This window comes from Flagellimonas halotolerans, from assembly GCF_035818535.1.
GTDB classification, from domain to species: domain Bacteria; phylum Bacteroidota; class Bacteroidia; order Flavobacteriales; family Flavobacteriaceae; genus Flagellimonas; species Flagellimonas halotolerans.
Genome location: NZ_JAYKYV010000002.1, coordinates 230,687 through 288,357, shown reverse-complemented (window position 1 = coordinate 288,357; position 57,671 = coordinate 230,687). Strand labels below are relative to the sequence as shown.

At 40.6% G+C, this 57,671-nt stretch carries 51 protein-coding genes (2 of these 51 running past the window's edge); 24 read left to right on the top strand and 27 right to left on the bottom strand.

What is annotated here, in order from left to right; translation table 11 throughout:
- Both VM932_RS04485 and VM932_RS04480 read left to right on the top strand, forming a co-directional pair.
- Positions 1-1,131 carry the 3' portion of a DUF2135 domain-containing protein gene (locus tag VM932_RS04485; protein WP_326277357.1) on the top strand. 606 nt of this gene lie to the left of the window's left edge, so only the last 1,131 of its 1,737 coding nucleotides appear in the window; its start codon lies beyond the left edge, outside the window; it ends in the stop codon at positions 1,129-1,131.
- Positions 1,128-2,858 (top strand): DUF2135 domain-containing protein, encoded by a 1,731-nt coding sequence (locus tag VM932_RS04480; RefSeq protein WP_326277356.1) that lies wholly within the window; start codon positions 1,128-1,130, stop codon positions 2,856-2,858. Before VM932_RS04485 ends, VM932_RS04480 begins: the two co-directional genes overlap by 4 nt.
- Position 2,859: 1 nt before the next feature.
- On the opposite strand, the gene VM932_RS04475 is transcribed toward VM932_RS04480, so the two are convergent.
- On the bottom strand, positions 2,860-4,488 hold the full coding sequence (locus VM932_RS04475) for an acyl-CoA carboxylase subunit beta (RefSeq protein ID WP_326277355.1): 1,629 nt from the start codon (positions 4,486-4,488) through the stop codon (positions 2,860-2,862).
- A gap of 63 nt (positions 4,489-4,551) precedes the next feature.
- Here VM932_RS04475 and VM932_RS04470 point away from each other — a divergent pair, with 63 nt between their 5' ends.
- From VM932_RS04470 to ettA, 3 genes are all read left to right on the top strand, one after another.
- Entirely contained in the window at positions 4,552-5,535 is a 984-nt protein-coding gene (locus VM932_RS04470) for a Gfo/Idh/MocA family protein (protein ID WP_326277354.1), read from the top strand.
- A 66-nt stretch (positions 5,536-5,601) separates the two neighbouring features.
- Positions 5,602-5,784, top strand: a complete 183-nt coding sequence (locus tag VM932_RS04465; RefSeq protein ID WP_326277353.1) for a CAL67264 family membrane protein — start codon at positions 5,602-5,604, stop codon at positions 5,782-5,784.
- A 33-nt stretch (positions 5,785-5,817) separates the two neighbouring features.
- Positions 5,818-7,509 (top strand): energy-dependent translational throttle protein EttA, encoded by a 1,692-nt coding sequence (ettA, locus tag VM932_RS04460; RefSeq protein WP_326277352.1) that lies wholly within the window; start codon positions 5,818-5,820, stop codon positions 7,507-7,509.
- 12 nt (positions 7,510-7,521) lie between these two features.
- Here ettA and VM932_RS04455 read toward each other — a convergent pair whose 3' ends face one another.
- Positions 7,522-8,211 (bottom strand): hypothetical protein, encoded by a 690-nt coding sequence (locus VM932_RS04455; protein WP_326277351.1) that lies wholly within the window; start codon positions 8,209-8,211, stop codon positions 7,522-7,524.
- Between the two features lie 65 nt (positions 8,212-8,276).
- Complete coding sequence (locus VM932_RS04450; RefSeq protein ID WP_326277350.1) at positions 8,277-9,074, bottom strand: MBL fold metallo-hydrolase; 798 nt, start codon at positions 9,072-9,074, stop codon at positions 8,277-8,279.
- A gap of 167 nt (positions 9,075-9,241) precedes the next feature.
- Between VM932_RS04450 and VM932_RS04445 the strand changes: the two genes are divergently transcribed.
- On the top strand, positions 9,242-10,132 hold the full coding sequence (locus VM932_RS04445) for a hypothetical protein (RefSeq protein ID WP_293162847.1): 891 nt from the start codon (positions 9,242-9,244) through the stop codon (positions 10,130-10,132).
- Between the two features lie 74 nt (positions 10,133-10,206).
- Here the strand turns inward: VM932_RS04445 and fumC are convergent, their stop codons facing one another.
- Complete coding sequence (gene fumC / locus VM932_RS04440; RefSeq protein ID WP_326277349.1) at positions 10,207-11,604, bottom strand: class II fumarate hydratase; 1,398 nt, start codon at positions 11,602-11,604, stop codon at positions 10,207-10,209.
- Between the two features lie 138 nt (positions 11,605-11,742).
- Between fumC and VM932_RS04435 the strand changes: the two genes are divergently transcribed.
- Entirely contained in the window at positions 11,743-11,916 is a 174-nt protein-coding gene (locus VM932_RS04435) for a hypothetical protein (protein ID WP_014034293.1), read from the top strand.
- 173 nt (positions 11,917-12,089) lie between these two features.
- Here VM932_RS04435 and VM932_RS04430 read toward each other — a convergent pair whose 3' ends face one another.
- From VM932_RS04430 to prfB, 4 genes are all read right to left on the bottom strand, one after another.
- A complete protein-coding gene (locus VM932_RS04430; RefSeq protein WP_326277348.1) occupies positions 12,090-14,573 on the bottom strand; it encodes a TonB-dependent receptor in 2,484 nt (827 codons plus the stop codon).
- A gap of 101 nt (positions 14,574-14,674) precedes the next feature.
- Complete coding sequence (locus tag VM932_RS04425; protein WP_326277347.1) at positions 14,675-15,163, bottom strand: hypothetical protein; 489 nt, start codon at positions 15,161-15,163, stop codon at positions 14,675-14,677.
- Between the two features lie 68 nt (positions 15,164-15,231).
- Entirely contained in the window at positions 15,232-15,573 is a 342-nt protein-coding gene (arsC, locus tag VM932_RS04420; RefSeq protein WP_293162859.1) for an arsenate reductase (glutaredoxin), read from the bottom strand.
- A 10-nt stretch (positions 15,574-15,583) separates the two neighbouring features.
- A protein-coding gene (prfB, locus tag VM932_RS04415; RefSeq protein ID WP_326277346.1) for a peptide chain release factor 2 occupies positions 15,584-16,685 on the bottom strand; the annotation gives its coding sequence in 2 pieces (ribosomal slippage) (positions 15,584-16,621 and positions 16,623-16,685; 1,101 coding nt in all).
- A 326-nt stretch (positions 16,686-17,011) separates the two neighbouring features.
- Here prfB and VM932_RS04410 point away from each other — a divergent pair.
- The gene (locus VM932_RS04410; RefSeq protein WP_326277345.1) at positions 17,012-19,414 is read left to right on the top strand and encodes a zinc-dependent metalloprotease; all 2,403 of its coding nucleotides are present in this window, start codon (positions 17,012-17,014) and stop codon (positions 19,412-19,414) included.
- A gap of 8 nt (positions 19,415-19,422) precedes the next feature.
- A complete protein-coding gene (locus VM932_RS04405) occupies positions 19,423-20,448 on the top strand; it encodes a threonine aldolase family protein (RefSeq protein WP_326277344.1) in 1,026 nt (341 codons plus the stop codon).
- A 73-nt stretch (positions 20,449-20,521) separates the two neighbouring features.
- On the opposite strand, the gene VM932_RS04400 is transcribed toward VM932_RS04405, so the two are convergent.
- Positions 20,522-20,848, bottom strand: coding sequence for a YbaB/EbfC family nucleoid-associated protein (locus VM932_RS04400; RefSeq protein WP_326277343.1), 327 nt, complete (start codon positions 20,846-20,848; stop codon positions 20,522-20,524).
- A 175-nt stretch (positions 20,849-21,023) separates the two neighbouring features.
- Here VM932_RS04400 and VM932_RS04395 point away from each other — a divergent pair, with 175 nt between their 5' ends.
- The 3 genes from VM932_RS04395 (at position 21,024) to capB (ending at position 25,657) form a co-directional block, all read left to right on the top strand.
- Positions 21,024-23,162, top strand: coding sequence for a S9 family peptidase (locus VM932_RS04395; protein WP_326277342.1), 2,139 nt, complete (start codon positions 21,024-21,026; stop codon positions 23,160-23,162).
- Between the two features lie 70 nt (positions 23,163-23,232).
- Positions 23,233-24,273, top strand: a complete 1,041-nt coding sequence (gene capA / locus VM932_RS04390; protein ID WP_326277341.1) for a cysteate synthase — start codon at positions 23,233-23,235, stop codon at positions 24,271-24,273.
- A gap of 124 nt (positions 24,274-24,397) precedes the next feature.
- Positions 24,398-25,657, top strand: coding sequence for a cysteate-C-fatty acyltransferase (gene capB, locus VM932_RS04385; protein ID WP_293162878.1), 1,260 nt, complete (start codon positions 24,398-24,400; stop codon positions 25,655-25,657).
- 85 nt (positions 25,658-25,742) lie between these two features.
- Here capB and VM932_RS04380 read toward each other — a convergent pair whose 3' ends face one another.
- Entirely contained in the window at positions 25,743-26,693 is a 951-nt protein-coding gene (locus tag VM932_RS04380) for a nitrilase family protein (RefSeq protein WP_326277340.1), read from the bottom strand.
- 390 nt (positions 26,694-27,083) lie between these two features.
- Positions 27,084-27,575 (bottom strand): peptidase associated/transthyretin-like domain-containing protein, encoded by a 492-nt coding sequence (locus VM932_RS04375; protein WP_326277339.1) that lies wholly within the window; start codon positions 27,573-27,575, stop codon positions 27,084-27,086.
- Positions 27,576-27,702: 127 nt separating this feature from the next.
- Here VM932_RS04375 and VM932_RS04370 point away from each other — a divergent pair, with 127 nt between their 5' ends.
- Together VM932_RS04370 and VM932_RS04365 are read left to right on the top strand one after the other, a co-directional pair.
- Entirely contained in the window at positions 27,703-28,314 is a 612-nt protein-coding gene (locus tag VM932_RS04370; protein ID WP_326277338.1) for a tyrosine-type recombinase/integrase, read from the top strand.
- Positions 28,238-28,537, top strand: a complete 300-nt coding sequence (locus tag VM932_RS04365; protein ID WP_326277388.1) for a tyrosine-type recombinase/integrase — start codon at positions 28,238-28,240, stop codon at positions 28,535-28,537. The genes VM932_RS04370 and VM932_RS04365 overlap by 77 nt, the downstream gene beginning before the upstream one ends.
- A 103-nt stretch (positions 28,538-28,640) precedes the next feature.
- Here the strand turns inward: VM932_RS04365 and VM932_RS04360 are convergent, their stop codons facing one another.
- Positions 28,641-29,759: an N-acetyltransferase gene (locus tag VM932_RS04360; protein WP_326277337.1), complete on the bottom strand. Its 1,119-nt coding sequence runs from the start codon at positions 29,757-29,759 to the stop codon at positions 28,641-28,643.
- A 66-nt stretch (positions 29,760-29,825) separates the two neighbouring features.
- The gene (locus VM932_RS04355; RefSeq protein ID WP_326277336.1) at positions 29,826-30,809 is read right to left on the bottom strand and encodes a transporter; all 984 of its coding nucleotides are present in this window, start codon (positions 30,807-30,809) and stop codon (positions 29,826-29,828) included.
- A gap of 87 nt (positions 30,810-30,896) precedes the next feature.
- Between VM932_RS04355 and VM932_RS04350 the strand changes: the two genes are divergently transcribed.
- The 4 genes from VM932_RS04350 to VM932_RS04335 are packed head-to-tail and all read left to right on the top strand — an operon-like array spanning position 30,897 to position 36,345.
- Positions 30,897-31,163, top strand: a complete 267-nt coding sequence (locus tag VM932_RS04350; protein WP_326277335.1) for a DUF4834 family protein — start codon at positions 30,897-30,899, stop codon at positions 31,161-31,163.
- Positions 31,164-31,187: 24 nt separating this feature from the next.
- Positions 31,188-33,620 (top strand): YfhO family protein, encoded by a 2,433-nt coding sequence (locus VM932_RS04345; protein ID WP_326277334.1) that lies wholly within the window; start codon positions 31,188-31,190, stop codon positions 33,618-33,620.
- Positions 33,620-34,885: a glycosyltransferase gene (locus VM932_RS04340; RefSeq protein ID WP_326277333.1), complete on the top strand. Its 1,266-nt coding sequence runs from the start codon at positions 33,620-33,622 to the stop codon at positions 34,883-34,885. Before VM932_RS04345 ends, VM932_RS04340 begins: the two co-directional genes overlap by 1 nt.
- Positions 34,885-36,345 carry a lipopolysaccharide biosynthesis protein gene (locus tag VM932_RS04335; protein WP_326277332.1) on the top strand — a complete coding sequence of 487 codons (1,461 nt, stop codon included), beginning with the start codon at positions 34,885-34,887 and terminating at the stop codon, positions 36,343-36,345. The genes VM932_RS04340 and VM932_RS04335 overlap by 1 nt, the downstream gene beginning before the upstream one ends.
- A gap of 50 nt (positions 36,346-36,395) precedes the next feature.
- Here the strand turns inward: VM932_RS04335 and VM932_RS04330 are convergent, their stop codons facing one another.
- Together VM932_RS04330 and uvrA are read right to left on the bottom strand one after the other, a co-directional pair.
- Positions 36,396-37,610, bottom strand: coding sequence for a hypothetical protein (locus tag VM932_RS04330; RefSeq protein ID WP_326277331.1), 1,215 nt, complete (start codon positions 37,608-37,610; stop codon positions 36,396-36,398).
- 658 nt (positions 37,611-38,268) lie between these two features.
- A complete protein-coding gene (gene uvrA / locus VM932_RS04325; RefSeq protein WP_326277330.1) occupies positions 38,269-41,046 on the bottom strand; it encodes an excinuclease ABC subunit UvrA in 2,778 nt (925 codons plus the stop codon).
- A gap of 251 nt (positions 41,047-41,297) precedes the next feature.
- On the opposite strand from uvrA, the gene VM932_RS04320 reads away from it, so the two are divergent.
- Entirely contained in the window at positions 41,298-41,882 is a 585-nt protein-coding gene (locus VM932_RS04320) for an RNA polymerase sigma factor (protein WP_014034330.1), read from the top strand.
- Positions 41,883-42,135: 253 nt separating this feature from the next.
- Here the strand turns inward: VM932_RS04320 and VM932_RS04315 are convergent, their stop codons facing one another.
- Positions 42,136-42,798 (bottom strand): endonuclease III domain-containing protein, encoded by a 663-nt coding sequence (locus VM932_RS04315; RefSeq protein WP_326277329.1) that lies wholly within the window; start codon positions 42,796-42,798, stop codon positions 42,136-42,138.
- Between the two features lie 55 nt (positions 42,799-42,853).
- On the opposite strand from VM932_RS04315, the gene bcp reads away from it, so the two are divergent.
- The gene (gene bcp, locus VM932_RS04310) at positions 42,854-43,309 is read left to right on the top strand and encodes a thioredoxin-dependent thiol peroxidase (protein WP_326277328.1); all 456 of its coding nucleotides are present in this window, start codon (positions 42,854-42,856) and stop codon (positions 43,307-43,309) included.
- A 141-nt stretch (positions 43,310-43,450) separates the two neighbouring features.
- Here the strand turns inward: bcp and VM932_RS04305 are convergent, their stop codons facing one another.
- A complete protein-coding gene (locus VM932_RS04305; RefSeq protein WP_293162955.1) occupies positions 43,451-44,905 on the bottom strand; it encodes a TonB-dependent receptor in 1,455 nt (484 codons plus the stop codon).
- A gap of 89 nt (positions 44,906-44,994) precedes the next feature.
- Here VM932_RS04305 and VM932_RS04300 point away from each other — a divergent pair, with 89 nt between their 5' ends.
- Both VM932_RS04300 and VM932_RS04295 read left to right on the top strand, forming a co-directional pair.
- A complete protein-coding gene (locus VM932_RS04300; RefSeq protein WP_326277387.1) occupies positions 44,995-45,759 on the top strand; it encodes an MBL fold metallo-hydrolase in 765 nt (254 codons plus the stop codon).
- 141 nt (positions 45,760-45,900) lie between these two features.
- Positions 45,901-46,392 carry a hydrolase gene (locus tag VM932_RS04295; protein ID WP_326277327.1) on the top strand — a complete coding sequence of 164 codons (492 nt, stop codon included), beginning with the start codon at positions 45,901-45,903 and terminating at the stop codon, positions 46,390-46,392.
- Between the two features lie 215 nt (positions 46,393-46,607).
- Here VM932_RS04295 and VM932_RS04290 read toward each other — a convergent pair whose 3' ends face one another.
- The 8 genes from VM932_RS04290 to VM932_RS04255 form a co-directional block, all read right to left on the bottom strand.
- A complete protein-coding gene (locus tag VM932_RS04290; protein WP_326277326.1) occupies positions 46,608-47,267 on the bottom strand; it encodes an alpha/beta hydrolase in 660 nt (219 codons plus the stop codon).
- Between the two features lie 9 nt (positions 47,268-47,276).
- Positions 47,277-47,600 (bottom strand): hypothetical protein, encoded by a 324-nt coding sequence (locus VM932_RS04285; protein WP_326277325.1) that lies wholly within the window; start codon positions 47,598-47,600, stop codon positions 47,277-47,279.
- Complete coding sequence (locus tag VM932_RS04280; protein ID WP_326277324.1) at positions 47,600-48,853, bottom strand: dihydroorotase; 1,254 nt, start codon at positions 48,851-48,853, stop codon at positions 47,600-47,602. Before VM932_RS04280 ends, VM932_RS04285 begins: the two co-directional genes overlap by 1 nt.
- Positions 48,850-50,775 carry a BatA domain-containing protein gene (locus VM932_RS04275; protein ID WP_326277323.1) on the bottom strand — a complete coding sequence of 642 codons (1,926 nt, stop codon included), beginning with the start codon at positions 50,773-50,775 and terminating at the stop codon, positions 48,850-48,852. The genes VM932_RS04280 and VM932_RS04275 overlap by 4 nt, the downstream gene beginning before the upstream one ends.
- 348 nt (positions 50,776-51,123) lie before the next feature.
- The gene (locus VM932_RS04270) at positions 51,124-52,131 is read right to left on the bottom strand and encodes a glycosyltransferase (protein WP_326277322.1); all 1,008 of its coding nucleotides are present in this window, start codon (positions 52,129-52,131) and stop codon (positions 51,124-51,126) included.
- 32 nt (positions 52,132-52,163) lie between these two features.
- A complete protein-coding gene (locus VM932_RS04265; RefSeq protein WP_326277321.1) occupies positions 52,164-52,559 on the bottom strand; it encodes a hypothetical protein in 396 nt (131 codons plus the stop codon).
- A gap of 1 nt (position 52,560) precedes the next feature.
- Entirely contained in the window at positions 52,561-53,256 is a 696-nt protein-coding gene (locus VM932_RS04260; protein WP_326277320.1) for an SGNH/GDSL hydrolase family protein, read from the bottom strand.
- A 313-nt stretch (positions 53,257-53,569) separates the two neighbouring features.
- Positions 53,570-55,054: a S10 family peptidase gene (locus VM932_RS04255; protein ID WP_326277319.1), complete on the bottom strand. Its 1,485-nt coding sequence runs from the start codon at positions 55,052-55,054 to the stop codon at positions 53,570-53,572.
- Between the two features lie 142 nt (positions 55,055-55,196).
- Between VM932_RS04255 and VM932_RS04250 the strand changes: the two genes are divergently transcribed.
- Both VM932_RS04250 and VM932_RS04245 read left to right on the top strand, forming a co-directional pair.
- Positions 55,197-56,336 carry a Gfo/Idh/MocA family protein gene (locus VM932_RS04250; protein WP_326277318.1) on the top strand — a complete coding sequence of 380 codons (1,140 nt, stop codon included), beginning with the start codon at positions 55,197-55,199 and terminating at the stop codon, positions 56,334-56,336.
- Between the two features lie 204 nt (positions 56,337-56,540).
- Positions 56,541-57,086: a YfiT family bacillithiol transferase gene (locus tag VM932_RS04245; RefSeq protein WP_326277317.1), complete on the top strand. Its 546-nt coding sequence runs from the start codon at positions 56,541-56,543 to the stop codon at positions 57,084-57,086.
- Between the two features lies 1 nt (position 57,087).
- Here the strand turns inward: VM932_RS04245 and VM932_RS04240 are convergent, their stop codons facing one another.
- Positions 57,088-57,606: a GNAT family N-acetyltransferase gene (locus tag VM932_RS04240; protein ID WP_326277316.1), complete on the bottom strand. Its 519-nt coding sequence runs from the start codon at positions 57,604-57,606 to the stop codon at positions 57,088-57,090.
- Between the two features lie 38 nt (positions 57,607-57,644).
- Positions 57,645-57,671: the 3' end of a thioredoxin family protein gene (locus VM932_RS04235; protein WP_326277315.1), read on the bottom strand. The gene runs 534 nt beyond the window's last position; the window shows 27 of its 561 coding nt (coding positions 535-561); the start codon falls outside the window, past its right edge; it ends in the stop codon at positions 57,645-57,647.

Genomic DNA, 57,671 nt, shown 5'->3' with positions numbered 1-57,671 from the left:
TTGACTAAAGTTAATTGCAGCCAACTTCTGGGAAATGTGAAGAGAATAGCCTTTATATCTTCATTGACGGCAACATCCCTGTATGGTACACTTGGTGTGGGAGGTGTTGTTTTAATCAACACCAAAACCGGCACAGTTACTCCACGTGAAAACAATAAACCTTTCGATCAAGCTAGACTGAGAAACAATTTTGTAAAGGAAGGTCAGGTAAAAGAAAGAATAGATGCGCAAACATTGCCCGTTTATTTAGAACGACTTTACCAAAGTGAATCCGCAGCAACAGCCAAAAACATTTACAGTAAAATGAAGGGAACCTACGGTAATCACCCGTATTTTCTTTTGGATTCCTATACTTATTTTTATGAGGAACGCGGGGAGGAGGACTTTGCAGAGGAAATTTTGGAAAGATTTATAAATGTAACCGATAAAAACCCAGTGATGCTGAAAGCGCTCGCCTACACGTTGGAGAGCGAGGAGAGGTACGAAAAGGCGCATGAAATCTATAAAAAAGTTTATTCATTACGTCCTGATTATGCCCAAAGCTTTATAGATATGGCCAATAGCTATCGTAATTTGGATCAACCCAAGTCCGCAACCACTTTGTATGCAAGGCATGCATATCTTCAGGATGAGGGAATGTTGCCTGTGGATAGTATGGAACTGGGGATGATCATGAAGCGCGAAATCAAGAATTTGTTCACTCTGGAGAACAGCACCTTAAAAATCAAGGATAGAAAAAAGGATAAGGAAGCTAAATATGCTGCTAGACTTGTTTTTGAGTGGAACGATTCGGAAGCCGAGTTCGATTTGCAGTTTGTAAACCCAAGCAATCAATATTTCAACTGGAAACATACCTTGGCCGAAATGCCAGAGAGGATTCGTTCCGAAAAGAAATTGGGCTATTCCATGGCCGACTTTTTGCTTGATGATGAATTGCCGGGCATATGGAGGATAAATGCAACCTACCATGGCAACAAACAATTGACGCCCTCTTACCTAAAAGTTACCATTTACCGCAACTACGGCAGCAAATTGCAAAGCAAAGAGATTAAGGTTTATCGTTTGGGCACCAAAGGCGCCAATCAGCATTTGTTTGATTTTACTTTTCCCATCAACGTAGTCAACAATTGAAAACACTTTTCTCAATACTATTTTTGTTCGGAGTTGTGACCTTGAGCTTTGCACAAAAAAATATCGTAGGCCATGTAAACGATGGTAATAAACCCTTGTCCAATGTGAAAATCATTAATCTTTCGTCTGAAGAAAGTACAACATCAAATACAGAGGGAAGGTATGAGATTCTAGCTGCTCCGAGGGAAGAGCTTCAATATACGCACATGGGCATGGATACCATCACCATTATCGTTGAAGATGTTACCCGAATTTTGAACATTGCCATGCAACCTAGAGTAGAATTGTTGGATGAAGTGGTGGTAACCAAGAAAATTAGCAGGCAAAAGAACCTTGCAATGAATTATTTCATGGATTCAACCATAGTACATTCATCGTTCGGATATATCAGTCCTGCTACTGTAGCCTATCACTTAAAAGTGATTGACGGCTCAGAATTTACACAAGGTTCAGATGTATTGCGGGCGATTGCAAGTAGAAGGTCAGGGATTAGGATAGGCACAAATAGTAATCCTTCCACAGGACGTTCTGTTCGAACTTTGTTTTTAAGAGGGGGAGGCTCAATCAATAATCAAAAACCTGCACTGTTCGAGGTGGACGGAAGCATTTTTACAGACCCACCTATATGGCTCGACGTCTCCAACATACAGCGTGTAGGCATTATCCCAGGGATTCAGGCGGTATGGCGTTATGGACATATCGCTAGTGGTGGTGTAGTAATCATAAACACAAATAACGGTGTGCACGGACTGCGGGAAGAAAATAGCCTTAAAATTTATGATCAAGCTAGACTGCGAAACAATTTTGTTACTGGAAAAGTTGTATCAAGTTCTGAAGCTAAGGACGATTTGCCCCTGTACTTAAAGGAAATGGCAAATGCAGTAGGTTTAAATAAAATGATTCAAACCTACCATAACTATGAAAAGGATTTTTCCGGAGTCCCCTATTTCTACTTGGATGCCTACTCTTTGTTTTTTAAGAAACATGGAAAAGGAGAAGCGGATAAAATAATAGTCGAGAATTTTAACTTTTTTGAAGAAAACCCTGTTTGGTTAAAAGCATTGGCCTTTACGTATGAATCTCAATCCCGTTTTGATAAGGCTTATGAGGTTTACAAAAAGATTTACTTGTTGCGACCCGATTATACTCAAAGCTTTATAAATATGGCCAATAACTACCATAATCTAGGTAAAACGGAACAAGCAGCTTTACTTTATGCGCGGCACGCGTATTTGCAAGGTGAGGGTTTAATATCTTCAGGTGACAAAGAACTATCAGCTATAATTGCTCGGGAAATTGAAAATTTGTTTGGCGCTAAAATGAATAAAAATAATAGTCCGCTGGGTGATTATACCACCAGACTTGTTTTTGAGTGGAACGATTCGGAAGCCGAGTTCGATTTGCAGTTTGTAAACCCAAGCAATCAATATTTCAACTGGAAACATACCTTGGCCGAAATGCCAGAGAGGATTCGTTCCGAAAAGAAATTGGGCTATTCCATGGCCGACTTTTTGCTTGATGATGAATTGCCGGGCATCTGGAGGATAAATGCAACCTACCATGGCAACAAACAATTGACGCCCTCTTACCTAAAAGTTACCATTTACCGCAACTACGGCAGCAAATTGCAAAGCAAAGAGATTAAGGTTTATCGTTTGGGCACCAAAGGGGCCAATCGGCATTTGTTTGATTTTACTCTTCCCTCACCAATGGCCCAAAGCAAATAAATTATACTTGTAGCACTCCCATATTAAATTGCTTTATAATGGGAGCATGATTGGCGGCCTCAACCCCCATGGAAATCCATTTACGGGTATCCAACGGGTCGATTATGGCGTCCGTCCAAAGTCGGGCTGCAGCGTAATAGGGAGATATTTGGTCATCGTACCGTTGCTTTATGTTATCAAAAAGTTCTTTCTCTTTTTCGGCATCTACTGGTTTTCCACTTTTTTCTAAACTTGCCTTTTCAATCTGCAAAAGCACTTTTGCGGCAGAATTTCCGCTCATAACGGCAAGTTCGGCACTTGGCCAGGCTACAATCAATCTTGGGTCATAAGCTTTTCCGCACATGGCGTAATTTCCCGCTCCGTAGCTGTTGCCAATTACAATGGTAAATTTGGGCACTACCGAATTGCTAACGGCATTCACCATTTTGGCACCATCTTTTATAATACCGCCATGCTCACTTTTACTGCCCACCATAAATCCGGTAACGTCTTGTAAAAACACAAGTGGAATCTTCTTTTGATTGCAATTGGCAATAAATCGGGTTGCCTTGTCCGCGGAATCGGAATAGATGACACCGCCAAACTGCATCTCACCCTTTTTGGTTTTGACAACCTTTCTTTGATTGGCTACAATGCCTACGGCCCAACCATCTATGCGGGCATAGCCTGTTAGTATTGTTTTGCCGTAACCCTCTTTGTATTGCTCAAATTCGGAATCGTCCACCAAACGCTTTATAATTTCCAACATATCGTACTGGTCGCTTCGGGATGCGGGCAATATGCCAAAAATATCATCAGGATTCTCGACCGGTTTCTTGGCTTCAACCCGATTGAAGCCCGCCTTGTCAAAATCCCCGATTTTATCTACGATGTTCTTTATTTTGTCCAAAGCATCCTTGTCGTCCTTGGCTTTGTAATCTGTTACTCCACTAATTTCGGAATGCGTCGTAGCGCCGCCCAAGGTTTCGTTGTCAATACTCTCCCCGATGGCAGCCTTTACCAAGTAACTTCCTGCTAAAAATATGCTCCCAGTTTTGTCGACGATCAAAGCTTCGTCACTCATAATGGGCAGGTAGGCACCACCAGCTACGCAACTACCCATAACGGCTGCAATTTGGGTAATTCCCATACTGCTCATCACGGCATTGTTTCTAAAAATGCGTCCAAAATGTTCTTTGTCAGGGAAAATCTCGTCCTGCATGGGTAAATATACCCCTGCACTATCCACCAAATAAATAATGGGCAACTTATTTTCGATGGAAATTTCCTGTGCGCGTAGGTTTTTCTTTCCGGTAATGGGAAACCAGGCACCCGCTTTTACGGTAGCATCGTTCGCCACGACAACACATTGTTTGCCTTGCACATAACCCACTTTTACCACAACACCGCCCGAGGGACATCCACCGTGTTCCTCATACATGTTTTCCCCGGCAAAAGCACCTATTTCAATGGATTGTCCATCATCATCCAGTAAATAATCAATACGTTCCCTTGCAGTCATTTTGCCTTTGGCATGATGCTTTTCAATACGACTTTTACCACCGCCGAGTTTCACTTTGGCCAATCTACGGTTCAGGTCTGAAAGTTTTAATTTATTGTGGTCTTCGTTCTTATTGAAGTTTATATCCATTCTTTTTGAAAATTCATTTAGTTGGTTAAAGATAAGGAGTTATAATTATTACTTTTGAACTCTATGGAAACCAAAATAAGATGGGGCATTGTTGGCCCAGGAAAAATAGCTAGAAAATTTGTATCGGACCTTATGCTCGTTGATGATGCCGAGATTGCTGCGGTGGCATCAAGGTCATTGGAACGTGCCGAAGCTTTTGCAAATGACTATAATGTACAACACACTTTTGGAAGTTATGATGCATTGTTCCGGTCAGGAACAGTAGATGTGGTTTATATAGCCACACCGCATAATTTTCATAAGGAATTGTCCGTAAAAGCCCTTGAAAATGGTATTGGGGTACTTTGTGAAAAACCAATGGGCGTCAATAGGGCGGAAGTGGTGGAACAGGTAAATGCTTCCAAACAAAACAACGCATTTTTAATGGAGGCCATGTGGTCTAGGTTCAATCCATCCATCAAAAAAGTAAAGCAATTGGTTGATGAAGGGGTGGTGGGTGATTTGAAATACATCCATGCGGATTTTGCATTTTACGGTTTGGACAGAGATTTGGACTCTAGATTATTGAATCCCGATTTAGCTTCGGGCAGTATATTGGATATAGGTATTTACCCCATTTTTCTATCTTATTTGTTGTTGGGCATGCCAGATGATATTATGGCTACATCCAAGTTCCATGAAAATGGAACAGAACTCCAAACCAGTATGATTTTTGATTATAAAGAAGCCCAATCAATCCTCTATAGCGGACTTACAAGCGATTCTAAAATGGAGGCTGAAATATCAGGTAGCAAAGGACAGTTGTTTTTAAAACCTAGATGGCACGAAGCAGACGAGTATACCTTGGCAAAAGATGATAAAACCAATAAGTTCAGTTTGCCTTTAACCGGAATTGGCTACTACTACGAGATTTTGGAGGTGCACAAATGTTTGTGTGAAAACAAAATTGAAAGTGACCTATGGTCACATCAAAATAGCTTGGATTTATCAGAGTTGTTGGACAAGGTCAGGGAAAAAAGTGGTGTAAGCTTCCCTTTTGAAACATAATCCTTAATAATAACTTTACATTATATCTATTTTTACGATATTTGAAACCCTTCAGAAATTTAAACAATGATTATGAATAAGAACACAGTGCTGGCCTATGCCACATGGATTATGATTTTGGTAGGTTTGGGTATGATAGCACTTGGAGCTTTTAAATATGATGAAGTAGCAGGATGGGGCTTTGCTGCTGTTGGAATTGGATTTTTTGCCGTAGCTTGGGTGTTCAACGCCTTAAAAGGCAGAGTATAGCCTCTTTTTCTTAAACCATTTAATTTATAGTAGATGTCAGACGATAAAAAAGTCATTTTTTCAATGTCTGGGGTTACCAAGACCTTTAAAACGGCCAACACCCCTGTACTTAAAAACATATACCTAAGCTTTTTCTATGGCGCCAAAATTGGAATTTTGGGTCTAAACGGTTCGGGTAAATCCACCTTGTTGAAAATAATCGCAGGGGTCGATAAAAATTATCAGGGAGATGTGGTTTTCTCTCCAGGTTATTCTGTTGGTTATTTGGAGCAGGAGCCACAGTTGGATGAGGATAAAACCGTTCTTGAAGTGGTAAAGGAAGGTGTTGCCGAAACCGTCGCCATTTTGGATGAGTACAATAAAATCAACGATATGTTCGGTCTGCCCGAAGTATATGAGGATGCGGACAAAATGCAAAAGTTGATGGACAAGCAAGCTGCGCTTCAAGATCAGATAGATGCTTCCAATGCTTGGGAATTGGATACAAAACTGGAGATTGCGATGGATGCCCTTCGTACTCCAGAATCTGACAAGAAAATAAGCGTACTTTCCGGCGGTGAGCGTAGAAGAGTGGCATTGTGCCGTTTGTTGTTGAAAGAACCGGACGTGCTTTTGTTGGATGAGCCTACCAACCACTTGGATGCCGAGTCGGTACATTGGTTGGAGCACCATTTGGCACAATATAAAGGAACGGTTATCGCTGTAACACACGACCGTTATTTCTTGGACAATGTGGCTGGTTGGATTTTGGAACTGGACCGCGGAGAGGGTATTCCCTGGAAAGGAAACTACTCTAGCTGGTTGGATCAAAAAGCGAAACGATTGGAGCAGGAGAGCAAACAAGCTTCCAAACGCCAAAAAACATTGGAACGAGAGTTGGATTGGGTTCGCCAAGGCGCCAAAGGAAGACAGGCAAAGCAAAAAGCCCGTTTAAAGAATTATGACAAACTCCTGAGCCAAGATCAAAAACAGATGGAGGAGAAGTTGGAAATTTATATTCCCAATGGACCACGTTTGGGAACCAATGTGATCGAGGCCAAGGATGTAAGCAAAGCTTTCGGTGACAAATTGTTATACGAAAACTTGAACTTTAACCTACCACAGGCAGGGATTGTTGGTATTATTGGCCCGAACGGTGCCGGTAAGACCACTATTTTTAAAATGATCATGGGCGAGGAGACTCCCGATAAAGGGGAGTTTATCGTTGGTGAAACTGCAAAATTGGCCTATGTGGACCAATCGCATTCCAATATTGATCCCGAAAAAACCATTTGGGAGAATTTTAGCGACGGCCAAGAATTGATTATGATGGGAGGAAGGCAAGTAAATTCACGCGCCTATTTGAGCCGATTCAATTTTTCAGGAAGTGAGCAGAACAAAAAGGTGAACATGCTTTCCGGAGGGGAACGTAACCGCCTCCATTTGGCGATGACATTAAAAGAAGAAGGCAATGTGTTGCTTTTGGATGAGCCTACCAACGACTTGGATGTAAATACGCTTCGTGCTTTGGAAGAAGGTCTGGAAAACTTTGCAGGCTGTGCGGTGATCATTTCGCATGACAGGTGGTTCTTGGATAGGATTTGTACCCACATCCTTGCTTTTGAAGGCGATTCGCAAGTATATTTCTTTGAAGGCTCTTTCTCTGATTACGAGGAGAACAAAAAGAAACGCTTGGGAACGGATATTATGCCCAAGCGTATCAAGTACAAAAAATTGATTCGTTAAAAAAGGAGAAAATTATTCTTCTCCGCCGAGATTTTTGATGCCTTCCTCCAATAACTTTTTTGCTTTTTCCAAATAGGCTTTTTGGTGGGCTGCTAAGCTGTTAGGGTCTTGATTGTTACCCGCAGAGGCTGGACCAATGGAACTGGATAGTTCCACCAATTGCTCAATGGCTTGCTCCGCTGATTGGAGTTTGTCATTGGCATGTTTTTCAAAAACCTTGATCATTTCCAGTTCCATAGAGTTAACGGAAGCAGTTTTGGTTTTTTCTTCAACAGCATTTTCTTCGTAGTAACTAGAAGAATCTACGGTCGCAGTTGTAGTTGTTGAATTACCAAGGGTACATTGGTCAATAATTGTAATCAATTCGTTGATTTCCCCAAGAGCCTTTTTTGTGAAAAACCTACCAGTTTCCCAGTCAACCGGTTCTATGGCCTTGTCCAAGGTTTCCATGGCGTCCAAGGTTTTGTTTTTGGCTTTGTCGCAACTACATTCGGCCATAAACGCTTCAGATTTTTCCAAAGCGGTACGTGCCCTTTCGGCATAATACATTTGATGCTCAAAATTCGTAGCGTTCATGGCTTTTTTGCCATGGCTGAGCGCATAGGTTACTTTAGCGTAAAAATTGTCACATTGATTAGAGTAGGTAGCTTGTACGGCAAAAAAGATTGCCAAAACTACTAAAACATGGGATTTGGGAGCCATATTCAAGTTTTTTGGTTATTAAGTTTGTTGTTCTAACGATAAAATTAGGTAATTATTTCACATACCTAAAAATCATCGTTGGGATACCAGTCCAATTGTACCACTTCAATATCGGAATCTCCTTCGTTCACAATCGTTTTGAATTTTTTAACATCACTTACCTCGGGTCTTCCTCTAAAGTGATATGGGTAAACTTGTTTGGGTTTGAATTCCAACACTGCATCGGCAGCGCTTTCCACGGTCATGGTGTAGGGTAGGTTCATACAAATGAATGCTTTGTCAATATTTTCCAAGGAACGCATTTCTGGAATATCTTCGGTATCGCCTGAAAAATAAATACGTTCATCACCAAAGGTGAAAACATAACCATTTCCTCTGCCTTTTACATGGAAGTCTTTGGCCTCTTCACGCAAATTGTACATAGGAATGGCTTTTACGGAGAAACCAGCGATTTCTTTGGTCTCTTCATTCTCCATAGTAATTGTTTTGGAAGATAAGTTTTCCTCCATTTGTAGTTTTACGGCATCGGGTGCAATAATCTGTACACCTTCAAGATTTAATTCATTTAAGGTTTCTGGATTAAAGTGATCGCCATGTATATCGGTAATAAAAATTATGTCTGGCGATTTTTGCCCCTCAAAAGCTGCTTTGCCGCCAACGGGATCTATATAAATGGTATTTCCGTTCCACTCAATTACGGCTGTAGCATGTTCAATAGGTATTATTTCCGCGGCTACTGGAGCTTCAACTTCCATTGTGGTTTCTTCTACTTCGGCAGTTTTTTCATTCTTTTCTTCCTTCTGTTTACAGGAAATCAGGAATATCAGCAAAGCACTTGCAGTTAAAAGTATATTTTTTATCATGGTCAATCATTTTTAAATCCTCCTAAAAATAAGGGATAAAGGGCAGAATAGTAATTTTTTGTGAACATTATTTTAAATCAAATAATCCAAATACAAATCTGATGCGTATATAAACCAAATGCGATTGATTAATAACCTTAAACGAGAATCAATTAAAACAAAAAGTTATGACTGAAACAAAAAATAACAATAACGGATTGAAGGTAGTTGCTGGTCTGTTAGGTGTAGTTCTTTTGGGAACCATTATTTACACTGTTAGTCTTTATCAAGATAAAAAAGCAACCACAGAAGCCCTTACTCAAGAGAAGGAATTGGTTGTAGAGGATTTGAACAACTTAAAATCTGAATACGACAAGGCTATTTTGGAAAGCAACGCTACCAACGAAGAATTGGTTGCTGCTAGAGATAACATCGCAAAGTATATCGATTCTGTAAGCAGTATGAAAGCTGACATTGCTACACTTTCCCGTTACAGAAGACAAGTAAGTGTTCTTAAAGCTGAAAGAGAAGAACTATTGAAACAAGTTGATTCCTTGACGCAATCCAACAGCTTGTTGGCCATGCAAAGAGACAGCACTTTTGCCGAATTGGAACAACAAACAGTTTTCAACGATTCTTTGATCATCCAGAACACTCAATTGGCCGATGCTGTTGAAAAAGGTTCTGCACTTAATCTAAGCACTATTAGTGTTGACGCCATTAAAGAAAGAAACAGTGGTAAATTGGTTTCTACAAGAAGAGCTAGAGCCACTGATAAATTTAAAGTTTGTTTTACGATTGCCGATAACTTAATCGCCGAAGCTGGAGACAGAGAATTCTATATCGAAGTTCTTGGACCACAAGGTAACGTTCTAGGTGAAGGTCTTACAAAAACTACAGAAGAAGGTAGCTCCCTTACGTACAGTAAAGGAACAAACTTTTACTACGAAAACGATGCTTTGGACGTATGTGACTATATAAACAAGCCTAGTGGAGATTTCCAAGATGGAAATTACATGGTAAATGTTTATGACAACAAGTTGAAATTGTTGGGCACTTCCAGCTTCGAATTGAAATAGTAAACACACACTATCACCATAATAAAAATGCCCGTCCAATTTTGGACGGGCATTTTTTATGTCTTTAAAATAAACTATTTAAGGCTACCTACCATATCTTCTGGTTTAACCCACTCATCATATTCTTCGGGGGTTACATAACCAAGGTTAATGGCTTCCTCTCTGAGGGTTGTTCCATTTTTGTGTGCTGTATTGGCAATCTCGGCAGCTTTATAATAACCGATTTTCGTATTCAACGCAGTAACCAGCATCAGCGAATTGTTCAACAAGGTTTTAATGGTCTCGTGGTTTGGCTCAATGCCGGCAGCACAGTTTACATCAAAACTTACACAGGCATCGCCTATCAATTGGGCAGATTGTAAGATGTTGGCTGCCATAACGGGCTTGAAAACGTTGAGCTCGTAATGTCCCTGTGTGCCACCAACACTAATGGCAACATCATTACCCATAACCTGTGCGCAGACCATGGTCAAGGCTTCACATTGGGTTGGATTCACTTTACCGGGCATAATGGAACTGCCTGGTTCGTTGGCCGGAATTATAATTTCCCCGATACCGGAACGTGGACCAGATGCCATCATGCGGATATCGTTGGCGATTTTGTTTAAAGAAACGGCCAATTGTTTCAATGCACCATGACTTTCCACAATAGCGTCGTGTGCGGCCAATGCTTCAAACTTGTTTTCAGCGGTTACAAAAGGTTTTCCGGTAAACTCGGCAATATATTTTGCAACAAGAACATCATATCCTTTTGGAGTGTTCAAACCAGTACCTACAGCGGTTCCACCAAGGGCAAGTTCGCTCAAGTGGGGCAAGGTGTTCTTCAAGGCCTTTAATCCATGGTTCAATTGGGAAACATAGCCAGAAAATTCTTGACCCAGGGTTAGGGGAGTGGCATCCATCAGGTGGGTTCTACCAATCTTCACCACATCCTTAAACCCTTCGGATTTTTTCTGTAAGGTGTTACGTAGTTGTTCTACACCGGGAATGGTTACTTCTACTATTTTTTTGTAGGCGGCAATGTGCATTCCCGTAGGGAAAGTGTCGTTGGAAGATTGACTCTTGTTTACATCATCGTTGGGTTGAATGGTTTTTTCGCCCTCACCAATTTTTTTACCGGCAATTTCGTGCGCACGGTTGGCAATTACCTCGTTCACGTTCATATTGCTCTGTGTGCCCGAGCCTGTTTGCCAAATCACTAAAGGAAACTGGTCGTCATGTTTCCCTTCAAGTATTTCGTCACAGACTTGGGCAATAAGGTCTCTTTTTTCTTGGCTTAGTACGCCAAGCTCGTGATTGGAATAGGCAGCTGCCTTTTTTAAATACGCAAATCCGTACACTACATCCAAGGGCATGGATGCGGGAGCACCAATTTTAAAGTTGTTTCGGGAACGTTCAGTTTGGGCGCCCCAATATTTATCGGCGGGTACTTTTACCTCGCCCATGGTATCTTTTTCAATCCTAAAGCTCATAGTTTAAAATTTTGTTGTACAAAGGTAGGATATAGGGCATTTATATGGTAGTTAAGCAGGATAAATACATTTTTTTGACCTTGTATTTGTTTTTTTTGACAAGAAGAAAGTATCTTTGTTAAAACAAAAGGAGTAAAGATGTTCGAATTTGACCAATATTTAGGTTTTTTAGCTTTTCTAACAATTTTGACAATCGGTTTTTGGTTGATGATATTCTTGTTGACCTTTGTAGTTCCTTATTGGTTGATCGGTAACCTAAGGGAAATGTTTAAAGAAAGAAAAGAGGCCAAACGCGCCCAACTAGAAGAATAAAAAGAAAAACAAAAAGAAGCCAATTGGCTTCTTTTTGTTTTTAAGATTAGTTTTCATTTGGTTTGAGAACTAATTTTTTGTCTTGTTTAAAATCAAATTACGTAAAGCAAAAAAAGCAGTCGTTCGGCTGCTTTTTTATTTAAGTTTCGGGGAAACTCGCTTTTTTGTTAATCTTAGTATTGTCCTTCGCCATCATCGTCACCAGGACCTTGTTGTCCGCCCCTTTGGCGTTGCTCCTTAGGTTGGTTAAACCTATAAATAAAGGATAAGTTTACCTGTCTTTGTCTCCACTGGAACTCACTGTCCGATGTAAATGTAGGTGTTTGTGTAAAAGACCGTCGCTTTCTGGAGTTGAACAAGTCACTGGCATTTAAGGATAATGTAGCCTTATCATCGAAAAGATCTTTGCTTATCGCTAAGTTTAGCGAGAACATTGGATCGGATTCTGTTTGGGCATTTTGCCTTGGGCCCATATAAAAGGAGTTGGCCTGAAGCTCTAATTTTCCAGGCAATGTAAACTTGGAGCTCAAACGGGCAAAATAGCTGGAATTGGTTGTTCCATAATCGACCCCGTTAAATGTTCCATCTGAAGAAAAAGTGAAAAAGTTGAAACTACCGTTCATTCTCCACCATTTAGTAGGGTTGTACATTACACCTGCTTCGGCACCGATACGCTCGTTGGTGGATAGGTTTATGGGAACCCTTCTAATGATCTGGATACCATCCGAAGTAAATTGACCCGTATTTTCGGTAATAAACTCAAAAGATTGTGTTTCCCGTTGATAATATACAGAAGAGGTAAAGGTTATCTTTTTCCACCTCTTCATATAACCCAAATCAAAAGCATTGGCAAAGGCCGGATCTAAGTCTGGATTTCCTTGAAAAACGTTTGTCCTACTAGATCTGGATGGAAATGGGTTTATAAACCAGCCCCTTGGCCTGTTTATCCTCCTGTTGTATCCAAGCGAAATGTTTTGGGTTTCCGAAATTTCGTATACAAAGTTGACCGTAGGGAAAAGTCCTAAGTAGTTCTTATCAAAATTAAGGTCAACATCTTCCCCCACAAGTTCTTCCAAAGCCTGGCTATCTATACTGGCATCTACCTCACCCCTCAATTCCGTATTTTCCAAACGTAAACCAAGTAACACAGAAAATTCACCGTACTTGTTCCCATATTGGGTGTAAAGTGCATTCACATTTTCGTGATAGGTAAATAAGTTGGTAAGGTCTTGATTGGTAATGAAATTGCCTGTTCCTTGATCTAGGGTATCCAACTGGTAATCGTTTACCTCTTTTTCAAAAGTACCTCGGTAACCCGCCTCAAACTGAGCATCTCCCATGGGCAAAACGTAATCAATCTGAGCCAGAATATCGTCCTGTTTTTGTTTTTCGTAAATGTTTTCGAGTGCTATCAAACTATCACTTGGCACCGTACGATCTTCACGAATACCGGTCAAAACATCCTCATTATCATAAGAATACTGAAAATCAGCAGTCAACTTCTGTCCATCATCATCAATATTGTTGGTGTAATTAAAAGAGAACTGTCGGCTGTTGTCCTTCTCTGCTTGATCTTCCGTTCTAAAGGTTCTACTGTTGATGCTTCCATCAGAAAACCGTTGATTGTCATTTTCAGTCAGATTATTTTCATCTGACCATCTGTAGAAAAAGCTACCGGTAATCGAGGATTTTTCGGTTATAAAATACTCCATACCAATATTTACATTGAAGCCATCATCATTTCTACTGATATCTCTGTCTTCGTAAATTCTATCAAATTCACTTTGTTCGGATAGATAGGTATTATCATTGTAACCGCCTCCTGGAGATTCTCGGTGAAAATACCCCAAGGTGTTAAAAATATTGAACTTTTCAGTTCGGATATTAAAGTTGGTAGTGGCTCTGGCATTAAAGGGGATTCCTCCTGTTAGGTTAATAGAACCATTGATGCCCAAGGTCTTCTCCTTTTTAAGCACAATGTTCAAAATACCTGCGGTACCTTCGGCATCATAACGGGCAGAAGGACTGGTAATTACCTCCACCTTTTCTATGGCATCGGCAGGTAGTTGCTGCAGTACATCGGTAGAGCCAAAACCGGCCAATGCGGATGGTTTCCCGTTGATTAGGATACGAACATTATCGTTCCCCCTTAAGCTAATGCCTCCCTCTACATCTACGGAAACAGAAGGGATATTGCCCAAAGCATCACTAACGTTGCCACCACTTGTAGTGATGTCCTTTCCAATGTTATACACTTTTTTGTCCAAACGTACCTCAACAGTGGTTTTTTCACCTACCACCTCAACTTCTGCAAGTTGGGCAACATCTGGGGACAAAGTAATTGAACCTAAATTGGTATCCGAATTGTACGTTTGTCCTTTTTGGGAGTATGTTTTATATGAAATAAATTCTACTCTAATATTATAAGTTCCAGGTGTGGTTTCAACTTCAAAATTACCAGAGAGGTCAGTGATTCCGCCAGTAACTTTGTCCGGGTTATCCGTATTTTGCAACACAAATGTCGCATATTCCAATGGTTGTCCAGATTCCGAATCAACCACTTTACCTGTAATAGTTATGTTTTTTTGGTCTTGTTGCGCCTTCCCTTTAAAAATAGCCAGGGTCAATAGCAGCAACGGGATAATAATCCTTTGCATAGTTTGATTTTTACGCTGCAAAAATTGAAGGAAAAAAGGAGGCTACGAAATATAAATCCCCCAACAACGCAATTGAACCTGCGAATGACCTTAAAGAATTGTTAATCCCTGTTTTTCTTCTTTTTCTTCTTCTTTTTTTTCTTTTTGGCTTTGAAGTGGTTCTCTTGCAGTTCCATAAAGGCTTCGTATTTGTCTTCAGGCAGACCTGCCTTTAATTCGGCGTCTTGGCGTCTCTTTATTTTCTCGATTTCCTCTTTCATTTTAAGAGGTTCCAGTTCCAAGATTTGAAGCTCTATACGTTGTTGCACAGATTGCACCAATGAAGTGCGTACTACAGCTTGCTCAAAAGGGTCCAAGCCTATTGCCTCGGTGATGGAGGGCATTTGTTCGTCCACTAATTCCTCTGCAGTTGGAGGGGTTTCTTCTTTTTGGTTGTCCACAGGACCCGCTTGTGGCACATAACTACGTCCTCTGCCATACATGCCGCGAGAACCGTATGGGGAACCATAACCATATTGTGCATACATATCGTTAATGGCCAACATACCTATGAATAGGGTAATCAAGAAGAGGGTTTGTGTACTTTTCATGGGCTAAATATAATATTTAGGATTCATTTATATGCGTATTCGTTGTTAAATGTAGCTGTATATCAGAGTTATAGCAACTTGGCAATATTCTCTGGAGGTCTGCCCACAACTGCTTTTTTTCCATTCACAACAATGGGTCGCTCTATCAATTTTGGGTTTTCGGCCATCGCGGTGATCACCTCATCATCGGTCAGGGTTTTGCCTTTGAATTTTTCTTTCCAAATGGCTTCGGTTTTACGTACCAAATCTATTGGGGAAATTCCTAAATAATCAACTAAGGTTTTAAGCTCTTCTTTACTGGGAACATCGTCCAAATATTTTACAACTTCAAAATCTTTTCCAGATTTTTCCAATATGGCCAATCCTTCTCTGGATTTTCGGCATCGTGGGTTATGGTATATTTTAATCATGATTATTGTGTTATTCCTGTTCTTCTTTTTGTCCCATCATCATCAAATAGGCCTTTAAAAATGCGTCCAAATCACCGTCCATAACAGCATCCACATTTCCGGTTTCCTGTCCAGTACGTACATCTTTTACCAGTTTATAGGGGTGCATCACGTAGTTTCTGATTTGTGAACCCCACTCAATCTTCATTTTGGAGGATTCTATTTCGGCACGTGCCTCTTGTTTTTTCCGAAGCTCGATTTCGTACAGCTGTGATTTCAACATTTTCATGGCTGTGGCCCTGTTGTCGTGCTGAGAGCGTGAATCGGAACAGGATATTTGGATTCCAGTTGGCTTGTGCACCAATTGGACCTTGGTCTCCACTTTGTTTACATTCTGACCGCCAGCACCACTGGAACGTGCTGTGGTAATCTCAATGTCGGACGGATTCACTTCAATCTCGATACTGTCATCCACCAACGGATACACATATACGGAAGCAAAGGAAGTGTGCCGCTTGGCATTACTATCAAAAGGGGAGATGCGCACCAAACGATGGACTCCATTTTCTCCTTTGAGCCAACCAAAGGCATACTCCCCTTCAATTTCCAAGGTAACGGTTTTAATTCCAGCTACATCGCCCGCTTGGTAATTGAGTTCCTTTATTTTGTAGCCATTTTTTTCGCCCCACATCATATACATTCGCATTAGCATGGAGGCCCAGTCGCAACTTTCGGTGCCACCGGCACCTGCGGTTATTTGAAGTACTGCCGTGAGCTCATCACCTTCGTCCGATAGCATATTGCGGAACTCCAGTTTTTCAATGGCCAATTGGGCTTTTTCAAACTGTTTGCTCACTTCCTCTTCAGAAACTTCACCCGCTTGTTGAAATTCCATAAGCACCTCAAGGTCGCCGATCAAGGTTTTGGCTTCCTCAAAATCTGCTACCCAATTTTTTTTGGATTTAATGGACTGCATTTGTTTTTGGGCTTCTTGTGGATTGTCCCAAAAACCAGGAGCAAGAGTTTTTTCTTCCTCGTTCTCTATTTCAATAAGTTTGGCATCAATGTCAAAGATACCTCCTTAACGCACCAAGGCGCTCAATAAGATCTTTCTGCTGATCTGTGGTTATCATGTATCGTATTTTGGGGTAAAAATAAGTTTCTTTCTGCACATGACCTTGGAAAAAGATAAGTTCAAGCACCCAAGTTCAAGTTCAAATATCAAAGACGGGAGTTACTGCTGACTGTATAATGACCTCCGACTTCGGGCTTCGGACATCAAACTCAAGCTCAAGCATCAAGTTCTAGTTCAATCTCCAACTTTCAAGTACAAGTTTCCGATTGTATGTTTTAAATTCAAATAACCGAACCCAGAGAATCTATAATGTATAAGTCTATCATCTTATATCGAAATGTAAAATGAATTCCATATTTTTAGGAACAATATATCAACCAGATTATGAAGAACACAACTACGCTCATCACCTTATTTTATTTTGTTTGTGCCTCATTGGCAGCACAAACCTTTGAAAAAGCTAAAGACTTCCAGAAATTCAATGGCTACTTCAATTTTTTCTACGACGATTCAACTGACAAAATCTATCTTCAGGTAGATGAGCTCGAAAAAGAATTTCTATATGTTTATGCACTGAGCAGTGGCATCGGTAGCAACGATATTGGACTTGATCGTGGCCAGTTAGGCAACGAACAGGTAGTATTCTTTCGCAAAGCGGGAAAAAAACTGCTTCTGGTTCAGCCTAATCTGGAGTTTAGGGCCATCACCGACAACGAGTTGGAAAGAAAATCCGTGGAGCAGGCCTTTGCAAAATCAATCTTGGAAGGATTTGAAATTGTTGAGGAGTCCAAAGGGAGCTACCTTATAGATTTCACCGACTTTTTAATGCGAGACGCCCATGGAGTTTCCAACCGATTAAAGAGAGCTAAGCAAGGTTCGTACAGTTTGGACAAGTCCAAAAGTGCTTTGGCCTTTGATCGCACAAAAGCATTCCCTAAAAATGTGGAGTTTGATGTAACCTTAACCTTTAAAGGAGACCCACAGGGAGATTGGATTCGTTCGGTAACGCCTACAGCCAGTTTGGTAACCGTGGCACAACACCATTCATTGATTGAATTGCCCGATGATGATTTTGAGAAAAGGCTTTTTGATCCCCGAAGCGGGGGATACCCATTCTCTTATTACGATTATGCCACACCGGTAGAAGAATCTTTGGTAAAAAGATTTATAAGAAGACACCGTTTAAAAAAGAAGGACCCCAACGCCGAAGTGAGCGAAGCTGTTGAGCCGATAATATATTATTTGGATAACGGAACCCCGGAACCTATCCGTTCAGCCCTATTGGATGGTGGAAAATGGTGGAACCAAGCGTTCGAGGCAGCAGGGTACAAAAATGCCTTTCAAATGAAAATGCTACCGGATGATGCAGACCCTTTGGACTTGCGTTACAATGTGGTACAATGGGTGCACCGTTCCACACGAGGGTGGAGCTATGGGGCCAGTGTTGTAGATCCACGAACCGGAGAAATCTTAAAAGGGCACGTTAGTTTGGGGAGTTTGCGCATTCGTCAAGATTTTATGATAGCCCAGGCCTTGATGAACCAACCATTTGAAGAAAGAGACGACAACTATCAACCTATGTTGGAGTTGGCCTTGGCAAGAATCCGTCAGCTTTCCGCACACGAAATAGGACATACGCTCGGTTTTGCCCATAATTTTGCAGCAAGCACCAACAATAAAGCATCTGTAATGGATTATCCGCACCCACAATTTGAGTTGGATGGAGGTGAAATCAGTTTTAAAAATGCCTACGATACTGGTATAGGTGAATGGGACAAAGTAACCGTAGCCTATGCCTACTCCGATTTTCCAAGCGAAACCAACGAGCAAGAAGCGTTGAATGCTATTTTGAAGAAAGCCCAGGACGATGGATTGCGCTATATTTCCGATCAAGATGCCCGCCCTAAAGGCGGTGCACATGTGTTGGCCCATTTGTGGGACAATGGAAAAAGTGCCAGCCAGGAATTGGAGAGCATGTTGGAGATACGGAAAAAAGCGATAGAAAACTTTTCAATAGACAATATTAAAACAGGCGAAGCCTATTCTGTTTTGGAAGATGCGTTTGTTCCTCTGTATTTCTTCCACAGATACCAGACCGAGGCCGTTTCCAAGGTTATTGGTGGTTTGGATTATAATTATGCAGTTAAAAATGGTGGTCAAACGCCTGTAAAACAGGTCAATCAAGATGTTCAAAAAGCAGCAATGGAATCCATTCTAAAAACATTGGACGCCGAGGTGATTGCGGTTCCTAAGAACAAATTAGACCTTTTTCCGCCAAGAGCCATCGGTTTTAGCCGCTCCAGAGAATCCTTTAAAGGCAGGACAGGCGTAAGTTTTGATGCCCTTTCCGTTGCGGAAACTGCTGCAGATATGACTTTGGAACTATTGCTTCACCCTGAGCGAGCTTCCCGTTTGATTCAGCAAAAAAGCTTGGATAAAGGTCAAATGGGTTTAAAAGAAGTTTTGGATGAAACCATTAAAGGTACATTCGACCTTTCTCATCGCGATGATTACGAAGCAGAAGTACAAAACACCATCAATTTTAGAGTACTTTACCACATTATGAATTTAGCTGCTCACAATGAAGTGCATCCACAAGTAAACGCCATTGCCAACGAAGCATTGAATGATTTAAAAACACAATTATTGGGCAATGGCAAAAATGCCATATCGGCAGAAATGGTCAAGAGAATTGATGCATTCATGAAAAAGCCATCAGAATTCAAACTTATTCCAGTTGAAAAAATTCCAGATGGGTCGCCCATTGGTATGGACTGCATGGACTAAATTATTTTATGGAGATAAATTTAATAAGTGACACCGTCACAAGGCCTTCATCCGGAATGTTGGAGGCAATGATGAATGCGAAAGTAGGGGACGATGTATTCAAAAATGACCCTACGGTAAATGAATTAGAAGCTAAAGTTGCCGAGTACTTTGGTATGGAAGCCGCACTATTTTTCCCAAGCGGCACTATGACCAATCAAACGGCGATAAAAATTCACACCAATCCCGGTGATCAGTTAATTTGTGATAAATATGCGCACGTCTACAATTACGAAGGGGGAGGCGTCAGCTTCAACAGTGGTGTTTCCTGTAAACTGGTGGATGGCAACAGGGGGATGATGACCGCAGAACAAGTGGAGGCCTCCATAAACCCGCCCGATTTTTACCACAGTCCATTAACCGCTTTGGTCTGCATAGAAAATACCACGAACAAAGGGGGTGGAGCCTGTTGGGGTTTTGAGGAGTTGAAAAAAATCCGAAAAGTTTGTGATGAGCACAATCTAAAATATCATTTGGATGGTGCCCGACTTTGGAATGCCTTGGTTAAAAAGGGTGAAGACCCTAAAGCCTACGGGAAATTGTTCGACACCATCAGTGTATGTTTGAGCAAAGGCATGGGATGTCCCGTAGGTTCCGTTTTGGTAGGAAGCAAAGGTGAAATAGGCAAAGCCTTGCGCATCCGTAAAATTTTTGGTGGCGGCATGCGTCAATCCGGGTATTTGGCTGCCGCAGGGATTTATGCTTTGGATAATAATGTAGAACGATTGGCAGAGGACCACAAGAAAGCTCAGGAAATAGGGGAGGTGCTTCAATCGTTGGATTTCATTAAAAAAGTGGAACCTATCGAGACCAACATCATTATTTTTGAAATAAATGAGAATAAAATGTCATCCGAAGCTTTTTTGGAACAATTGACCAAAAATCAGGTATCCATCATAGGGATGGGGCAGGGAAAATTACGCATTGTTACCCATTTGGACTATACCGATGCTATGCACGAGCACTTTTTAAAGGTTTTGAAAAGCATTGGATAGCGCAGTCGAGAAGTCCAAAAAGGTCTCGACTTAAGTTTGTTTTGAGCGAAGCCGAAAGGCTCGACCTGACATATTACTTAATAAAAGCATCCATCCCGGGAATATTCGGCATACCTTCTTTGGCCACAGCGGCCAATTCAGCTTCATTTACCTTGGTGGCTTTTTCAATGGCTTTGTTCAAGGTAAGTACCAAATAGTCTTCCAATTGCTCCTTGTCTTCCAAAAGCGAATCATCAACAGCAATGGATTTTATTTCTCTATTGGCCGTAAGAGTAACTTTTAGGAGTCCATCGGAGGACTCTTCATCAATCATAACGGTGTTCAAACGCTCCTTCGTCGCTTCTACCTTCTTTTGGGTTTCTTTGATTTTACCCATCATTCCCATTAAATCTCCGAACATAACTTTAAATTTTAAATGTATTTACTAACATCTTTACGGTTATCTGTCATGTCGAGCGCAGTCGAAACACTTTAACTCACCCTTCGACTCCGCTCAGGGTGACAAAACTAGGACAAACAAGTGATAATTATCAAACGTAAGTTCAAAAATAGTAAATTGGCTAAAACACTATCTCATGAAACTAATCAATTCAAGAATTTCTATTCTGGTTTTATGCCTTATTTTTGCGACCGCTTGCAAAAACAACAAAGACGAATCCATGAGTATAACTCCCCCTGTAGCACCAAAACATCCAACAAAACTTGAGAAGCACGGTGATGTAAGAATCGATGATTACTATTGGATGAACAATAGGGAGGATCAACAGGTTCTCGATTATTTGAACGCCGAGAACGAATACTATCAAAAAATGACCGCCCACACCAAGGAGTTTCAAGAGAAACTTTTTAAAGAGATGAAGGGTAGGATCAGGGAAGATGATTCGTCTGTTCCCTACAAATTGGACGGATATTGGTACATTACTAGGTACGAAGAGGGCAAGGAATACCCTATTTATTCCAGAAAAAAGGAAAGTTTGGATGCCGAAGAAGAATTGTTGTTCGATTGCAACGAAATGGCACAAGGCCACGATTTCTTTAACATGAGGGGTGTTTCCATCAGTCCAGACAATACCATGGCCTCCTTTGGAACGGATACCATTTCCAGAAGGCAGTACAATATACAGGTGAAAAACTTACAATCGGGTGAAATTTATCCCGATATCATTGAAAATACGACGGGAAGCTCTGTTTGGGCCAACGATAACAAAACGCTGTTCTATACCAAAAAAGACCCTGTCACCTTACGTTCCGATAAAATTTTTAAGCATGTGCTGGGTACTTCCAGCGAAGCGGATGAATTGGTTTTTCACGAAAAGGATCCCACGTACAATACCTTTGTGTACAAGACCAAATCCAGAAAATATATCGTGATTGGCTCTAGCAGCACGTTGACATCAGAATATAGAATTTTGAATGCGGATGATGCTGAGGGCGAATTCAAGGTGTTTTCCCCACGAAAAAAAGGGGTCGAGTATGGCATATCACATTTTGAGGATGAATTTTATGTGTTGACCAACAAGGACAAGGCCACCAACTTTAAGTTGATGAAAACAGATGAGAAACATACATCATCGGAACATTGGGAGGAATTTATCCCGCATCGGGAAGATGTTTTGTTGGAAGATGTCGAAATTTTTAGGGATTATTATGTGCTTACAGAGCGTAACAATGGCCTCAATCAAATGAAGATAGCCAAATGGGACGGTTCTGACAGTTATTATTTGCCTTTTGATAGTGAAACCTATGTGGCAGGACCTTCTGTCAATTTAGATTTTGACACCAAAATACTTCGTTACTATTACAACGAAATGGGAGAACCTTATGCCATAATTGATTTTGATATGGAAACCAAAACCAAAACCATTATGAAGCAACAAGAGGTTTTGGGAGGTAAATTTAATAAAGATAACTACAAAACAGAGCGCTTGTGGGCCACGGCCAGGGATGGTAAAAAAGTACCAATTTCCTTAATTTACCGTAAAAACACCTCTTTGGATGGCACAAGTCCGTTACTGCAATACGGTTACGGCTCTTACGGTGCCACCATAGACCCCTATTTTTCATCCATACGGTTGAGTTTATTGGACCGTGGGTTTATCTACGCCATTGCCCACGTTAGAGGAGGAGAGTATTTGGGCAGGCCTTGGTACGAGGACGGAAAATTATTTAACAAGAAAAATACATTTACTGATTTTGTCGATGTTTCTCAATATTTGATTGACCAAAAATATACGACCCCGGAACATTTATATGCCATGGGCGGCTCTGCCGGTGGGCTTTTGATGGGAGCCGTAATCAATATGGCACCAGAACTATATAATGGAGTAATCGCGGGAGTTCCTTTTGTGGATGTGGTCTCTACCATGTTGGACGATACCATTCCGTTGACCACGGGAGAGTATGACGAATGGGGAAATCCAAACGAAAAGGAATATTACGATTACATTAAATCTTATTCCCCTTATGACAATGTAGAGGCCAAGGCATACCCAAATATGTACGTATCCACTGGATTGCACGATTCCCAAGTGCAGTATTGGGAACCGGCCAAGTGGGTGGCCAAATTGAGAGAATATAAAACCGACGACAACCTGTTGTTTTTGGATACAAATATGGATGCTGGTCACGGTGGAGCCTCGGGCCGATTTGAGGCTTTAAAGGAAACGGCGAAGGAATATGCCTTTATTTTAGACCTTGAGGGAAAAGCCCTTTAAAAAAAAATGTTACATTTGCATGGAATAATTTTATTTTTAAGGTAAGATTGTTCCCTACCTAATACCAGTTATGAAGAAACAGATAAATGCGCACAGCAATATCCTAGACCTAATTGGAAGTACCCCCTTAGTTAAGCTAAACAGAATTACTGCCCCACTTACCGGAAATTTTTATGCTAAGCTGGAATGCTTTAACCCCGGACATTCTTCAAAAGATAGAATTGCGATTCATATTATTGAAGAAGCCGAGCGAAAAGGGCTTCTTAAACCGGGTAGCACCATTATCGAGACTACATCTGGCAATACAGGCTTTAGCTTGGCCATGGTGAGCATAGTCAAAGGCTATAAGTGCATATTGGCCGTAAGTTCAAAATCATCGCCGGACAAGATCGATATGTTGCGTTCCATGGGAGCCAACGTATATGTTTGCCCAGCCCATGTTAGCGCGGATGACCCACGTTCCTATTACGAAGTAGCCAAACGTTTGCACAGCGAAACTGAGAATTCAATTTACATCAACCAATATTTTAACGAGTTAAATATAGATGCCCACTATTCCAGTACAGGGCCCGAGATTTGGGAGCAGACCAATGGTCAAATTACCCATTTGGTGGCTTGTAGCGGGACAGGGGGGACTATATCCGGAATTGCCCGTTATTTAAAGGAACAGAACCCAAATATTAAAATATTGGGGGTAGATGCTTATGGGTCTATTTTGAAAAAATATCACGAAACCGGAGAGTTTGATCACAATGAGGTGTATCCATACCGAATTGAAGGATTGGGCAAAAACTTGATTCCGGCAGCTACGGACTTTAATAGCATTGACAGGTATATTAAGGTGACTGATGGTGAAAGTGCCCACATGGCCCGTAAATTGGCCCATACCGAAGGTATTTTTGCAGGTTACACAAGTGGTGCCGCAACTCAGGCATTATACCAATTGAACACCGAAGGGGAGTTCACCGAGGACAACAATGTTGTTGTGGTGTTCCCGGACCATGGTTCTAGGTATATGAGCAAGGTGTACAGTAACGAATGGATGGAAAACCAAGGTTTTTTCGACATCCAAAATGCCGAAATACCAGAAGAAATAAAGTATATTAAATAAACCAATACCCAATAATACTTATAGAACGGCAATGAAAAACATTGCCGTTTTTTATATCTGAACATTTCGTTATGCGAGGTTCATAAAAATATATACTTTTGCATTTGAATTAAATTTAAGGTAGATGAGAGATTTATTCGATAGAATCATTGAGAACAAAGGACCTTTAGGAAAATGGGCCTCACAGGCTGAGGGCTATTTTGTTTTTCCAAAATTGGAAGGACCTATTTCCAACAGAATGAAATTCCAAGGGAAAGATGTGATAACGTGGAGCATCAATGACTATCTGGGTCTCGCAAACCTACCTGAAATAAAGAAAGTGGACGGAGAGGCAGCACTGGAACACGGAGCTGCTTACCCAATGGGAGCCCGAATGATGAGCGGCCACACCGATTATCATGAACAGTTGCAAAACGAACTGGCAGAATTTGTACATAAAGAAGCTTCTTATTTATTGAATTTTGGATACCAAGGCTTTATGTCTGTAATCGACGCTTTGGTGTCTAAGGATGATATTATTGTATACGATGTGGATTGCCACGCTTGTATTATAGATGGTGTTCGCTTGCATATGGGCAAGCGTTTTACCTTTAAGCACAACGATCCTGAAAGCTTGGAAAAAAACTTGGAGCGTGCCACCAAATTGGCCAATGAAACCGGTGGAGGAATCTTGGTGATTTCTGAAGGAGTTTTTGGTATGCGAGGAGAACAAGGGATACTAAAAGAAATTGTAGATCTAAAGAAAAAGTTTCAATTCAGGCTTTTGGTAGATGATGCCCACGGTTTTGGAACATTGGGAAAAACAGGTGCCGGAGCAGGAGAGGAGCAAGGCGTACAAGATGAAATTGACGTGTATTTAGCCACTTTTGCCAAGTCTATGGCAGGTATTGGTGCATTTGTAGCAGCAGATAAGGAAATCATCGAATACCTAAAATACAATCTTCGTTCCCAAATGTTCGCTAAATCATTGCCCATGGTTTATGTTAAAGGAGCGCTTAAGCGACTTGACATGCTACGTACCATGCCCGAACTTAAAGCAAAGCTTTGGGAGAACGTAAACGCACTCCAAAATGGACTAAAGGAAAGAGGGTTCGACATTGGGACCACCACTAGCTGTGTAACCCCCGTTTATTTGAACGGAAGTATTCCAGAAGCAATGGCCTTGGTGAAAGATTTACGCGAAAACCATGGAATTTTCTGCTCTATTGTGGTATATCCCGTAATTCCAAAAGGACTGATTTTATTGCGTTTGATTCCTACGGCGACACACACCATGAAAGATATCGAAGAGACACTTGATGCTTTTTCCGCTATTAGGGAGCGTTTGGAAAATGGCACTTACAAAAGACTTTCGGCGGCCGTAGCTGCGGCTATGGGCGAATAAATTTTATGATGGGCTTGCCTTGCGAGGGGATATTTGGCTATGGTTAAACTCAAGTCGTTCTACTTGGGTTAATATAGATATTATTTCAATCGCTATTACTTTTTTCTTTCATCCATACCGGGGTTGTTTCCGATTTATGGTCTTTGCCAATTATATCTTTGTACAATTCTGGTTTTCTGGCATTCTTGTACCTCCAACCTCCCGAGAGTTGAATTTTATCTTTTGTTATTTTTGAAATTGTAATATCATTTTCAAAGGATTTTATTTCGGACAAAATTTCACCATAAGGGTCAATTATCATCGAATTGCCATTTTTTAAGTGCTCACCATCGTAACCGATCGGGTTTGTAAATGCATAATAGACCCCATTGTCATAAGCTCTTGCAGGCAACCAACGCATTAACCAACGTCTGCCTTTTGGGCCATCGAATTCCATTCGTAACGAAACTGGGTCATCTTCGCGGTTTTGCCAATATTTATCGGCTACATAACCTCGATGTGGCATTGCAGATGGGGTACAGCCCGTAACATGTGGGGCAAAAATCAATTCTGCTCCCAAAAGGCTCGTTGCCCTAACATTTTCAATCACGTTATTGTCATAGCAGATTAAAATTCCACATTTCCAACCAAGTATGTCGAATACGCAATATTCATCGCCAGCAGACATATACTTGCTAATAAAAGGATGTATTTTTCGATATTTTGCAATTAGTCCTTCTCCAGTAACACAGATAAATGTATTGTATATTTTTCCATCAGATATTTCTACGAGACCAGCCAAAATAGGAATGTCCAATTCTTTGGATATGGCAATCAATTCTTGTGTGCTTTTTCCGTTAGGTACCTCTTCGGCCAAGTTCGTTATTTGTTCAAGACTTAAGTCTTTGGTAAAAGTATAGGCCGTAATCGACATTTCATGAAAACTGATTAAGTCGGCTCCTTTGGATTTTGCTTTTTTTGCAAGTTTTTTGATTACCGATAGATTATAGGCTTTATCACCGTCTTTTGGTTCAAATTGGGCTACTGATATGTTCATTTTTTATGGGGGTTGATTTTTTATGGGGGTTGATTTTTTTGATTTTTGGTTGCATGGCTATCCCAACTAAGGCGAGTAGCGTTTTAAATTTGTATGCAACAGTTAAAGGTAGCTATTGGAGATTGATTTGCTATAGCCACTGTTGAGAAATGTGCTTATTATCCTTAGCGGAGCGAAGGCCTTAATTGGTTTAACATGGGATAAATATAGCGAATAAACAGTCGTACTGCGTGGCCGTTGGGGAAGAATAGCTCGGGAATCGTTCCGCTTGCGGTACTGGCCGAGCGGCCGCAGTCACTTTTCCAACGGTCAAGTATAACCGTCAGTTACGGGACTAAAGTTAATGATTTTCGGTTAAGCACAGACGTTAGCATCTATGTACACCGTTTTTTATTCACAGTCTTTTATTAAATTCCAATCTTCAGATACAGTTTTAGTCTTTGGATTATATTCAAATTCCGTTATTTTATTCTTGCAATTCAAGGTTAAATAATCATTCTCTAATTTGTTAGTGTACCAATAACCTAATAAATTAGCGTAGTGTTTTATCGGATAGCAACTTTTCTTTTCCAATTCCGAGAGTTGTTCATATTCCTCAATATCGATACTTTTAAAAGTAGGCAACTCAATTTTACCTAAATCCAACTTTGTAAATTCAAATTCCAGATTACGTATTTCAACTGATAATTCACGGTCTTTTAAAATCAAGTCTGCTTTTGCTATTCGTTCAGGTATTTGCAATTCAAAGAATCCGTCAAAATCCGAATTTATTTTCAACTCCGAATTTTTAAAATATACTTCAACTCCAGGTATTTCTGAATTTTCTAGAAATAGTTGACCAGATATTTGAGCATTCGCTATTCCGCTGAATACTAAAATCAAAATCGATATGTAGAATGTCTTTTTCAAATGGTGTACAACTACTGGATACAAGGAACTTTCCGCATATCCCTATTCAATGGTCATAAATATATTACTTTTTCAAGGGAATTCGATATATTCGTTTATCATGTCAGTTGACGGTTTTGTGAAAATACTGGAGGTTAAAAGGTATAGCAAGAATACTATAGATAGCTATACCTCTATCGTGAAGATGGCCGGACACTTCTTCAACAAACCTTTGGATAGGGTAGATGAAACCGATTTGCACCGCTACTTTTATTTAATGGTGCACACCAAAAAAGTGTCCTATTCATATCAAAAGCAGATTGCCATGGCATTAAAACCATATTATAGGGAGATGTTCGGGCAAAGTATCAATCTAGAACTCTTGTTCCCAAGCAGAAAGCCCAGTAAACTACCCGTAATCTTAGCAAGGGAAGATGTGCAAAAAATTATAGATAAAACAAAAAACGTCAAACATAAAAGTATGATTGCCCTTACTTATAGTGCGGAGCTAAGGGTGGGAGAACTCATAAGTTTAAAGATATCCGATATTGATTCGACACGGATGGTCGTGCACATAAAGGCGGCCAAGGGAAACAAGGACAGGATAGTCCCCTTTCGCAAAAGGCGCTCCACATGCTCAGGGATTATTATAGGGAATATTTGCCCAAATATTATTTGTTCGAGGGGCAAAAAGGAGGAAAATATACCTCGTCCAGTTTCAACAAATTGTTGAAATCGGCGGCAAACGGGCCAAGATACATATGCATATCACGGCACATACCCTTCGGCACAGTTATGCTACCCATCTTTTGGAAAAAGGTATCGAGATAAGGGTCATCCAAAAACTTTTGGGGTACAATTCCATCAAGACCACCATGATCTATACCCAAGTTTCTGAGCCCACAATGCTTCACGTTTCAAGTCCGTTTGATGACGATAATGGTGACCACCTTTGATGTATTTACGCTATAGCGTTCCTTGGGATTTCCACTTCACCTCTCCTTTTGAGGGGTCGAGACTGCTATAGGGGCTTTTTGGATGAGAGAAAAACAGCTAAGGCTACAAATCCTTCACATAAGTACGCCTACGCTTGATCACTTTCGGGTCAAAATGTTTCCACATTTGCTGTATGGCAATATTATCTTCCAGTTCGGGAGTTCTAATACAATTTACCACCCCACGTTTTTTAAACGTATGGTGAAACTCATTAAAAATAATAGAAGTCACCCCTTTGTTTTGGTATTTGGGATGTATGCCGATCAAGTAGAAAATCGCATCCTTGCTATGCTTTCGGGCATGGAGCAAGTGGAAAACTCCAAAAGGGAATAATTTTCCCTTGGCTTTTTGCAATGCTTCGGAGAAAGAGGGCATTACAATGGCAAAGGCCACTAGGTTATCGTCCGAATCCACTACAAACTTGATGTACTCCGGATTTATAAAACTGATGTATTTTTTCTTGAAATATTCCTTTTGGATATCGGTAATCTTCACAAAGGATGATAATTTGGCATAGGTTTCGTTAAAAAGGTCGAACATCTTGTCCACCCAGGGCATTATATCGGCACTTTTTTCAAAGTTCAATTCCCGTAGGCCATAGCGCTTTTTGATCAGCACATTGGCCTTGGCAAACAACTTTGGGTCGGCATTGGCCGCTGGAAACTTACTTTCGCGATATTCTTTTTCCTTGGTAAATCCATGTTTTTCGTAATGCGATTGGTAGTAGGAGTGGTTGTACCAGGTCACCATGGTTCCGATATGGTCAAAACCCTCGGTAAGCACGCCTACTTTGTCCAAATTGGAAAAGCCCACGGGACCTTCTATGTATTCGAGCTGGTTTTCCTTGCCAATTTCATGCACCTTGTCCAACAAGGCTTTGGATACTTCAAAGTCGTCCTCAAAATCGAACCATCCGAACCGCATTTTCTTCAAGCCTTGTTCCTTAACTTCCAACCAATTGATAATGGCTGCTACGCGTCCCACAATCTTGTTGTTTTTGTAGGCCAAAAAGAATTTGGCCTCCGCCGTTTTAAAAACAGGGTTTACGTCCTTGTCAAAAGATGCCATTTCATCTTTAATGATAGGGGGCACCCAATACGGAGAATCTTTGTAGAGCGAAAAAGGAAATTTTACAAAACGCTTTAAGTCCGATTTGGACTGTACCTGCTTAACGGTTACCATAGTTGCAAATTAATGCCCAATATTATGAATATTACTTGCAGTAGAAAAATGAAGTTTGTGGAAAACTTAAAAATCTATAGTTCCGCCGCGGTTTTTCTTTCTTCTTTTGGATTTTCGTTTATTGGCGTTTTTCTTGATTTTTCCGTTCATACCCGATTGTTGCTCGTTGATGGGGATAAGCTCGTCTTTGTGAAAGTCCAAACGGTACGAGAATCCAAGCACAACAAAAATACGGGATGGGTCGTTTTTAAAATTGGAACCTAAATGGAAATCTGCCTGAAAATTGGGATTGATCAAACGGGCCACCCCGGTTCTTAAAATAATATCGGAATAACGGTCGCCAGAAATACCTTGACCCTCAAAAAAAACACTCCATCGTGGATCGCGAAAAGCGTGGGTCAACGATAAGGCGTAGCGCCATTCGGGAAAATCGGTGGTAATGCGGTCATAAGCAATATTGGAAATCAAAACAAATCGTGGCGAAAGCCTACTCTGCGTTTGGATGCCACCACGATACGAAACCGTAGGCTCGCCAGGGTAAAATGGATTGTCGCCGACCACAAAATTGGCCCCACCATATACGGATACGGCAGGAATCAAATTTTTCCATTGGAATACATTGTTCGCCCTCCAACTATATAAATTGGGTTTGTTGCGTTCTGGATTCTTAAAAGGGTCAAAAACCAAATATTTCAAACCTACCCGGTTTCTGGAAAAATTGGTCAGCTTGCCCTCTATGCCCAAATCGGGATAAGTAATATTTTGAGTAATGAACGATCCCTCAGCAATTATTTCCAGTTCTTCAAAAAGGAAACCGTACCTCAACGCATAATCGGCCCCAAAAATATTGGAATCTGAATTGAGGTCGGCATTATCCTGTTGTTCGTACAACATTCCAATCTCGGCCTGTGCCACATTTTTACCAACGGCATAAGCACTGGCGGCCCTTCCAGGCCTATTGGAATTGATGACATCGGTATATTGGGCAGTAAGAAATGTTGGGAATAGAACGAAAAGAAATAATGACTTTTTGATCATGGAAATATCCATATAACTGGGTTTTTAATACTATTTTAAGATACGTTTGATGGGTTTACGGGACTAACAATGTAACTTTGATACAATAACTAAGGTTATATGGTTTTATTACAAACGATTTTAATTGTCATATTAGTATACTACGGGCTCAAATTACTTTTGAAGTGGTTGGCACCGAAGCTTCTTAATTATGCAGTTAAGAAGACGAGCGAACGTTTTGGACAGCAGTTTGGCAACCCACAAGATTTTGATGACTCGCATACTAAAGAAAAAGAAGGGGAGACCATCATTTCCAAAAAACCACCCCGTAGATCCAATCCCTCAAAAAAAGTTGGAGAATACATAGATTTTGAGGAAATTGATTAATATTTGCGCTATCAAAACCTATCCATGAATCTTTCTCCAAAAGCCATCATCACCCATATTTGTGTTATCAGTTTATTTATTCTTGCCTCGCTGGTCTACTTTTATCCGGTATTGCAGGGAAAAGCCATTTATCAGTCGGACATTGCCCAGTACAAGGGCATGGCCCAAGAACGTGATGCATACAAAGAGCTTACGGGAGAGGAATCGTATTGGACCAATAGCGCTTTTGGTGGGATGCCCACCTACCAATTAGGTGCCAATTACCCGCATAACTATGTAAAGGAATTGGACCGTTTGATTCGGTTTTTACCCAGACCTGCCGACTATCTTTTTCTCTATTTGATAGGGTTTTACATTTTGCTGTTATGCCTTAAGGTCGATTTTAGGTTGGCGGCATTGGGGGCATTGGCCTTTGGCTTTTCCACTTATCTAATTATTATTCTAGGGGTGGGACATAATGCCAAGGCACATGCTCTGGGGTACATACCCTTGGTTTTGGGTGGAATTATTCTCGTTTTCCGAAAAAAATACATTTTAGGATTTATACTGACTGCATTGGCGATGGCCTTGGAAATAAGTGCCAATCACTACCAAATGACGTATTATTTTATGCTTTTGGTGTTGGTGATGGGTCTGGTATATCTGATTTACGCCATCAAGGAAAAAGAGTTCAAACACTTTTTTGCTTCCGTAGGCATTTTGATTTTGGCCGTTGTGCTGTCCATTTTCACCAATGCGACCAGTCTTATGGCTACCAAGGAATATGCCGATTGGAGTACTAGGGGGACATCGGAATTGACCATAAACCCTGATGGAAGTGACAAAGCCATTTCCACAGGTTTGGACTACGATTATATTACCCAATACAGCTATGGGATTGCAGAATCCCTCAATTTGTTTGTGCCACGTTTGTTCGGAGGTTCGGGCGGAGAAGATTTGGGCAAAGATTCCAAAGCCTATGAATATTTGACCAACCAAGGATTATCACCATCAAAAGCTATTGAGTTCTCTAGCAGTTTGCCCTTATATTGGGGAGACCAGCCTATTGTAGCGGCTCCTGCGTACGTGGGTGCCATTGTGTTCTTTTTGTTTCTGTTGGGTGTGTTTCTGGTGGATGGTAAAAAGAAATGGTGGTTGTTGGCGGGTGCCATTTTATCCCTGCTGCTCTCGTGGGGCAGAAACTTTCCGTTGCTCACCAATTTTATGATCGATTATTTCCCGATGTATAATAAATTCCGAGCGGTGTCCTCCATTCAAGTGGTATTGGAGCTTTGTTTACCTGTACTCGGAATTTTGGGAATACGGGAATTGTTTAAATCATCGGTCGACCAAAAAGAAAAGCTCAAAGCACTAAAGCTAGGTTTCTTTATTTCCGTAGGACTGGGCATCTTTATTTTCTTGTTGAAAGGATTCTTTGATTTTGAAGGACTGCGCGACGAAACCTATCGTGGTTATTTTGGCGATGAATTGATGACCATGATCCAAGGTGATCGTGAAGCCGTTTATATCAGCGATACCATTCGGTCATTAATTTATGTGGCCCTTGCAGCTGCTGCGCTGTGGTTTTTCATCAAAGAAAAAATCAATAAAAACATTTTAGTTTTTGCCTTGGGTGCATTGATTTTGTTTGATTTGGTGGGGGTGGATCTCCGTTATGTGAATGAGGGTGACTTTGTGCGTCAGCATCAGGTAAATCAACCTTTCCAAGCCAATCAAATAGACCAAATGATTCAGCAGGATGATTCCATTTACCGTGTTTTTGACCCTCAAGAAGGTTTAAATGGGGCACGTACTTCCTATTTCCATAAATCAGTAGGTGGGTATCATGCGGCGAAACCCCGGGCACTTCAAAATTTGTTCGAGTTTCATCTGTACCAAAACAATCTTCAGGTGTTGAATATGTTGAATGTAAAATATATTATTCAACAAGATGAGGAAGGTAATAGTTTCCCTGCGGTGAACCCCGATGCCAATGGCAATGCATGGTTTGTTAATCAGTTGGTCCCCGTTTCATCGGCCAATGAGGAAATTTTGAAACTTAAGGATTTCAATTCCAAAACACAGGCAGTGGTCAACACAAAGCAATATCCTGAATTGACCAAGTTTCGTTATTCGGTCGATTCCTTGGCCCAGATTAAATTGGTGGATTACCGCCCCGACTATTTAAAATACACATCCAACAATTCCAACGACGGCTTTGCTGTTTTCTCGGAAATGCACTACCCATCGGGCTGGAACACATTTATTGATGGAGAACCGCAAAAACACTATGAAGTGGATTATGCGCTTCGTGGAATGAAGGTTCCCGCTGGCACACATGAAATCGAGTTCAAGTTTGAACCCGAAGTGGTGGAAACGGGAAGCCAGATTACCTTGGCTGCCAATATTCTCTTGGGATTGATGATTGTTGGGGGACTGGGCTTCACCCTGTTCCCTAGGAAAAAGGAAGCATCCTAATGCGAAAAACCTTGGTCATAGCGTACTATTGGCCTCCGGCAGGGGGACCAGGGGTACAGCGTTGGCTTAAGTTTGTTAAGTATCTGCCCGATTTTGATTTTGAGCCCTTTGTGTATGTTCCCGAAAATCCCAGTTATCCCATTGTGGATGAAAAGTTGATTGTGGAAGTTCCAGATGTTAAAATACTTAAGCAACCCATAAAAGAGCCTTACGGCTGGGCTTCACTGCTCTCAAAAAAGAAGACCAAAACCATTAGCTCGGGGATTATCAAGGAGGATGACCCATCATTGGTGGAAAAGTTGTTGTTGTGGGTTCGTGGCAATTTTTTTATTCCAGATGCCCGAAAGCTTTGGGTAAAACCGTCTATTTCCTATTTGGCAAAGGTTATTGCAGATGAGGGTATAGAAACCATAATTACCACTGGACCGCCCCACAGTCTACATTTAATCGGGTTGGGCCTCAAAAAAAAATACAATATCCAATGGATTGCCGATTTCCGTGATCCATGGACATCAATAGGGTATCATAAAAAGTTACGGTTGACGAAATCCTCCCAACAAAAACACAAAGCTTTGGAGAAGAAAGTGCTTGTTTCCGCCGATAAGGTCGTGGTAACGAGCCAAACCACTAAAACAGAATTTGAGCACATCACGCCCAAACCCATTAAAGTAATCACCAATGGTTTTGATGATGAGCTACAACCAGGACCTTTGGATTCAGCATTTACCATTTCTCATATTGGCTCGTTGTTAACTGGAAGAAACCCATTGGGGTTATGGCAGGCCATTCAGGAGTTGATGGAGGAAAATGAAACGTTTAAAAAGCACACAAAAATCCAATTGGCTGGGGTAGTAGGGGAAGAGGTTTTGCAATCCATCCAAAAATTTGGGCTGGATGATCATTTGGAGCAATTGGGTTATCTGTCCCACGATAAAGTTTTGGAAACACAGCAAAAATCGCAATTACTTTTGTTGTTGGAGATTGATTCCGAAGAGACCAAAGGCATCATTCCGGGAAAATTATTTGAATACCTAAATGCGAAGCGTCCCATTTTGGCGATTGGCCCAAAAGGGTGGGAGGCCGGAGCCATGGTGGAACAACACAAAGCTGGAAATACTTGTTTGCATTATGATGTAGCGGCATTAAAAAATGTACTTTTGGATGCCTTTAAACACTATCAAAAAGGAACTTTGCTTTGCAACTCTAAAGGGGTTGAACAATATCATAGAAAGGCATTAACGGAGTCTTTGGCTAAATTTATCTAATGGGAATCGTTTTAAAACAATCCTTTCAGAATACGGTAACAACTTTTGTCGGGTTTGCGTTCGGGGCCGTGAACACCCTGTTCCTCTACACCAATATTTTAGCGCCCAAATATTATGGTCTGGTAACTTTTATATTGGCTACGGGTGCCATATTAATGCCTTTAATGGCACTGGGGGCCCACAATGCCACTATAAAATATTACAGTGCCCAAAATGAGCAGCACAAGAATGGTTTTATAACCTTAATGCTTTTAAGTCCATTGATGGTTCTGGGTGTCTTATCACTATTGACATGGTTTTTTTATGAGCCGATCGCGTTGTTCTTGTCTAAGGAAAATCCAATTGTTAAGGATTATGTTTGGTATGTGTTCTTGGTGGGAATGGCCATGGCCTATTTTGAGATATTCTTTGCGTTGAGCAAGGTGTATTTTAAATCGGTGTTTGGTAATTTCATGAAAGAGGTCTTTGTCAGGGTTTGTGTTTCCATCTTGTTGGGCTTGTTGTACTTTGAAGTGATTTCGCTGGATTTTTTTCTAAAGGCCTTGGTGGGGGTATATCTGCTCCGTACCCTTTGTATGAAGTTGTACGCTTTTAGACTGCATAGACCTGTGTTGGATTTTAAGTTTCCCAAGGAATCCAAAACTATTTTGGGGTATGGTATACTGATGATTTTGGGCGGTTCTGTAGCATTGATACTTTTGGAGGTGGATAAATTTATGATCAACCAGTTTATTGTTTTGGATAATGTGGCCTATTATAGTGTTGCAGGATATATTGCCTCTAGCATTGTTGTGCCGGCCAGGGCCATGAACCAGATTACCTATCCGATGACCGCCAATTATTTGAACACGGGCAACTTTTTTGAACTTGAGCAATTGTACAAGAAGACTTCGCTGACTTCTTTTATTGCATCTGGGCTCTTGTTTGTATTGATTATTTTGAACATTGAAGATTTGTTCCTGATGCTTCCGGAAGATTACCGAGGTGGTTTTTTTATTGTTCTTTTAATTGGTTTGGCAAAGGTCTTCGATTCACTTTTGGGCAACATCAATGCCGTTTTGTATTATTCGGAATATTACAAGGTTATTCTGTTGATAGGGATTTGTTTTGCTTTGGCCATTATTTTGCTTAATCTTTGGTTGATTCCTGTTTATGGGATAGAAGGAGCGGCATTGGCCAGCTTTCTCTCCATTTTCATTTTTAATCTGGCCAAAGTGATATTTGTAAAGTCAAAGTTTGATTTTTTGCCCATTACTAAGGCTACGTTCAAGGTTTTTGCGACCTTGGTTTTGTTATCGTGCCTTTTTTATTTGTTGCAGTTTCCTTTTCACCCTATCATCAATATTGGCTTAAAGTCATTGCTTATTGTTGTCATGTATGTGGGTATTTTGTATCGTTTTAATATTTCGGAAGATGTTACGGGCATCTTGTCCAAATGGTTAAAAAAAAATACCCCGTAGCGAATAAATCCGGCTACGGGGTAAACAACTAACCAACCTAAAAAAACTATCTAATTATTTCTTCTGGAAGCACCTCTTGAACTACTGGTTCTAGCGCTACTTTTTCTGTTGCTAGAGCTTCTGCTCACACTTGGCCTAGAAGTTGTTTTTCTACTCACAGAACTTTTCCTGATACTCGGTCTAGTGCTTCTGGAAACGGCTTTCCTTGAAGAGTTTCCCCTGCTCACCGTAGACCTACTTCGTGTTCTCGATGTGGTCTTGGGTTTTCTATAGGTACTCTGGGTAGAACGCTTAACAGTTCTGCCTTTTGTACTAGGGGCCACTTTTCTGGAACTCACACTTCTTTTATTGGGCGTGCGCGTTACTTTATTATTGGAAGCCGTTGTTCTTCCAGATCTTGTTACATTATTTGATTTTCTATAATTATTGCTTCTGGAATCCCTGGAAACAACTTTCTGTCTTTTTCCATTATTACTGGAACGGTTAACGGCAGTATGTCCTCTTCTAGCAGAATTTTGAGCTACTCTCACATTGCTCCTGCCATAATCTACTGCTCTTCTATTATTGTTGCCGTGAACAGAAACTCTCCTATCATTTCTATAGATGTTGTCTCTTCTATACTTATTGTTGTTTCTATACACTTTACCTACTTTGACATACGCACGTCTTGTGTTATGTCGGTAAGGCGCATAGTACGTATATCTGACAGGTCTGTAATACCTTCTGTATGGTCTTGCATATACATTACAGAATCCAATGGAAGGTCTTGCAAAATATCTATGGAAAGGTCTGTACACATACCTTCTGTTATAAATATTGATGTAACCTGTATAGTGACTGAAAACCCCTCCATTATAGTAAACGTGCAATCCACCAATTCTACGAACCCTACCATTGTTGTACCAGATTTCCACATTTCCTATTTGTGAAACACGTCCGTAATAATCATAAAAAATAGGGGTGTTCTCAACTTGGATCACGGCACCATAATCATCATATTGTACATAAGGGTTGTAATTATATCCTGAGTTAAAGGTGATACCAACGCTTCCGATTCTGGCTCCAACACCTACATTTACCCTGTTGTCTATGTAGAAATCGAACTCACCATCTGGATAAACCGAGAAGGTTACTCCATCTTCCACAAAGATGAAAGAATTTCCATATCGATAATTGGTGGCAGTAGCCACTGTATTGGTTGTTTCTGCTTGGATACTTGGTATTCCAAAAACAACCGCTGCTATAATGAGTACTAACTTTTTCATACTACAAGGTTTTACGTTCTAGATGCAACTATTTACATCCACCCTAAAGTATGCAATCTGCGTGCCAAAAATTGTAAACAACTGATAATCAGTATAAAATATATGTTTTTGTACTCATAAATGATAAATATTGAACATGAAATTCCAAATCTGTATGTAGTAAGTAGTGGATAGTAGTCCGTCAAAAAGCGCAAGTTCAAGTGTCAAGTTCAAGAACAATTGTCCCCTTGAGGGGACTTTAAGGGTGTTTTTTCTGGAGTGGACAAGAATTTCACGAATTTGCAACAACAGATATGTTTATTAACTTCTAGCTTTGGACATCAAGCACAAACTTAAGTGTCAAGTTCAATAACAAAGAGAAAAGAGCCAAGAACCAAGACTCAAGTTCAGAGTTAGGGGGCGTTATGTATGATATTCAGTTTTTGAGTTACTGCAAACTGCATATTTCCGACCTCGGACGTTTCGACTGCGCTCAACGTGATACTTTGGACTAAGTTGTTCGCTTATTGAGTTACTGCAAATTGTGTACTGCGTACTTCCGACGTTTCGACGGCACTCAACGTGACACTTCGGACTAAGTTGTTCGGTTATTGAGTTACTACAAACTGTGTGCTGCGTACTTCTGACTCCGTGCATCGGGCTTCCGACATCCGACTTCTTATAATTTTTCCCTCAAATACGTTGCTGTGTAAGATTCCTTATTGTTGATAATTTCTTCGGGGGTGCCTTCCACCACTAAATTACCACCTTTTTCGCCACCTTCGAGACCAAGGTCGATGATGTAATCCGCACATTTTACGAGCTCCATATTATGCTCAATTACAATTACGGAATGTCCTTTGTCAATAAGTTCATCAAAGGATTTAAGCAATTTTTTAATGTCGTGGAAATGAAGACCTGTGGTAGGTTCATCAAAAATGAACAAGGCTTTTTCCTTAGTATGCCCTTTTACCAAAAATGAGGCCAGTTTTATACGCTGCGCTTCACCGCCGGAAAGGGTAGAGGAGGACTGCCCCAAAGCCACATATCCCAAGCCTACATCTTGCAAGGGCTTCAGTTTGGTTACTATCTTGTCTTGTTTGTGGGTTGAAAAATGTGTAATGGCATCGTCAATGGTCATGTTGAGGATGTCATCAATATTTTTTCCTTCAAATTGGACTTCCAGAATATCTTTTTTGAAGCGTTTACCTGCACATGCATCACATTCCAAATGCACATCTGCCATAAACTGCATCTCTACAGTAATTTCACCTTCGCCCTTACATTTTTCACACCGACCACCATCAACATTAAATGAGAAATGCTTGGCCTGGTATCCCCTTAACTTGCTCAGTTTTTGTGAAGCAAACAGACTTCGAATGTCATCGTAAGCCTTTATATATGTTACGGGATTGGAGCGCGAAGAACGACCAATAGGGTTCTGATCTACGAACTCTACATGCTTTATATGGGAATATTTCCCCTCCATTGCCGAAAACTGACCTGCTTTTTCTCCATATCCTCCGGTTTCTTTTAATATGGTGGGATACAATATTTTCCTGACGAGGGTACTTTTTCCACTTCCGGATACGCCAGTGACCACGGTGAGCATATTCAATGGGAAAGTGACATCTATATTTTTCAGGTTGTTTTCCCTTGCCCCTTTTATTTTAATGTAGTGTTTTGAATTCCTACGCTCCTTGGGAACTGGTATTTCCATGGTTCCATTAAGGTAGGATGCCGTCAACGAATCCGATTTAAGAATAGTTTCCCAATTTCCTGTGGCCACCACTTTTCCGCCAAGGGTTCCCGCTTCGGGGCCTATATCAATAATCTCATCTGCGGCCTGCATAATGTCTTCGTCGTGTTCTACCACTATGACGGTATTGCCCAAATCCCTGAGTGATTTGAGTACCTCTATTAAATTTTCTGTATCTCTTGGGTGAAGCCCGATACTGGGTTCGTCCAAAATATACATGGAACCCACCAGACTGCTTCCCAGCGAGGTTGCCAAATTAATGCGCTGGCTTTCACCACCGGAAAGCGTGTTCGATTTTCGATTCAGCGTGAGGTAACTCAACCCTACTTTATCCAAAAAGTCCAAACGTGTAGTGATTTCCTTCAGTAATCTATTGGAAATGGCCGTATCGTGTTCCGAAAGTTGAAGCTCATCAAAAAATGGTACCAGTTTATTGATGGGCAATTCGATTAAGTCCGAAATGGATTTGCCTCCCACCTTTACATAATCGGCTTCTTTGCGAAGTCGCTTTCCTTTACATACGGAACATTTGGTTTTTCCACGATAACGCGAAAGCATCACCCTATTCTGAATCTTATAACTTTTCTCTTCTAGCTGTTCAAAAAACTTATTGATGCCAATAAAGTGTTCGTTGCCGTCCCAAACCAGTTGTTTTTGTTCTTCGGAGAGTTCGAACCAAGGTTTATGGATTGGAAAATCAAATTTATACGCAGCATTCACCAATTGATCGCGGTACCACCCCATACTTTCGCCACGCCATGGAAAAATGGCATTCTCATAAACGGAAAGTGCCGTGTTGGGTATCACCAAGTCTTCATCAATACCGATTACGTCTCCATATCCTTCACACTTGGAACAGGCACCATACGGATTGTTAAAGCTGAACAGGTGAACGTTAGGCTCTAAAAATTTCATGCCATCCAACTCAAACTGGTTGCTAAACGTTTTTACTTCTCCAGTTTGAAGGTTTTCGATGGCGCATTGCCCTTTTCCTTCAAAAAAGGCATTGTCCACTGCATTTCCCAAGCGGTTATAAAAATCCTCATCATCCTTAACAATGATTCTATCCACCACTAAATCAAACTCCCTCCCGATATTTTCTGGAGCTTGATCTATTCGGATGACCTCGCCCTTATACTTAATACGGGCATAACCCTGCTTGGAAAAAAGCTCCAACGATTTTAAAGGCTCTCGCTCTTCTTTAATTTTAATGGGCGCCAACAATAACAGTTTGTCCCTTTCGTTTAATCGTTTAATATGGTTAATAACATCCGTAACGGTATGTTTCTTTACTTCTTTCCCAGAAATAGGGGATAGGGTTTTACCGATACGGGCATACAACAACTTTAGATAGTCATATATTTCGGTAGTGGTTCCCACAGTTGAACGTGGATTCGTAGAATTCACTTTTTGTTCTATGGCAATGGCGGGGGCTATACCTTTAATATAGTCCACTTTGGGCTTGTCCAATTTCCCTAAAAACTGTCGCGCGTAGGACGATAGGCTTTCCACATATCTACGCTGGCCTTCGGCATAGAGCGTATCAAAAGCCAGGCTCGACTTACCAGAGCCCGATAATCCTGTGATTACCACCAACTTATTTCTTGGAATAACCACATCAATATTTTTAAGGTTGTGCAGTTTGGCACCTTTAATGATAATATGCTGCTTGGGATCTACGTTTATATTGATTGACATTTGTTAAAATTAGGGTCTCAAAGATACGATACACTACACTTAATACGTATATTGCATCAGTTAACATATAAAAATCGGCAACTCACAACATAGATTTTAGGTCGCCTGCCTATTTATCTATATTTGAAGTGTAATTAAAATCCTGATAGGCCTATACAGAATAATTACTTTTTTAAAGATTAAAAACTGAATAACTAAAGTCTTTCTTAGAAAAGGGAGGACTGTGTTTTAACCCAAAAAAAGTAATTTGTATGGAACAACTACAGATTAAAGATTCGATTTTAGTAAAGAACTACATTGACGGAGACGAAAAGGCTCTTGAAATCCTGATTAACAGGCATAACCAAAGAATTACCAGCTTTATTTATAGCAAAGTTTTGGACAGAGATGTTGCAGAGGACATTTTTCAGGACACTTTTATAAAAGTGATCAAAACCTTGAAAAAAGGAAGATATAGCGAAGAGGGCAAATTCTTGCCTTGGGTAATGCGAATTGCGCACAACTTGGTGATAGATCATTTCCGTAAAAACAAAAGAATGCCCAAGTTCGAAGGCAGTGATGATTTCAACATTTTTTCCGTTATCCACGATGAGAAGTTGAATGCCGAAAAGCAAATCATCAAAGATCAAATAGAAAGTGATTTAACACTTTTGATCGATGAATTGCCAGATGATCAAAGAGAGGTGCTCATCATGCGTATTTACAAGGATATGAGCTTTAAGGAAATATCCGAAAACACCAATGTTAGTATTAATACAGCTTTGGGAAGGATGCGTTATGCACTCATTAATCTAAGAAAAATTGTAGAGCGTAAAAACATCGTTTTAACGAATTAATCGAGCAATACGTCGAAGTCTGCAATATTTCCAAACTAGCGCCGTTATATAATGGAAACAATTACTTACGCTAGAATATGGAAAACATTTACTCTGAAGAACAAAAATCCGTAAAAACGGTAAAAGCTAGTCAGAAAACAGTGGATTTTTTGCTTAGCTTTTCAAAATCGATTCATGTAGTTGACTACAAAAAACACCAGTTTGAAGTAACATTGAATTAATTTAAGGATCAAACTGACGAAAAGAGCCGCAACTAGCGGCTCTTTTTGTTTTTATAATACTCGTTGATCACGGTTTTTCTTCCAATCGTCTTGGTAATAATGTCTTTTTCCAAATCCCAGCCCCTGGCCGGTGAATATTCCCTACCGTACCAAATAATCTGAAGATGTAAACGGTTCCAAATCTCCTCTGGAAATAAGCGTTTGGCATCACGCTCGGTTTGCACCACATTTTTCCCATTACTGAACCCCCAACGGTACATGAGCCTGTGAATGTGGGTATCTACCGGAAAAGCAGGAATTCCAAAGGCCTGGGAAACCACAACACTGGCTGTTTTGTGTCCCACGCTTGGCAATTCTTCCAACAGCGCAATATCGCGAGGGACTTTACCATTGTATTTTTCAATCAAAATTTGGGACAGCCCATATATTCCCTTTGATTTCATGGGGGATAGTCCTACAGGTTTTATGATTTCCTTAATCTCATTCACAGAAAGTTTTACCATATCATAAGGGTTATCCGCCTTTTCAAATAAAAGAGGGGTGATTTGATTGACCCGAACATCCGTACTTTGGGCCGATAACAGCACAGCTATTAATAAAGTATAGGGATCTTTATGGTCTAACGGAATAGGAATAGTAGGATATAGTTTATCCAAGGTATTGATTGTGAACGCAACCTTTTCTTGTTTGGTCATATTTGTTTAACTTTGTTAATATAAATATTAAACAATTAATTCAAGAGCAACGCAAATGAATATGTTAAAAGTAGGAGATAAAGTACCTGATTTTTCAGCAAAAGACCAAGACGGCAATACAATTAATTTGAGTGATTATAAGGGCAAAAAACTTGTCGTTTTTTTCTATCCCAAAGCAAACACACCTGGTTGCACGGCAGAAGCCTGTAATTTAAGGGATAACTATAAAGAATTGCAAAATCAAGGCTTCGAAATTTTGGGCGTAAGTGCCGATTCGGAAAAGAAACAGTCAAACTTTAAGACCAAATATGAGTTCCCTTTTCCTTTATTGGCCGATGAAGACCATACCGTGATCAATACCTTTGGTGTTTGGGGGCCTAAAAAGTTTATGGGCAGGGAGTATGATGGTATTCACAGAACTACTTTCGTGATCAATGGAGATGGTGTAGTGGAAAATGTTATCGACAAAGTGAAAACGAAAGATCACGCTGCGCAATTACTTGATGCGTAAAACGTATTTGTCTCATCGAGCGCCCGCCTGCCGGACGGACGGGCAATCGAGATGCTATGGAACAATAGGCATTAAAAGTTCTTGACTGCGCGCGAACTGACATTTTAAAATAAAAAGGCGCTGAATAAGCGCCTTTTTATTTTATTTTTCCTTCTCTTCAAGAACCTTTCTGGTAAACAGGTTTTTCTCTTTTATTATTTCAGCAATACCTTCTGGCAGCTCTTTTTCCCATCCATCATCATTGTTAATAATCTTTTTGAGCACATTTCTTGAAAAGATATGAAGTACATCCGGGTCATAATCAATAATATCCATCACTTTTCCATTGTACTTAAAGAATTTGTACAATTCCTTCATACGAGGATGGACTTTGACATTGTTGCTGGTGAGTACTTGACCCGTTTCTGGATCTTTCATCGGATACAGGTACACCTTAAGATCCTTAAAGAACAATTTTCCGAAAGCTTCCAAAATGCCACCACTTAAGTGACGGTAGTATTTTTCATCAAATACATCCACTAAATTGTTCACGCCCATGGTCAATCCAATCTTGGCTTTGGTATAATTGTTAAAATACTCTACCAATTTATAGTACTCTTGGAATTTGGAAATCAATACTGTATGTCCGAGTGAACACAATAGCTCCGCCCTGTCCATAAAATCCTGCTCGTCGATTTCTCCAGATGCCTTTAGGTTGGATAAGGTTATTTCAAAAACAACAATGGCATTTTCCATATCCACGGTCTGTTCCCGAATAAAAATATCGTATGACTTTTGGAACATGTCCATATTCACCTTGGTAACAGGCCTAAAACTACCCCGTAATGCCAAGATATTTTTCTTGTACAACACGGCTGCAGGCAGCAAGTTGTTTCCATCGGGACCAAACATAACCGCGTCGGTCATGTCATTTTTAATAAGCTGAAGGCTCATCAACCTATTATCAACATCCGCAAAGTTGGGTCCTGTGAAGTTGATCATATCAATTTCCAAAGTATCATGGTCGATATGATCGTATAGGTATTTTAAAAGTTTTTTGGGCTTATGGAACTTGAAAAACGCTCCATAAATCAAGTTTACACCTAAAATGCCCAAGGTTTCTTGCTGTAGTCTTGCCTCATTTTGTTTAAAACGAATATGAAGTACGATTTCGTCATATTCCTTTTGGTCAGGGTCCAACTGAAAACGAAGTCCAACCCATCCATGCCCTTTGTAACGTTTGGAAAAATCGATGGTAGCCACAGTATTGGCGTAACTAAAGAACAAATAATCCGGATTACTGTCCCTACTGATCCGTTCCTCGACCAATCTCATTTCGTGATCCAACATCTTTTTTAACCGGGATTGGGTAACATAGCGACCATCTTCCTCAATGCCATAAATGGCATCACTAAAAGATTTGTCGTAAGCGCTCATCGCCTTTGCTATGGTTCCAGAAGCTCCTCCTGCCCTAAAAAAATGTCTGGCAGTTTCCTGTCCGGCGCCAATTTCAGCAAATGTTCCATAAATATCACGGTTCAAGTTGATCCTAAGGGTCTTGGCCTTTATGGAAGGAATATTTTCAAAAGCATTTTCTCTGCTTGGTACGCTAGGCATATCCGAATTTTTAAAGTAAAACAAAGTTACACTCTTCAATCAATCTATTAAATAAATAAGTTATAATTTTGGATTTAATGGATGATAAGATGACCATTACTTTTTTGGGTACGGGAACTTCACAGGGAATCCCCATAATCGGAAGCAAACACCCCGTTTGCCTGAGCAATGATCCAAAAGACAAAAGACTGCGTGTATCCGTACTCATTTCTTGGAAAGATTATAACTACGTGATTGATTGCGGCCCCGACTTTAGGCAACAAATGCTCGCCAACCCAATAGATAAGTTGGATGGAATTTTGTTTACCCACGAACATGCCGACCATACAGCAGGCATAGATGATATTCGCCCCTTTTTCTTTAGGCAAGGAGACATTCCTGTTTATGCACACCCCAGAGTGCTTGATTCCCTCAAGAAACGATTCGATTACATTTTTGCGGATGAAGATAGATATCCGGGTGCACCAGCCGTACAGGTTTATGAAGTTTTCAAGGATAAAAAAATTCCTTTGGGCGGCTTGGAAGTTATTCCCATTGAAGCTTACCACAACAGATTAAAAGTTTTTGGCTATCGTTTTGGCGAATTTGTATACATGACCGATGTAAAAAGGGTGGAGGAGGAGGAAATCAAAAAAATAAAAGGAGCCGAAGTGTTGGTGATAAATGCGCTAAGGATAGATCCGCACCATTCCCATTTTAATTTGGAGGAAGCATTGGAGTTTGCCGAGGAAGTGGGAGCGGAGCGAACCTATTTTACCCATATCAGTCATTTATTGGGGTTCCATGATGAAGTTGAAAAAAGTCTCCCCAAAAACATACATTTGGCCTACGATAACCTTAAAATAAAAATATAGACGCCCTTAATACGTTATGATAACATGTTTCAAAGTGTTGGATTGTTATCTTGAGCGCAGTCGAAAGATAGACAAGAACATCTCGACCATACACGATGTGACATTAACCATAATCAAGGATCCATAAAATTTTCAAAATCCATGAAGAGTAGAATTTTTCTATACCTATTTGTTTTTGCCGCATTATTGGCCCTGTTTCAATATGTAACAGGAAATAATATGCAAAAAGCATTGACCTCCGATGTTGAACAACTACAGACTGAGGTGGAAGAACTTAAGGATTCCCTGCAAACCATGCACCTTAAGGTTCTCGACATGCAGTACTTTACTTTGGAAAACAATGATGATGCCCTTGCCTATTATGATCATTTGGATATAGAAGACCCATCACGCTATATTCAGGATAAGTTATTGGAAACCAACGAACAAAAAGGGGATAATCCTTTAATTCCCTACGAAGGAATGGAAAGCGATTTTAAAATCAATAAAATCAAGGTGTTGAACCATAAATGGATTTTGGCCGATTTTTCCGATGGAAAATATTGGGGAGACCTTATTATAAAATATGAACTAAAAGATGATTTGAGCGTGGACTTTACCTTGGCCGAACATTTGCTTTATGCTCCGCAGTAATTAATCAGTGCCAAAAGGGAGAGAACATAGAAAATAGACGGATGTGCTTATTGGCTTCGGAGTTCAGAGTTAGGAGTTCAAAGTTACGAAGTTATTGGGTTAGTGCCTACCGCAAACTGCCACTGCTTACTTCAAGTTCAAGAGCAAAGAAAAGAGAACCAAGACACAAGAGACAAGACTTCGTGCATCGTGCTTCCAACTTCTAACACCGAGCATCAAACATGTCCCTCTAACCACTTTTTAAAGGAAAAGAAGTTCTGTTGGGAAACACCATGTCCCACAGGAAACTCCTGATAAGTAGTCGGAATACCCAATTTTTCTAGGAATTCTGGTGAATTTTGGGCCCATTCCAAAGGAATCACTTGGTCCACCTGCCCATGCGATGCGTAAAAATTTAGTTTACTATGGTCTTTTTCAGCATAGCCGTCCACCAAAATATTTTCGTTGATGTATCCGCTCAGTGCAATCACGTTCTTCACTTTTTCCGGATACGATAGGGCAACTGCATAACTTAAAATGGTTCCTTGGCTAAATCCTAATAGTGTGATATTATCTTTGTCCAAATCGTATGCCTCAATGGCTTCGTCCATAAAAGCAACAATTTTTTCCCTAGATTCTTTAGCTTGTTCATCATCGCTCCATTTGCCTTGTTCTGCATCAAAATTAATGGCATACCAAGCATGGCCAAATGGCTCAAGATTATAAGGTGCTTTTAAGGAAAATACCATCAGCTCTCCGGGTAATTCCGATGCAAAGGAAAAAAGGTCCTCTTCATTGCTACCATAACCATGGAACATAAAAAGCGCAGGTATTTTGCCGGAAACTTTAGAGGATGGTCGTAATAAATATGTTAGCGATAGGGGTTTTAAGGACATTATTATAGTTTATGATATGAATGTGAACCATTTTTGAAAGTATTTTCCCAATACTGGTAATGGTTTTGTTTTTTCGTTAAGGGCTTGCAAAAAGCCAAACACCCAGATTACAATATAAAAAATATAGATGGGAATAGATAGATAAACCAACCCTGTATACGTTAGCAATATTGCCAAGGCATGGAAAAGGATATGGATTCCAAAGGCCTGCCGTATATGAAAACGGGCAAAGGCATTTTTGGGTTCAATGTTCATGGTGATGGCAATCAAACAGCCCACAATGGTAATATATGCTACGACTGCCGTGGTTTTTCCTGGGGTGGAATTACTCATTATAGTGTACTTTGACCGTTATTGATGACTCCGTAAACTTTGCCCTTTAATGTGGAACCTACGAACATGCTATTCTTTGAGGTTGAAAGAATGTTCTTTGCCTCAAAAGTGTACTCCCCATCAGGATTGAACAGGGTTAAACATGCTTTGGAGCCTTCTTTTAGGGCAGGAGGCACTATTTGGAACCGAGAACGTCCTTTGGTTAAAAAAACAATGGTTTCTTCCAACTCAAAAATGGTGTTCAAACTTCCAAAAGCGGACTCTAGCCCAAGACTTCCGCTTTTTGCATTATCAAATTCCACACGTTTGTGCTCAATATCCATCGGAATATGGTCTGTGGTCACAAAATCTATGGTTCCGTTTTTCACTCCTTTGATCAATGTCTTACAATCCGATTTTGTCCGAAGGGGCGGCGACACCTTAAAATGGGTATCAAAACTCGTTAGGGTCTCATCCGAAAAGAATAGATTGTGAATGGCCACGCTGCACGTTACATCCAACCCTTTTTTCTTGGCCTCTGCGATAAGTTTTACCGAACCCCCTGAAGATATGGTCGGAATATGCAGTTTACCACCCGTATACTCCAATATAAAAAGGTCTCTGGCAATTTGTAGCTCTTCCGAAAGTGCAGGGATTCCCTTGAGTCCTAATTTTGTTGAGACTTCACCTTCGTGCGCCACACCTTTCCCTTTTATGTCGCCATCCTGAGGAAAGGAATACACCAATCCATCAAAATTTTGGGCATACAACAATGCAATTTTTAATAGGTTGGGATTGGAAACCTGTTTTTTGAAATCGTAAAAGGCCACGGCTCCCGCATTCTTCATGTCATAAAGCTCCGCAAGATCAACACCGTCGGAATTCTTGGTCAAGGTACCCAAAGGATAAATTTTTGTAGCCTTTCCAATTCCGCGCTCTTTTAAAAATACCACATCAGAACTGGTATCGGGCACGGGATTCGTGTTTGGGTTCAGCACAATATCGGTGAACCCACTTTTACCGGCCGTAAACAATCCATTTGCAATGGTTTCCCGTTCCTCAAATCCTGGCTCGCCAAAACTCACGCTGCTATCGAACCAACCGAGGGATACATGCAGATTATCTTTTTCTACCACCTTGGTATTGGCAGGAGCTTCCACAGCCGCACCGATCTTCTCAATAATTCCTTTTTTAATAAGGATATCCCTTTTCTTCAGGTGAAGCTCCTTGTTCTCTGGGCATACGATTTTTGCAGACTTCAGCAGAATGTTCATGTAACAAATTTTTGAATGAGTACCTCAATAAGCGCCAGAAGCAACGCTAAAATAACAAACCATTTCCAATATGCGGTAATGTTGTTCTCCGCTTCCAAGTATTCAAATAGTTCGGGAACGGAATCCATAGTGTTTGCATTTTCCAATGCTCCGATATCCATATATTTGAGTTGACTTTCCGCTCTGGGGTAATTAAAACTTATATTTTGTAGCCTTTGCTCGTTTTGTAAAATGAAAAAAATCCCATCTTCGGTCGGATTTTGGTCAAAAGTGAGCCGCACCCGATTTGGAAAAGTTTGTTGCAGTGGAATAAACCCGTAACCTGCTTTGGAGACCTCTAAAATATCGTCGTTACCTATTTGAGCAGAAATATCCACCGTAGTTGATTCACCAAGGGTTTGATAGGGCTTTGGTGTTTGCAAACTCGATTGTGCCATATTATAAAAGGTGGGCACAATCAACGGGGAGTTGATAAAATTGGAGTTATCCAATGCCAAGGGAACTGTAAAAACATACAGTCCATCATCCCCGGACAAAAACGAATCGCCGCCTTCCAAGGACAAAGCTTTGGGCAAAGTGGTCTGTATGCTGAAATGCTCTTTTACGGATGGATATTGAAAATTGGTCACTTCCTGTTCAAAAACGTTTCGGTACAGCGGGTGATCAAAAGTGATGGTGGTCAACTTGGCATCGGATGTGATTTTCTCCGAAAATTGTGTTGTGGATAAACTGGACAAAAACGTATTGTAAGAGGATAAATTACTGTTGATCGCAGGAACTATAATCAAGGTGCCACCATCATTTTTAAAAGTGCGCAAGATATTTTGAAGGCCGCTTGGAATTGTGGCTAAATTATCCAGAACCACTACATTTTGATTATCCAAATTACTGTAATCCAGTTGATTCAAGGCATATTTTTGAAAATCGAACTCGTCGCCTCGGAACAATCGCTTTAAATAATCGCTATCCGATTCACTAATGGCCAAAACTTTAATTTTTTCTTTGGAATTGATGTTGAAGTAAAACCGATTATCGTACCCCAATGCATTATCGATGATACTCAAACGTCCGTTTAACTCTTCACTGGCCGGAATGGTAAATTCGACTTCAGCATCTCCATTTGATTTAAATTTTGCAGCAGTTTTGGCAATCAATTCCTCATCATTATAAAGAGAAATGGGCAAGGCATTATTCTCGTTTCCTCCAGAAAGAAACACTTTTAATTTGGCCTGTTCGTTCAAGCCATCATCCACAAAAACGGAATCAATCGATACATTATTTTGAATCTCTTGCGGCTGCATCGGAACAAAATGAGCCACCAAATTTGTATCCAAATCGGTATTTCCATCGGATACCCTTTCTTGAAAATCAGAAATTACGATCAAGTTTTTTATACTACTACTGTTTTGGGAGAACAGACTGTTGGCCTTTAGGCCAATTTCGTTCAGGTTGAGTTGTTTGTACGAGTAGGGGAGCGATAGCAACGAATTCTGAATGTCAGTTATGCGAACATTATTGAATGCTTTTTCGTTTGTGAACAGACTGAACTCCGTATCTCCGTCAATGTTTTTGATTAAATCTTGGACAGCTTTTTCCAAAAGTGAAATGCCATTGTTCTTGGCTTGCATGCTGAAAGAATCGTCCAGATAAACAACGGTTTCCTTTTCTTGAAGCGCTGTTGTGGCCGAGGTAAACGGTTGCGCAAAGGCAATTATAATGGCAGCCAACAATAAGAGACGGGTAAACAGCAGCAGCCATTTTTTAAGCGTATTGCTTTTTCTGGACTCCGAAACCACTTTTTGTAGCATGGCCACATTGGTGAACGGGGTTTTGGTAAAGCGCCGTAACTGAAATAAATGAATTAAAATGGGTATGACTAGAAGAAAAAGTGCCCAAAGAATTTCTGGATGTTTAAACTGCATTCCCAACATTGCTTGATCAAAGATAGGCATTAAAACATTCTGATTTCAAACTTCATTTATCAATTGTCAATGAACATTCAACAATAACCAACGAACAATTATTAATGAACCCATTATGATTGTAGGCGAGGCAAAGCATCTTTTTTGAGATGGATTTCACGAATAGCTCGAAGCAATTGTTAAATGACTTTTCAAACCGGCACCTTGAGTACTCGTCCACCTGCCAGTACAAGCAAGTTTCAGGGGTTCCGCGGTTTATGGATTCCGTGTCAAGCACGGAATGACAAAAGATACTTGTACTTATCATTTTGGGCGAATGTGAGGAATCTAATTCGAAACAAGGTTGAATCAGCAAAAAAAGAAGTAATCCTGCATAGATGATCTGCCCAATTCTGAAAAGTAGCCCCTGATTTCTTTTTGGGCTTCCTCATTGGCAACGGTGATAATACTTTGTGGATTGTCCAGTTCTTGTAATGCCTCAAAGTGGACGAGTTCTTTACCATATATTTGTTTACCGATTTTTTTTGGATTGTCGCACAGCCAAACAAAATCAAGACCTCGCTTTTTTAACCCTTTTGTAATTTTCTTCCCTTTAAATCCAGCTCCCCAAACTACCAACGGACGGGTTACATCGTAATTCAACCTTAAAAAATAATGGAGTTTGATGTCCAAAAAATAGTTTTGTGCGTAATGCTCATGGGTGCGGGAAGTGCGGGTAGCGTAATCACGCCAAAGGTGCAGTACTTGGTCGCATGGAATAATTTTAAATCCATGTTCATAAAATCGAAAGGATAAATCGTAATCTTCCGGGTAGCGGTTGGGTCGAAAACCATTGCACTTATCAAAATCTTCTCGGTGAACCATCCAGCAAGGGGAGGGAATTACGCATTCTTTATAAATTTCATCATAATTATTGCCAGTTGATGTGAGTTGGTTCAACCATTTCTCATAGCGTTCGTAACCATTGCTGATGCCCCGGTCAGAAAAATATTTTACCTGTCCAACAGCAACATGACCAGTTCCATTTTCTTTTAAAGCATTCACCATTACCTCCAATCTGTTAGGTTTCATGATGTCATCGGAATCCATACGGGTCACAAAGCTTCCGTTACTTCGGGCGTATGCCGTTTGGAGCGCTGGAATAATCCCCGTGCCTTTGTTTTGGAAGACTTTTATGCACCCATCTTTTTTGGAGTAGTCGGAGAGAAGCTCAAAACTCTCATCGGTAGAATGATCGTTAACGGCCAAAACCTCCCAATTGGCATACGTTTGATTCACAATGGAATCCAAACATTCGGGCAAAAAATTTGCGGTGTTTTTAAAAGGAATGATGATGCTAACTTTACCGTTTTGCATGCTGCAAGGTAACTAATTCAAGGCAAGTAATTTTAGTTAAACGGAAGTAGGTCGGGTTCCAAATAGGTGGTTTTTGCCTTTGGGTCTGCAATAACATCTTTACCATAATGTTGGAACAATAATTCTTTGAACGAGGTAATCAATCTCGGAAATTCAACGATAAATTCTTCAAAATTGGTTGCGCTCGATTTTTGCTTAAAATGTCGCACCACTTTTACAGCGGCCACGGTCAAGGTTGTGTGATATTTAGTGCCATCTCCATGTAATCGATCAAAATTCTTGATGGCTTTACAAGTTTTTACGATGGCAGTTTCCTCATCAAACAAGTTAAGATAAATCCAAGCTAGTTTTATATGGGCTTTATGGTTGAATTGTTCCGGCGGGAATTGTCCGTTTTCAAAAGCCTTAATAAAATCAGCATCGTTCATTTTATTCGCTTTTAAGAACCGTATCAATGGCTTCCTTCACCATTTTTTCCATGATGTCGTAACCTGCTTTGGTCACGTGTACTTCGTCTGTGGTCAAGTCGGATGGTAGTCCATTTCTATCATCGGCCATTTCGGAAAAATAATCCAAATACAGTACTCCTTGGGCTTCCGTCATAGCCTTGAGCATGTTGTTGAGCTTTGGTATTTTAATGTTCGGCTCCAAACCTGGACGCCATGGGTAATCGTAAGCAGGCAGTACGGAACAAACTATTGGTTTAATGCCATTTGCTTTTGCCAGTTCCACCATGGAAAGGATATTGTCGTGTATTTGTTTCAGCGACATGGGGCCTGTATTGCCCGCAATATCGTTGGTTCCAGCCAAAATAACGACAACTTTGGGATTTAGATCAATCACATCTTGACGGAAACGAAGCAGCATCTGTGGCGTGGTCTGTCCGCCGATGCCTCGGTTTACAAAAGGGTGGTCCTTAAAAAAATCAAGATGGGCATCTTTCCACATTTCGGTAATGGAATTGCCCATGAAAACTACGCGATTTTCATCTTCGGTTGATGCAGCTAATTCCGTATTAGCATTTTTATACTTTTCCAAATTGGGCCAATCTTGGGCATTGATTTTAGAAGTGCTCATTAATCCTAAAAAAGAAAGCATCATCCAAAGTATGGTTTGTTTTTTCACTATATGTGGTTTTTCTAAAAATAGGGAATTTCAATCAAAATGAATTAAGAAAAAAAGCGATGCGATTACTTTTGAATCATACCGCTTTAAAATTTATCAATACCATTATATCTTTTAAAGGTTTCTTGAGCCAGAAACCATCAATTCGAGTAAAATTCCAGAGGAATTTTGTATCGAGAGTTGTTTTAGGCTTGAAATTCTGGTTCTCGATACGATTTTTCTTTGGTTTCGACTTCGCTCAACCACCAAAAAATCACTCGAACTGACGAATTTCATCCATAATACATAATGGGATTATCATTTGTTGAATCTATTAATATTTCGCGCTCTTTCCTTTGGCTTGGGTTCTTAAAATGAACGCTCTAATATCGTCGTTGGCCGATTTTAAATCTTCTTTTCTCAAATACATCATGTGACCGGAACGGTATCCTTTAAACTCAAATCGGTCTTTCATTCTACCGCTAGGGTCTACTTGCGACATGGTGTACTTGGCCGCAAAATAGGTGCAGGCGCCATCATAATAACCCGATTGAACCAAAACGTTCAAGTATGGATTTTGTGCCATCGCTTGACGTAGATTGTCCCTTACGTTATCATCATCATTGTCCCAAGGATGTACAGGGCCAAACATATTGTACTTAATGTCAGTTTTAAAATCAAGCTCTTCTTGCAAGTAATAATTAATGGCAGGGGTAAAACTGTGCAGCCAAGAGGTCAACTCGGGTGAATAATCGGGTCGGGTTCCTGCCAATGTTTTGTCGATTCCCAAATAACGGCTATCCAAACGCCCGATCGTGTATCCGCTTTTATCTCGCAACAAAGCTTTCCAAAAGAATTGCGTAGGCACATCCAAATTGTGGTCAATAATGTCTTTTGCATCCAATCCGGAATAAAGCGCCATTTTATCGGCAATGGCTTTACGCTCAGATTCAGGAATAAAACCACCTTTGGCGATAGCCGGCAATAATTCATTAATTGTGAATTCTTCCACCTCTGGCAACACTTCCAACAGGTCTTTGCTTTGCAAATCGGATGGCAGGGCTTTGTGGTGCCATGCTGCGGCAGCAAAATAAGGAAGGTTCAATGCACTGGAAACAGGGTCGTTGTCGCGGAATACCTTGTAATCGGCAGGGGAAACCATAATTACGCCGTTCAAGTACATCCATTGTTGGTTTTGAAGTGCCAAGGAAAGGCCCATAACACGGGTACCTCCGTAACTTTCACCCACAATATATTTAGGGGAGTTCCAACGGTTGTTTCTAGATACAAAAGTGTTCAGCCATTCGGCCAAATATTTGGTATCTGCATTGATTCCGAAGAATTTTTTACGGTCCACTTCTTTTCCTGTTTCGGGAATGGTACGTGAATAGCCCGTGTTCACAGGGTTTACGTAAACAATATCGGTTACGTCCAAAACAGAATACGGGTTTTCCTTAACGCCATAGGGTTGCACGGGATACCCTTCATCATCAATTTTAAGAATACGCGGACCTGTGTAGGCCAAGTGCATCCAAACGGAACCGGAGCCCGGTCCGCCGTTAAAGGAAATCAACAAGGGTCGCGAAGACCTATCCTTCACACCGTTTTTAGTGTAGTAAGTGTAATGCAAGGATGCAATCGGTTCTCCCAATTCATCCCAAACGGGTTGGGTTCCTGTTGTTGCGGTATAGTCAATGTTGGAACCGTTGATGGTTACGGAATGTTGTGTGGTTACTGTGGTGTCAACGGGTAATTTTCTACTTTGGGCAAAGGCAAATGATGTGCAAAACGCCATGCCTAACAATACGAGTTTTTTCATTTTTACGGGTTGAATTAGTCGAGTTCATAAAAATAGGGAATTTGAAGATTCTTATACAGACAAAAGCTCTGAAAATGCATGAAGGTGCATTCGATTGTTCTATTATGTGTAAATTTAATAGCGTTAACTAAATCTATATTCCATGAAGAGTCTCACCCGAAGAAATTTTAATACCCTGACCGCAAAAGGCATAGGAGGTGCCGCCTTGTTATCATCGGTGCCGTTTGCCTGTGCCATGGGAGCCAATCAGGATAAAAAGAAGCTGGGCATTGCCTTAGTTGGACTTGGTAGTTACAGCACCTATCAATTAGCGCCTGCTTTGCAGGATACCCAACATTGCTATTTGGCAGGAATTGTTACCGGAACTCCCGAAAAGGAAAAGGTTTGGGCGAATAAATACGGTATTCCTGAAAAGAACATTTACAACTATCAAAATTTTGATGATATTGCCAACAACCCCGAAATTGATGTGGTATATGTGGTGCTTCCCAACAGTATGCATGCCGAATTTAGTATTCGTGCCGCTAAAGCAGGCAAGCATGTTATCTGTGAAAAACCTATGGGCATTAGCGTGGCAGAGTGTGATGCCATCATAAATGTATGTAAAGAAGCTGGCGTAAAACTGGGCATGGGTTATCGCTTACATTCCGAGCCCTATACGCAGCAGGTAAAGGAATTTGTCAGGGAAAAAACCTTTGGCGATGTCTTGTTTGTTTCCGCAGATGCCGCCTACCGCTCCACGGGCAATCCAGAACAATGGCGTTTGGACAAAAAACTTTCGGGAGGGGGCGCTTTAATGAATATGGGCGTGTATGCCGTGCAAAGTGCTATTTATGGTACGGGTGAGAACCCTATTTCGGTTGCTGCACAGGAATTTAGCACCCGACCAGAATATTTTAAGGAAACCGATGAGACCATTACGGCACAATTTAAATTCCCGAGTGGGGCAGTGGGCAACATTTCCACTTCGCACAATTTTAATGCGAATGCGATGTATGTTTCCGGGACTTCGGGCTGGTTTCGGCTACAACCGGCCAACAATTATGGTCCGTTGAGCGGAGTGACCTCTAATGGCGATGTCATTAAATTTCCGCACGAGAGCCAGCAGAAATTGCAAATGGACGATTTTGCACGGCATGTATTGTTCGACGAGCCCAACAAAGCGCCTGGTGAAATGGGCAAACGCGATATGATAATCGTGGAAGCCATTTACAAATCCATTGCGAATGGGGGAGAAACCATTTCCTTGGATTTTGAACCTGGTTTTGGGTTTGGGGGATGAGTTGGGTCGATTGAAGAATAGGAGGTATTTTTAATTGGTATTTGCCCGATTAATTTTTTGATAGCTACTTTCTATATTGACTTTGTACTTGGGCCATAATATTTAGGTTCCGTGAGACAAATATCCTTAGCGCTATCTTTCAATCCGAAAAAGTCTAAACCGTTTCTCTGAAAAAAACAATGTAATTCGCTAACTTCAATCAAAATGAATAAAAAAGAAACTTTGGAACAACTACGTTACCCTATTGGAAAATTTGAGGTTCCTGATATCATCACAAAAAATAATTTGGAGGAATGGATTTCTGTTTTGGAACAGTTGCCCCAACGTTTGAGCGATTTGGTTACTCCATTGTCCGAGGAACAGCTCGAAACCCCTTATCGACCAGGGGGGTGGACTGTTCGCCAAGTGGTCCATCATATTTCCGATAGCCATCACAATAGTTATATTCGCTTTAAATGGGCACTTACGGAAGATACTCCTATAATTAAAGCCTACGATGAAAAGGCTTGGGCCGAATTGTTCGATACCCGTACCGCGCCCATATTAATGTCGCTTTACCATTTGAGTGCCATACACGCCAAGTTGGTTTATTTGCTGAAAGGGCTTTCCGAAGGAGATTTAAAAAGAAGCTTTATACACCCCGATGGAAACCAAGAGACCACTTTGGAAGAAAACATAGCTCGCTACGCTTGGCACAGCAATCATCATTTTGCCCATATTGAAAACTTGGTAAAGCGCGAAGGGTGGTAACCTAAAGGTTTTTGGTTAAGATCCACATGGCCTTCTCGGTAGGTTTAACGCGGGGCAAAACCACCTCGCTCTCCCGTTTGATGGTAAATCCGTTTTTTTGATAGAAATGAATCGGGTTTCCTTTTTGCATGGCATCCAACCAAACGATTTTCTTGTTCAAATCTCTCGCCGTATCTTCAATAAATTGAAGCACTTGTTTGCCTATTCCTTTACCTGAGTGCTCTTTCAGTAAATAAATTTTCTCTGCTTTAAGCGCATCTGTATCTGCAATTTCATCGATGCCACAGTTTTTTACCAATTTAAGGATACCAACGTTTTTATTGTTTTGTTGAATTAGATAGTTGAACGCATTGGGGTCCTGAAGGTCACGCTCAACAACTTCTTTGGTCAGTCCATACGAAATATAGGGGGTTGGATCTTCGTTTTCCCAAAGATGTAGGTAATGTTCGCAGTACGATTTTACGCCAACAGCCAAATATTCATTTAAGTTATCTTGGATAACGGGTTCCAAGCTTACCATGTTTTTTTGAACAGTAAGAGTCATTCTTTATTATAGTGCTAGGTGTTGATCCATTTAATATTGCA

Coding starts and splice junctions, on each gene's coding strand:
- VM932_RS04475 (WP_326277355.1), bottom strand. CDS start 4,488: ATGGATATAAACTTCAATAAGAACGAAGACCACAATAAATTAAAACTT.
- capA (WP_326277341.1), top strand. CDS start 23,233: ATGAAGAAACAGATAAATGCGCACAGCAATATCCTAGACCTAATTGGA.
- VM932_RS04330 (WP_326277331.1), bottom strand. CDS start 37,610: ATGAAAAAGTTAGTACTCATTATAGCAGCGGTTGTTTTTGGAATACCA.
- VM932_RS04450 (WP_326277350.1), bottom strand. CDS start 9,074: ATGATAAAAAATATACTTTTAACTGCAAGTGCTTTGCTGATATTCCTG.
- VM932_RS04280 (WP_326277324.1), bottom strand. CDS start 48,853: ATGAACATTCTGCTGAAGTCTGCAAAAATCGTATGCCCAGAGAACAAG.
- VM932_RS04355 (WP_326277336.1), bottom strand. CDS start 30,809: ATGGATATTTCCATGATCAAAAAGTCATTATTTCTTTTCGTTCTATTC.
- VM932_RS04335 (WP_326277332.1), top strand. CDS start 34,885: ATGGGAATCGTTTTAAAACAATCCTTTCAGAATACGGTAACAACTTTT.
- VM932_RS04370 (WP_326277338.1), top strand. CDS start 27,703: ATGTCAGTTGACGGTTTTGTGAAAATACTGGAGGTTAAAAGGTATAGC.
- VM932_RS04425 (WP_326277347.1), bottom strand. CDS start 15,163: ATGAAAAGTACACAAACCCTCTTCTTGATTACCCTATTCATAGGTATG.
- VM932_RS04240 (WP_326277316.1), bottom strand. CDS start 57,606: ATGGTAAGCTTGGAACCCGTTATCCAAGATAACTTAAATGAATATTTG.
- VM932_RS04315 (WP_326277329.1), bottom strand. CDS start 42,798: ATGACCAAACAAGAAAAGGTTGCGTTCACAATCAATACCTTGGATAAA.
- VM932_RS04285 (WP_326277325.1), bottom strand. CDS start 47,600: ATGAGTAATTCCACCCCAGGAAAAACCACGGCAGTCGTAGCATATATT.
- VM932_RS04275 (WP_326277323.1), bottom strand. CDS start 50,775: ATGCAGTTTAAACATCCAGAAATTCTTTGGGCACTTTTTCTTCTAGTC.
- ettA (WP_326277352.1), top strand. CDS start 5,818: ATGTCAGACGATAAAAAAGTCATTTTTTCAATGTCTGGGGTTACCAAG.
- fumC (WP_326277349.1), bottom strand. CDS start 11,604: ATGAGCTTTAGGATTGAAAAAGATACCATGGGCGAGGTAAAAGTACCC.
- VM932_RS04430 (WP_326277348.1), bottom strand. CDS start 14,573: ATGCAAAGGATTATTATCCCGTTGCTGCTATTGACCCTGGCTATTTTT.
- VM932_RS04265 (WP_326277321.1), bottom strand. CDS start 52,559: ATGAACGATGCTGATTTTATTAAGGCTTTTGAAAACGGACAATTCCCG.
- bcp (WP_326277328.1), top strand. CDS start 42,854: ATGAATATGTTAAAAGTAGGAGATAAAGTACCTGATTTTTCAGCAAAA.
- VM932_RS04300 (WP_326277387.1), top strand. CDS start 44,995: ATGACCATTACTTTTTTGGGTACGGGAACTTCACAGGGAATCCCCATA.
- VM932_RS04250 (WP_326277318.1), top strand. CDS start 55,197: ATGAAGAGTCTCACCCGAAGAAATTTTAATACCCTGACCGCAAAAGGC.
- VM932_RS04405 (WP_326277344.1), top strand. CDS start 19,423: ATGGAGATAAATTTAATAAGTGACACCGTCACAAGGCCTTCATCCGGA.
- VM932_RS04400 (WP_326277343.1), bottom strand. CDS start 20,848: ATGTTCGGAGATTTAATGGGAATGATGGGTAAAATCAAAGAAACCCAA.
- VM932_RS04340 (WP_326277333.1), top strand. CDS start 33,620: ATGCGAAAAACCTTGGTCATAGCGTACTATTGGCCTCCGGCAGGGGGA.
- VM932_RS04435 (WP_014034293.1), top strand. CDS start 11,743: ATGTTCGAATTTGACCAATATTTAGGTTTTTTAGCTTTTCTAACAATT.
- VM932_RS04455 (WP_326277351.1), bottom strand. CDS start 8,211: ATGGCTCCCAAATCCCATGTTTTAGTAGTTTTGGCAATCTTTTTTGCC.
- capB (WP_293162878.1), top strand. CDS start 24,398: ATGAGAGATTTATTCGATAGAATCATTGAGAACAAAGGACCTTTAGGA.
- VM932_RS04255 (WP_326277319.1), bottom strand. CDS start 55,054: ATGAAAAAACTCGTATTGTTAGGCATGGCGTTTTGCACATCATTTGCC.
- VM932_RS04410 (WP_326277345.1), top strand. CDS start 17,012: ATGAAGAACACAACTACGCTCATCACCTTATTTTATTTTGTTTGTGCC.
- VM932_RS04305 (WP_293162955.1), bottom strand. CDS start 44,905: ATGCCTAGCGTACCAAGCAGAGAAAATGCTTTTGAAAATATTCCTTCC.
- VM932_RS04345 (WP_326277334.1), top strand. CDS start 31,188: ATGAATCTTTCTCCAAAAGCCATCATCACCCATATTTGTGTTATCAGT.
- arsC (WP_293162859.1), bottom strand. CDS start 15,573: ATGATTAAAATATACCATAACCCACGATGCCGAAAATCCAGAGAAGGA.
- VM932_RS04470 (WP_326277354.1), top strand. CDS start 4,552: ATGGAAACCAAAATAAGATGGGGCATTGTTGGCCCAGGAAAAATAGCT.
- VM932_RS04350 (WP_326277335.1), top strand. CDS start 30,897: ATGGTTTTATTACAAACGATTTTAATTGTCATATTAGTATACTACGGG.
- VM932_RS04270 (WP_326277322.1), bottom strand. CDS start 52,131: ATGCAAAACGGTAAAGTTAGCATCATCATTCCTTTTAAAAACACCGCA.
- VM932_RS04395 (WP_326277342.1), top strand. CDS start 21,024: ATGAAACTAATCAATTCAAGAATTTCTATTCTGGTTTTATGCCTTATT.
- VM932_RS04290 (WP_326277326.1), bottom strand. CDS start 47,267: ATGTCCTTAAAACCCCTATCGCTAACATATTTATTACGACCATCCTCT.
- VM932_RS04245 (WP_326277317.1), top strand. CDS start 56,541: ATGAATAAAAAAGAAACTTTGGAACAACTACGTTACCCTATTGGAAAA.
- uvrA (WP_326277330.1), bottom strand. CDS start 41,046: ATGTCAATCAATATAAACGTAGATCCCAAGCAGCATATTATCATTAAA.
- VM932_RS04320 (WP_014034330.1), top strand. CDS start 41,298: ATGGAACAACTACAGATTAAAGATTCGATTTTAGTAAAGAACTACATT.
- VM932_RS04465 (WP_326277353.1), top strand. CDS start 5,602: ATGATTATGAATAAGAACACAGTGCTGGCCTATGCCACATGGATTATG.
- VM932_RS04380 (WP_326277340.1), bottom strand. CDS start 26,693: ATGAACATATCAGTAGCCCAATTTGAACCAAAAGACGGTGATAAAGCC.
- VM932_RS04295 (WP_326277327.1), top strand. CDS start 45,901: ATGAAGAGTAGAATTTTTCTATACCTATTTGTTTTTGCCGCATTATTG.
- VM932_RS04445 (WP_293162847.1), top strand. CDS start 9,242: ATGACTGAAACAAAAAATAACAATAACGGATTGAAGGTAGTTGCTGGT.
- VM932_RS04360 (WP_326277337.1), bottom strand. CDS start 29,759: ATGGTAACCGTTAAGCAGGTACAGTCCAAATCGGACTTAAAGCGTTTT.